Annotated in this window: 54 protein-coding genes and 2 pseudogenes (1 of these 56 cut by a window edge); 26 read left to right on the forward strand and 30 right to left on the reverse strand. The window is 54.1% G+C overall.

The features are described 5' to 3' along the window. Positions 1-25: 25 nt before the first annotated feature. Positions 26-745 carry a fatty acid metabolism transcriptional regulator FadR gene (fadR, locus tag NYE92_RS04675; protein ID WP_013026000.1) on the reverse strand — a complete coding sequence of 240 codons (720 nt, stop codon included), beginning with the start codon at positions 743-745 and terminating at the stop codon, positions 26-28. A 380-nt stretch (positions 746-1,125) separates the two neighbouring features. Here fadR and dsbB point away from each other — a divergent pair, with 380 nt between their 5' ends. Further along, positions 1,126-1,656: a disulfide bond formation protein DsbB gene (gene dsbB / locus NYE92_RS04680; protein ID WP_029568834.1), complete on the forward strand. Its 531-nt coding sequence runs from the start codon at positions 1,126-1,128 to the stop codon at positions 1,654-1,656. Positions 1,657-1,697: 41 nt separating this feature from the next. Here the strand turns inward: dsbB and NYE92_RS04685 are convergent, their stop codons facing one another. From NYE92_RS04685 to NYE92_RS04695, 3 genes are all read right to left on the reverse strand, one after another. After that, positions 1,698-2,144, reverse strand: a complete 447-nt coding sequence (locus tag NYE92_RS04685) for a YcgN family cysteine cluster protein (protein WP_013026002.1) — start codon at positions 2,142-2,144, stop codon at positions 1,698-1,700. 63 nt (positions 2,145-2,207) lie between these two features. Beyond that, positions 2,208-2,867: a fumarylacetoacetate hydrolase family protein gene (locus NYE92_RS04690; protein ID WP_014593843.1), complete on the reverse strand. Its 660-nt coding sequence runs from the start codon at positions 2,865-2,867 to the stop codon at positions 2,208-2,210. A gap of 295 nt (positions 2,868-3,162) precedes the next feature. After that, a complete protein-coding gene (locus tag NYE92_RS04695) occupies positions 3,163-3,438 on the reverse strand; it encodes a YcgL domain-containing protein (protein ID WP_013026005.1) in 276 nt (91 codons plus the stop codon). A gap of 154 nt (positions 3,439-3,592) precedes the next feature. On the opposite strand from NYE92_RS04695, the gene minC reads away from it, so the two are divergent. Genes minC through minE form a run of 3 tightly spaced genes read left to right on the forward strand, consistent with a single transcriptional unit; the run spans position 3,593 to position 5,410 of the window. Next, positions 3,593-4,291 carry a septum site-determining protein MinC gene (gene minC, locus NYE92_RS04700; RefSeq protein WP_013026006.1) on the forward strand — a complete coding sequence of 233 codons (699 nt, stop codon included), beginning with the start codon at positions 3,593-3,595 and terminating at the stop codon, positions 4,289-4,291. 33 nt (positions 4,292-4,324) lie between these two features. Then, positions 4,325-5,137, forward strand: a complete 813-nt coding sequence (gene minD / locus NYE92_RS04705) for a septum site-determining protein MinD (RefSeq protein WP_014593844.1) — start codon at positions 4,325-4,327, stop codon at positions 5,135-5,137. Positions 5,138-5,140: 3 nt separating this feature from the next. Beyond that, positions 5,141-5,410 (forward strand): cell division topological specificity factor MinE, encoded by a 270-nt coding sequence (gene minE / locus NYE92_RS04710; RefSeq protein WP_010616394.1) that lies wholly within the window; start codon positions 5,141-5,143, stop codon positions 5,408-5,410. A 51-nt stretch (positions 5,411-5,461) separates the two neighbouring features. On the opposite strand, the gene rnd is transcribed toward minE, so the two are convergent. The 6 genes from rnd to NYE92_RS04740 all read right to left on the reverse strand — a co-directional run bounded on the left by rnd (position 5,462) and on the right by NYE92_RS04740 (position 12,151). Then, positions 5,462-6,583, reverse strand: a complete 1,122-nt coding sequence (gene rnd / locus NYE92_RS04715; RefSeq protein ID WP_013026009.1) for a ribonuclease D — start codon at positions 6,581-6,583, stop codon at positions 5,462-5,464. Positions 6,584-6,682: 99 nt separating this feature from the next. Continuing rightward, positions 6,683-8,359, reverse strand: coding sequence for a long-chain-fatty-acid--CoA ligase FadD (gene fadD, locus NYE92_RS04720; RefSeq protein WP_155644243.1), 1,677 nt, complete (start codon positions 8,357-8,359; stop codon positions 6,683-6,685). A gap of 203 nt (positions 8,360-8,562) precedes the next feature. Beyond that, positions 8,563-9,156, reverse strand: a complete 594-nt coding sequence (locus NYE92_RS04725; RefSeq protein WP_013026011.1) for a Slp family lipoprotein — start codon at positions 9,154-9,156, stop codon at positions 8,563-8,565. 60 nt (positions 9,157-9,216) lie between these two features. Continuing rightward, positions 9,217-9,915: a tRNA (adenosine(37)-N6)-threonylcarbamoyltransferase complex dimerization subunit type 1 TsaB gene (gene tsaB, locus NYE92_RS04730; protein ID WP_015700197.1), complete on the reverse strand. Its 699-nt coding sequence runs from the start codon at positions 9,913-9,915 to the stop codon at positions 9,217-9,219. A 45-nt stretch (positions 9,916-9,960) separates the two neighbouring features. Then, positions 9,961-11,871: an ATP-dependent DNA helicase gene (locus NYE92_RS04735; RefSeq protein WP_064373893.1), complete on the reverse strand. Its 1,911-nt coding sequence runs from the start codon at positions 11,869-11,871 to the stop codon at positions 9,961-9,963. Between the two features lie 112 nt (positions 11,872-11,983). After that, complete coding sequence (locus tag NYE92_RS04740) at positions 11,984-12,151, reverse strand: hypothetical protein (protein WP_013026014.1); 168 nt, start codon at positions 12,149-12,151, stop codon at positions 11,984-11,986. Between the two features lie 152 nt (positions 12,152-12,303). Between NYE92_RS04740 and NYE92_RS04745 the strand changes: the two genes are divergently transcribed. After that, positions 12,304-12,648 carry a RidA family protein gene (locus NYE92_RS04745; protein WP_014605705.1) on the forward strand — a complete coding sequence of 115 codons (345 nt, stop codon included), beginning with the start codon at positions 12,304-12,306 and terminating at the stop codon, positions 12,646-12,648. Between the two features lie 15 nt (positions 12,649-12,663). Here the strand turns inward: NYE92_RS04745 and NYE92_RS04750 are convergent, their stop codons facing one another. Next, positions 12,664-12,849, reverse strand: a complete 186-nt coding sequence (locus NYE92_RS04750) for a YoaH family protein (RefSeq protein WP_064373895.1) — start codon at positions 12,847-12,849, stop codon at positions 12,664-12,666. A 109-nt stretch (positions 12,850-12,958) separates the two neighbouring features. Here NYE92_RS04750 and pabB point away from each other — a divergent pair, with 109 nt between their 5' ends. The 4 genes from pabB (at position 12,959) to NYE92_RS04770 (ending at position 18,208) form a co-directional block, all read left to right on the forward strand. Beyond that, positions 12,959-14,317 (forward strand): aminodeoxychorismate synthase component 1, encoded by a 1,359-nt coding sequence (pabB, locus tag NYE92_RS04755; protein WP_041457671.1) that lies wholly within the window; start codon positions 12,959-12,961, stop codon positions 14,315-14,317. After that, entirely contained in the window at positions 14,318-14,881 is a 564-nt protein-coding gene (locus NYE92_RS04760; RefSeq protein WP_013026018.1) for a CoA pyrophosphatase, read from the forward strand. 186 nt (positions 14,882-15,067) lie between these two features. Continuing rightward, complete coding sequence (locus NYE92_RS04765) at positions 15,068-16,432, forward strand: L-serine ammonia-lyase (protein ID WP_014593850.1); 1,365 nt, start codon at positions 15,068-15,070, stop codon at positions 16,430-16,432. A 213-nt stretch (positions 16,433-16,645) separates the two neighbouring features. Continuing rightward, positions 16,646-18,208, forward strand: a complete 1,563-nt coding sequence (locus NYE92_RS04770; protein WP_014593851.1) for an EAL domain-containing protein — start codon at positions 16,646-16,648, stop codon at positions 18,206-18,208. Positions 18,209-18,289: 81 nt separating this feature from the next. On the opposite strand, the gene NYE92_RS04775 is transcribed toward NYE92_RS04770, so the two are convergent. Next, a complete protein-coding gene (locus tag NYE92_RS04775) occupies positions 18,290-19,858 on the reverse strand; it encodes a TerC family protein (protein ID WP_014593852.1) in 1,569 nt (522 codons plus the stop codon). A gap of 501 nt (positions 19,859-20,359) precedes the next feature. On the opposite strand from NYE92_RS04775, the gene manX reads away from it, so the two are divergent. The 4 genes from manX (at position 20,360) to NYE92_RS04795 (ending at position 23,588) form a co-directional block, all read left to right on the forward strand. Next, on the forward strand, positions 20,360-21,334 hold the full coding sequence (gene manX / locus NYE92_RS04780; protein ID WP_019105115.1) for a PTS mannose transporter subunit IIAB: 975 nt from the start codon (positions 20,360-20,362) through the stop codon (positions 21,332-21,334). Positions 21,335-21,378: 44 nt separating this feature from the next. Continuing rightward, positions 21,379-22,179 (forward strand): PTS mannose/fructose/sorbose transporter subunit IIC, encoded by an 801-nt coding sequence (locus NYE92_RS04785; RefSeq protein WP_026020938.1) that lies wholly within the window; start codon positions 21,379-21,381, stop codon positions 22,177-22,179. A 15-nt stretch (positions 22,180-22,194) separates the two neighbouring features. Beyond that, the gene (locus NYE92_RS04790; RefSeq protein ID WP_013026024.1) at positions 22,195-23,040 is read left to right on the forward strand and encodes a PTS mannose transporter subunit IID; all 846 of its coding nucleotides are present in this window, start codon (positions 22,195-22,197) and stop codon (positions 23,038-23,040) included. An 89-nt stretch (positions 23,041-23,129) separates the two neighbouring features. Continuing rightward, entirely contained in the window at positions 23,130-23,588 is a 459-nt protein-coding gene (locus tag NYE92_RS04795; RefSeq protein ID WP_014593854.1) for a DUF986 family protein, read from the forward strand. Here NYE92_RS04795 and rlmA read toward each other — a convergent pair. The 5 genes and pseudogenes from rlmA to NYE92_RS04820 form a co-directional block, all read right to left on the reverse strand. Further along, positions 23,585-24,394: a 23S rRNA (guanine(745)-N(1))-methyltransferase gene (gene rlmA, locus NYE92_RS04800; RefSeq protein ID WP_022623239.1), complete on the reverse strand. Its 810-nt coding sequence runs from the start codon at positions 24,392-24,394 to the stop codon at positions 23,585-23,587. The genes NYE92_RS04795 and rlmA overlap by 4 nt on opposite strands. A 137-nt stretch (positions 24,395-24,531) precedes the next feature. After that, entirely contained in the window at positions 24,532-24,741 is a 210-nt protein-coding gene (gene cspE / locus NYE92_RS04805) for a transcription antiterminator/RNA stability regulator CspE (RefSeq protein WP_001062678.1), read from the reverse strand. A gap of 37 nt (positions 24,742-24,778) precedes the next feature. Next, positions 24,779-24,897, reverse strand: a pseudogene (locus NYE92_RS04810) (DUF2627 domain-containing protein). A 528-nt stretch (positions 24,898-25,425) separates the two neighbouring features. Beyond that, positions 25,426-26,430, reverse strand: a complete 1,005-nt coding sequence (locus NYE92_RS04815) for an MBL fold metallo-hydrolase (protein ID WP_064373898.1) — start codon at positions 26,428-26,430, stop codon at positions 25,426-25,428. Between the two features lie 18 nt (positions 26,431-26,448). Further along, positions 26,449-26,721, reverse strand: a complete 273-nt coding sequence (locus NYE92_RS04820) for a YebO family protein (RefSeq protein ID WP_033765958.1) — start codon at positions 26,719-26,721, stop codon at positions 26,449-26,451. 221 nt (positions 26,722-26,942) lie between these two features. On the opposite strand from NYE92_RS04820, the gene NYE92_RS04825 reads away from it, so the two are divergent. After that, positions 26,943-27,179 carry a YobH family protein gene (locus tag NYE92_RS04825; RefSeq protein ID WP_013026030.1) on the forward strand — a complete coding sequence of 79 codons (237 nt, stop codon included), beginning with the start codon at positions 26,943-26,945 and terminating at the stop codon, positions 27,177-27,179. A 30-nt stretch (positions 27,180-27,209) separates the two neighbouring features. On the opposite strand, the gene kdgR is transcribed toward NYE92_RS04825, so the two are convergent. Further along, entirely contained in the window at positions 27,210-28,004 is a 795-nt protein-coding gene (gene kdgR / locus NYE92_RS04830; protein WP_259018633.1) for a DNA-binding transcriptional regulator KdgR, read from the reverse strand. A 185-nt stretch (positions 28,005-28,189) separates the two neighbouring features. On the opposite strand from kdgR, the gene NYE92_RS04835 reads away from it, so the two are divergent. After that, the gene (locus NYE92_RS04835) at positions 28,190-29,551 is read left to right on the forward strand and encodes an MFS transporter (RefSeq protein ID WP_013026032.1); all 1,362 of its coding nucleotides are present in this window, start codon (positions 28,190-28,192) and stop codon (positions 29,549-29,551) included. Between the two features lie 48 nt (positions 29,552-29,599). Here NYE92_RS04835 and htpX read toward each other — a convergent pair whose 3' ends face one another. From htpX to NYE92_RS04855, 4 genes are all read right to left on the reverse strand, one after another. Further along, complete coding sequence (htpX, locus tag NYE92_RS04840; protein ID WP_013026033.1) at positions 29,600-30,481, reverse strand: protease HtpX; 882 nt, start codon at positions 30,479-30,481, stop codon at positions 29,600-29,602. 249 nt (positions 30,482-30,730) lie between these two features. Beyond that, positions 30,731-32,776: a carboxy terminal-processing peptidase gene (gene prc / locus NYE92_RS04845; RefSeq protein ID WP_064373900.1), complete on the reverse strand. Its 2,046-nt coding sequence runs from the start codon at positions 32,774-32,776 to the stop codon at positions 30,731-30,733. Positions 32,777-32,795: 19 nt separating this feature from the next. Beyond that, on the reverse strand, positions 32,796-33,497 hold the full coding sequence (gene proQ / locus NYE92_RS04850; protein ID WP_064373902.1) for an RNA chaperone ProQ: 702 nt from the start codon (positions 33,495-33,497) through the stop codon (positions 32,796-32,798). Positions 33,498-33,593: 96 nt separating this feature from the next. Then, the gene (locus NYE92_RS04855; protein ID WP_013026036.1) at positions 33,594-34,094 is read right to left on the reverse strand and encodes a GAF domain-containing protein; all 501 of its coding nucleotides are present in this window, start codon (positions 34,092-34,094) and stop codon (positions 33,594-33,596) included. Between the two features lie 211 nt (positions 34,095-34,305). On the opposite strand from NYE92_RS04855, the gene yebS reads away from it, so the two are divergent. From yebS to rsmF, 3 genes are all read left to right on the forward strand, one after another. Continuing rightward, complete coding sequence (gene yebS / locus NYE92_RS04860) at positions 34,306-35,550, forward strand: membrane integrity lipid transport subunit YebS (protein ID WP_013026037.1); 1,245 nt, start codon at positions 34,306-34,308, stop codon at positions 35,548-35,550. Then, the gene (locus NYE92_RS04865) at positions 35,519-38,158 is read left to right on the forward strand and encodes a PqiB family protein (RefSeq protein WP_015700191.1); all 2,640 of its coding nucleotides are present in this window, start codon (positions 35,519-35,521) and stop codon (positions 38,156-38,158) included. The genes yebS and NYE92_RS04865 overlap by 32 nt, the downstream gene beginning before the upstream one ends. Positions 38,159-38,235: 77 nt before the next feature. Beyond that, positions 38,236-39,663, forward strand: a complete 1,428-nt coding sequence (gene rsmF / locus NYE92_RS04870; RefSeq protein ID WP_014605693.1) for a 16S rRNA (cytosine(1407)-C(5))-methyltransferase RsmF — start codon at positions 38,236-38,238, stop codon at positions 39,661-39,663. Positions 39,664-39,810: 147 nt separating this feature from the next. On the opposite strand, the gene NYE92_RS04875 is transcribed toward rsmF, so the two are convergent. The 3 genes from NYE92_RS04875 to NYE92_RS04885 all read right to left on the reverse strand — a co-directional run bounded on the left by NYE92_RS04875 (position 39,811) and on the right by NYE92_RS04885 (position 43,655). Further along, positions 39,811-40,029: a DUF1272 domain-containing protein gene (locus NYE92_RS04875; protein WP_259018634.1), complete on the reverse strand. Its 219-nt coding sequence runs from the start codon at positions 40,027-40,029 to the stop codon at positions 39,811-39,813. Between the two features lie 96 nt (positions 40,030-40,125). Then, positions 40,126-41,493 (reverse strand): MFS transporter, encoded by a 1,368-nt coding sequence (locus NYE92_RS04880; RefSeq protein WP_013026041.1) that lies wholly within the window; start codon positions 41,491-41,493, stop codon positions 40,126-40,128. Positions 41,494-41,624: 131 nt separating this feature from the next. Next, the gene (locus tag NYE92_RS04885; RefSeq protein ID WP_014593861.1) at positions 41,625-43,655 is read right to left on the reverse strand and encodes a choline transporter; all 2,031 of its coding nucleotides are present in this window, start codon (positions 43,653-43,655) and stop codon (positions 41,625-41,627) included. Between the two features lie 256 nt (positions 43,656-43,911). On the opposite strand from NYE92_RS04885, the gene betI reads away from it, so the two are divergent. From betI to mdtI, 5 genes are all read left to right on the forward strand, one after another. Next, complete coding sequence (betI, locus tag NYE92_RS04890; RefSeq protein ID WP_014593862.1) at positions 43,912-44,505, forward strand: transcriptional regulator BetI; 594 nt, start codon at positions 43,912-43,914, stop codon at positions 44,503-44,505. Between the two features lie 17 nt (positions 44,506-44,522). Then, positions 44,523-45,995 (forward strand): betaine-aldehyde dehydrogenase, encoded by a 1,473-nt coding sequence (gene betB / locus NYE92_RS04895; protein ID WP_013026044.1) that lies wholly within the window; start codon positions 44,523-44,525, stop codon positions 45,993-45,995. 23 nt (positions 45,996-46,018) lie between these two features. Next, positions 46,019-47,701 (forward strand): choline dehydrogenase, encoded by a 1,683-nt coding sequence (gene betA, locus NYE92_RS04900; protein ID WP_013026045.1) that lies wholly within the window; start codon positions 46,019-46,021, stop codon positions 47,699-47,701. Between the two features lie 396 nt (positions 47,702-48,097). Further along, positions 48,098-48,448 (forward strand): multidrug/spermidine efflux SMR transporter subunit MdtJ, encoded by a 351-nt coding sequence (gene mdtJ / locus NYE92_RS04905; RefSeq protein ID WP_014593863.1) that lies wholly within the window; start codon positions 48,098-48,100, stop codon positions 48,446-48,448. After that, positions 48,435-48,764 (forward strand): multidrug/spermidine efflux SMR transporter subunit MdtI, encoded by a 330-nt coding sequence (mdtI, locus tag NYE92_RS04910; RefSeq protein WP_013026047.1) that lies wholly within the window; start codon positions 48,435-48,437, stop codon positions 48,762-48,764. The genes mdtJ and mdtI overlap by 14 nt, the downstream gene beginning before the upstream one ends. A gap of 34 nt (positions 48,765-48,798) precedes the next feature. On the opposite strand, the gene NYE92_RS04915 is transcribed toward mdtI, so the two are convergent. Then, positions 48,799-49,212, reverse strand: a complete 414-nt coding sequence (locus NYE92_RS04915) for a GNAT family N-acetyltransferase (protein ID WP_013026048.1) — start codon at positions 49,210-49,212, stop codon at positions 48,799-48,801. A gap of 82 nt (positions 49,213-49,294) precedes the next feature. On the opposite strand from NYE92_RS04915, the gene NYE92_RS04920 reads away from it, so the two are divergent. After that, a complete protein-coding gene (locus NYE92_RS04920; protein WP_028715234.1) occupies positions 49,295-50,212 on the forward strand; it encodes a LysR family transcriptional regulator in 918 nt (305 codons plus the stop codon). A 37-nt stretch (positions 50,213-50,249) separates the two neighbouring features. On the opposite strand, the gene NYE92_RS04925 is transcribed toward NYE92_RS04920, so the two are convergent. Continuing rightward, complete coding sequence (locus NYE92_RS04925; RefSeq protein WP_014605689.1) at positions 50,250-50,996, reverse strand: SDR family oxidoreductase; 747 nt, start codon at positions 50,994-50,996, stop codon at positions 50,250-50,252. Positions 50,997-51,177: 181 nt separating this feature from the next. Here NYE92_RS04925 and NYE92_RS04930 point away from each other — a divergent pair, with 181 nt between their 5' ends. After that, entirely contained in the window at positions 51,178-52,311 is a 1,134-nt protein-coding gene (locus NYE92_RS04930; protein ID WP_014605688.1) for an acyltransferase, read from the forward strand. Positions 52,312-53,095: 784 nt separating this feature from the next. Next, positions 53,096-54,640 carry a methyl-accepting chemotaxis protein gene (locus NYE92_RS04935; protein ID WP_015700182.1) on the forward strand — a complete coding sequence of 515 codons (1,545 nt, stop codon included), beginning with the start codon at positions 53,096-53,098 and terminating at the stop codon, positions 54,638-54,640. Positions 54,641-54,678: 38 nt separating this feature from the next. Here NYE92_RS04935 and NYE92_RS04940 read toward each other — a convergent pair whose 3' ends face one another. The 3 genes and pseudogenes from NYE92_RS04940 to NYE92_RS04950 all read right to left on the reverse strand — a co-directional run. Then, on the reverse strand, positions 54,679-55,152 hold the full coding sequence (locus NYE92_RS04940; protein WP_029568844.1) for an MEKHLA domain-containing protein: 474 nt from the start codon (positions 55,150-55,152) through the stop codon (positions 54,679-54,681). A gap of 272 nt (positions 55,153-55,424) precedes the next feature. Then, positions 55,425-56,746, reverse strand: a pseudogene (locus NYE92_RS04945) (6-phospho-alpha-glucosidase). Further along, positions 56,743-57,362, reverse strand: partial view of an alpha-glucoside-specific PTS transporter subunit IIBC gene (locus tag NYE92_RS04950; RefSeq protein ID WP_064373907.1) — the final stretch only. Its footprint extends 1,003 nt past the window's final position; the window shows 620 of its 1,623 coding nt (coding positions 1,004-1,623); the start codon falls outside the window, past its right edge; its stop codon occupies positions 56,743-56,745. Before NYE92_RS04950 ends, NYE92_RS04945 begins: the two are co-directional and overlap by 4 nt.

Below are 57,362 nucleotides of genomic sequence, written 5' to 3' on the forward strand. Positions count from 1 at the left end.
ACCGGACGCCATGTCCGGTTTTTTATTAACGTTTGCTGCCTAAATCGTCCGGCAACGTTTTTTGCATCGAATGCCAGATATCGCCACTCTGACGACCATAGCGACGGACACATTCAACGATTTCGTCCTGGGTAGGCTCTTTGTCACACAGGTTGAGCAGCGTTTGATAAAAATCGCGTGCCACCTTACGCGCTTCCGGGTTGGAAAAGTAGTGGCGTCCAACGCGGGTGTAAAGCCCTTTCAGCCCATTCAGGATCAGGCCATAAATTGGGTTGCCTGATGCGAACGCCAGCCCGCGAAACACCCGGTAATCCAGTTCGGTATAGCTGTCTACCTGGTCTTCAGCACTGTTTACGGCTTCCAGCACCTCGCGTGCCTTCTCTGGATAATGGCGTAGGGCGCGACTGATAAAGATCGAAGAAATATTGGTTCGGACAGATAACAGGTTATCGATCAGGGCGGGTACGCTGTCATGATCGAGACGCGCCAGGGTTTCAAGAATATTGAGACCCGAAGTTTCCCAAAAATTATTCACGCGAGTAGGTTTGCCGTGCTGAATCGTCAGCCAGCCGTCACGCGCCAGACGCTGCAGCACTTCGCGCAATGTGGTACGTGTTACACCAATCAGTTCAGAAAGCTCACGTTCAGCAGGAAGAATAGATCCAGGCGGAAAACGGCTGTTCCAGATGCTTTCAATTATATACTCTTCAGCAAATCCGGCTGGACTCTGCGCCTTAATAACCATAACTGTGTGTTCTCATTGCTTTCTGGATCGTAATGGGGACTCATCATACCAGACGCCCTATAGCGGATACAGACTGCACAACCATTAAAAGCGCGGTTTAGCACAAAATTAAGACAGATTACCGCGATCATTACGGCCGTATTTATGCCAGCCTTACCTCAGCGTTTTGGGCGGGCGCATTGCCACCACGCGGTTCCCTTGCTTGCGGGATTTAACGCGCAAAAGAACATCAATATCACGCGGTTATCAGGATTTTTGTTAAGTCATTAATCTGGATCAGTGCCAGGTCATGTTTGTACATAATTTTTACCCAACGCAGGATGGCGCGCAGCGACTTTTGGTTTACACTGCGGGGCATTAACGTTTACAGGGAATGCAATATGTTGCGATATTTAAACCAATGTTCGCGTGGTCGCGGGGCCTGGTTATTACTGGCCCTCTCTGCACTGGCCTTGGAGCTTACGGCGTTGTGGTTCCAGCATGGTTTGGGCTTCAAACCCTGTGTAATGTGTATTTATGTGCGCTGTGCGCTGTTTGGCGTAGTGGCTGCAGGGCTTATCGGGTTTCTTCTACCACGTTCACCGTTGCGGCTGGTGGCCATTCTGGTCTGGATCTACAGCGCCTGGGAAGGCCTGCGGCTGTCTTACGAACACACGATGATCCTGCTGCATCCCAATCCTTTTGTGACCTGTGATTTCGCGGCCCGTTTTCCAACGTGGCTGCCGCTGGATAAATGGCTACCGTCGGTGTTCGTCGCCAGCGGAGACTGCTCAGATCGTGGGTGGGAATTCCTGTCGCTCAGCATGCCACAGTGGATGATCGGTGTTTTCGCTGCCTATCTGCTGGTCGGCATTTTGGTTCTGATCGCGCAGCCGTTAAAACCTAAGCGCCGGGATTTATTTGGCCGCTAACGTTAAAAAGGCTGCCACTGGCAGCCTTTAATGTATGTGCATCAGCCGTTACGATCCGGCCGATCAATAATGTGATCTTCCCAGTCACGCACTTCGCTTTCCCGCACCGCAATATAACGCACCGAAATACGTTGAGCATGCATCTCGGTTTTGGAGCCCGCGCGCAGCGGATGCCAGGCCGGGAGCGGCTTCCCCTCGCCCAGCAGCCGGTAGGCGCAGGTACGGGGCAGCCAGTTGAAGGTGGTCAGGTTTTCGCGCGTCAGCTTGATACAGTCTTCTTCAAATTCAAACCGACGTTCGTAATTGCGACACTGACAGGTCTTTATATTGAGCTGATTACAGGCGACGTTGGTGAAATAGATTTCATCCGTATCGGCGTCCTGTAATTTGTTCAGGCAGCACTGGCCACAACCATCACACAAGGATTCCCATTCCTCATCGCTCATTTGTGCCAGGCGCTTATGTTGCCAGAAAGGGGTTTCAGTCATGATGATTGTCCAGATTTAGCCTAAACCGCACCTTATAAAGATATTGACGCGATGATGCAAGTTTTAGAGTACCCGCGTGCTGATGCCGTGGCCCGCAACAGAAACCTCAAGCGTATCGCCCGAGCGCATCGGCCCCACGCCTTCAGGCGTGCCGGTCAGGATGACATCACCCGCATGCAGGGTAAAATACTGACTCATATGTGCAATTAGCGGCAGAATTTTGTGGATCATATCGGCGGTGTTGCCCTGCTGGCGAACCTCACCGTTGACCACCAGCTTCAGCTCGGTATTCTGCGGGTCGCCTGAGAACTCAGCGACCGGAATAAATCCCGAGACCGGACAGGCGTTATCAAAGGCTTTCGCTTTTTCCCACGGCTGCCCGGCTTTTTTTAAGCCTGCCTGCAGGTCACGCAGGGTTAAATCCAGCGCCACACCGTAACCGGCGATCGCTTGCGCCACGTGCGCTTCTGAAGCCTGCTTCAGGGTGGTGCCTATCAGTACGGCCAGCTCAACTTCGTGGTGCACTTCACCAAACGCATCGGGAACAGATAAAGGCTGGCGCAGATCGCACAAGGCCGTTTGCGGCTTAATAAAAATAACCGGTTCGGTCGGTGTCGCACTGCCCATTTCTTTGATGTGTTTCGCATAGTTGCTGCCCACGCAAACCACTTTGCTCACGGGATAATCTAACAAAGCGCCTTGCCAGTTACGATGCTGATACATGCTAATCCCCTGCTTAGAGTGCCGAAATGCCAGTCATGTCGGCGGATTGACGTTACTGACAGACGACACCTAAAGCCAGCCTGCCAGCTATCACTGAGATGAGTAAACCTGACAGATGCGCGAGAATTGTCAATAAGTCAGCCAGGCTATTTGTGCGTCGCCGCCTTCATCTGACCGGTCAGGTTGCAAACAGCGCGCCGCAGCGGCGCGACTGTGCAATTATTATTCAGCCTCACGGGAATATAAATTTGCTGATGACGGCCCTGCAAAATTTATATTAAAGGAACAATCCGAGTTAATCTTTTCTATCCAGTTCGAGATGCGTTTTTAACAAACTTTCGATGGGTGGTGGAATTTGCAAATAATATCCCTGCTCGCTTAACCCCTGCTTCACTTTATTGATGTCCGCATTTGCCAGTTTGTCGCGCTGGGCCAGGTTCACCACCATCGCTAACTGAGGCTTACCAAAGCCTTTCAGCAGGGCCTCAGGAACGCGCGAAAAATCGTCTTTTTTTTCAACGTAGAGATAAGTCTGGTCGCGGACGGGACTTCTGTAGATCACACAAAACATATTTTTTACTCGAATTAACCAGCTGTGAGGCTTGTTTGAATATAGCGGTAACTATAACATGCTTGCAGTACTTCGAATATTCGCCGATCGCGCTTTAACGATGCTTTTATGATCGCTTAGCACAGGGTAGTAAAACAGGACTGAGTCGGGACAGATGCCGCAATCGCCAATCGAATTTAAGGGAAGCAGTTTTACCTTGTCCGTTGTTCATTTGCATCACCATGAGCCAGAGGTGATCCGCAAAGCGCTACAGGACAAAATTGACCAGGCTCCAGATTTCCTGAAAAACGCACCCGTGGTGCTGAATGTTGCGGCCCTTGATGCGGCCGTAAACTGGAAACAGATGCAGCAGGCCGTCAGCGCAACGGGGCTCCGTATCGTCGGCGTCAGTGGATGCAAAGACGAGGCGCTGAAAAAAATGATCGCCCGCGTCGGTCTTCCGGTGCTGGCCGAAGGTAAAGAGAGCCACAAGCGCGAAGCGCCGGAGCCGGAGTCAAAACCCGTTGCGACGGAAGCGCTGGTGGCGAAAACACGCATCGTTAACACGCCGGTGCGTTCTGGTCAGCAAATCTATGCCCGCAATGCGGATTTGATTGTCACCAGCAGCGTCAGCGCCGGCGCGGAACTGGTTGCCGATGGCAATATTCATATCTATGGCATGATGCGCGGCCGCGCGCTGGCGGGTGCCAGCGGTGACAGAGATTGCCAGATTTTTTGCACCAACCTGGCAGCAGAGTTGGTTTCTATCGCCGGGGAGTACTGGATCATGGATCAAATCCCCGAAGCGTTTTTTGCTAAAGCGGCACGCCTCTGCCTTCAGGACGGCGCGCTGACTATCCAGACACTTAATTAGGCCCCTTTTCTTTCGTTAAGGAAATCAACATTTATGGCACGCATTATTGTAGTTACATCCGGTAAAGGGGGCGTTGGTAAGACCACGTCAAGCGCGGCCATCGCCACCGGTTTAGCGCAGAAAGGCAAAAAAACGGTTGTCATCGACTTTGATATCGGCCTGCGTAACCTTGATTTAATCATGGGCTGCGAACGCCGTGTGGTTTATGATTTTGTTAATGTCATTCAGGGTGATGCCACGCTGAACCAGGCATTGATTCGTGATAAGCGCACAGAACAACTTTATATTCTGCCTGCCTCGCAGACCCGCGACAAAGACGCCCTTACCCGCGAAGGTGTTGAGAAGGTGCTGAACGATCTGGCAGAGATGGCGTTTGACTTCATCGTTTGTGACTCGCCGGCCGGCATCGAAACCGGTGCGTTAATGGCGCTCTATTTTGCCGACGAAGCCATCATCACCACGAACCCGGAAGTTTCCTCTGTACGCGACTCTGACCGTATTCTCGGTATTATTTCTTCCAAATCCCGCCGTGCGGAAACCAGCCAGGAACCGGTTAAAGAGCATCTGCTGCTGACCCGTTACAATCCTGGCCGCGTGAATCGTGGCGATATGCTGAGCATGGAAGATGTTCTGGAAATCCTGCGTATTCCTCTGGTCGGCGTCATCCCGGAAGACCAGTCGGTTCTTCGTGCCTCTAACCAGGGTGAGCCGGTAATTCTCGATGGTGAGTCTGATGCTGGTAAAGCCTATGCCGATACCGTTGACCGGTTACTCGGTGAAAGTCGCCCCTTCCGCTTTATTGAAGAAGAGAAGAAGGGTTTCCTGAAACGCCTGTTCGGGGGATAAACCATGGCATTACTTGATTTCTTTTTATCCCGGAAGAAGAACACTGCCAACATAGCCAAGGAAAGGCTACAGATTATTGTGGCAGAACGGAGAAGGGGCGACAGTGAGCCCCACTATCTTCCGCAACTTAAGCGCGACATTCTCGAAGTGATTTGCAAGTACGTGAAGATTGATCCGGACATGGTGACGGTTCAACTCGACCAGAAAGGGGATGATATCTCCATTCTGGAACTGAACGTCACGCTACCCGAAACGGAAGACGTGCCTAAATGACGTCGACCGTTTCCTGATTTTCCCCTGCGCTGTACTGGCAGGGGAAATTTCTTACATCTCGGCAAGGATGGTCATAATGCCGGGTTTCAGCACGTCGCCTCGCCAGCCTGTTAACAGTTCAGGTTCGCGGTTTTGTGGCTTCAGCCCCCAGTGCTGACTCAGTACCTGATTGATCTGTCGGCGCGATGCCAGCAGCTCCTGACTAAACCCGCTCTGCTCACTTACCTGTTGCACCAGTGCTTTGATCGCTTTAAACGCCCGCTTATAGTTCACATGATCGACCAGATTGCTTAACGGCGGCGGCAGCTCGCTTTCAGCCAGTCCGGCTGCGTCTGCGACCTGCGCCAGCATCGCCCTGCCGTGAAAACGAATCTCATGGCCAGATAAGCCCAGGTGATCTAACTCACCCTGCGAGCCCGGCATGAAACGGGCGACTTTCCACAGGTTCTCTTCCCGCACCACAAAATTCACTGCCATGTCTTTTTCTCGGGCAACCTTGAGCCGCCAGGCCGCCAGGCGTTGCAGCGCCGCCAGTTGGCGCGGACGCAGCTGCCAGGCATTGGTGATATCGCGCCAGGCATCTTCCGGCGCTAAGCTATCCAGCCGACGCTGGCACAGGTTTTCACATTCGCTCAGCGCCGCCGCCATGTTCCCTGCCTGCTCAACCTGTTGCATGAGTTGATGAGCAATCGGCAACAGGTAATGCACGTCGGCAGCGGCATACTGGCACTGCCGTTCCGTCAGCGGACGCGCCAGCCAGTCCGTGCGCGCCTCACTCTTATCTAATTCGACCTGGGTAAAGTGCGCCACCATGGAGGCAAATCCCCAGGAAAGCGGTTGACCGCTAAAGGCCGCCAGAATCTGTGTATCAATCATCGGCTGTGGCAGTACAGCAAAACGGTGCAGGAAGACTTCCAAATCTTCGCCGCCCGCGTGCAAAAATTTCGTGACGCGGGTATCCGTTAACAGTTCGATAAACGGTGACCAGTCACGGACAGGTAACGGATCGATCAACACCAGCTGTTCGCCATCAAACAGCTGAATCAGTCCCAGCTGTGGATAGTAGGTACGGGTACGGACAAATTCCGTATCCAGGGCGACGGCCGTATGCTGGCGTGCTTTGTTGCACACCTCGGCCAGGCGATCATCGTTATCGATCAGGGAATAGTTCACGTTCAGTTTTCACCGCAGCCGACAACGTGCGGTGCTCCATGTTAAAAGCAATAAAAACGCCGGACAGAGCCGGCGTTCAACCTGAATCCTGACGGTGAATCAACCCGTGTGGGTTTTCACCTCGTCGCGCAGTTCACGACGCAGAATTTTTCCTACATTCGTTTTGGGTAGTTCATCGCGGAACTCAACGATTTTCGGCACTTTGTAGCCGGTGAGCTGACGACGACAGTGATCGAGCAACTCTTCTTTGGTCAGCGAGGGATCTTTCTTCACCACACAGACCTTCACCGCCTCGCCCGACAGTTCGCTGGGCACGCCAATCGCAGCCGCTTCGCGCACTTTGGGATGCTGCATCAGAACGTCTTCAATTTCATTCGGATAGACGTTAAAACCTGACACCAGAATCATATCCTTTTTGCGGTCCACGATACGGATAAATCCTTCGTGGTCAACGGTAACAATATCCCCGCTGTGGAGCCAGCCATTTTTCAGGACTTCTGCCGTGGCCTCCGGATGCTGCCAGTAGCCATGCATCACCTGCGGACCCCGGATACACAATTCGCCGGGCTCTCCGGTTGGCACTTCATTGCCGTTTTCATCCAGAATGATCACGTCCGTAGAGGGCACCGGTAAGCCAATACTGCCCGTGTGGCAGCTGATGTCATAAGGATTGACGGAGACCAGCGGAGAGCACTCGGTCAGACCGTAGCCTTCCAGTAAATAGTGGCCGGTGAGTTTTTCCCAGCGCTCAGCGACCGCCTTTTGTACCGCCATGCCGCCCCCGGCAGAGAGGCGCAGGGTAGAAAAATCGAGTTTGGTAAAGCCATCGTCATTAAGCAGCGCGTTGAACAACGTATTCACGCCGGTAATGGCGGTAAACGGATATTTGGCGATCTCTTTAACAAAACCGGGAATATCACGCGGATTGGTGATCAGCAGATTCTGCCCACCCAGCTCAACAAACAGCAAGCCGTTAACGGTCAGCGCAAAGATATGGTAAAGCGGTAACGCTGTGACAACGCACTCCTTGCCATCCCGTAACAGCTTGCCGTAGGTGGCTTTCGTCTGTTCAAGGTTTGCCTGCATATTCCGGTGCGTCAGCATGGCACCTTTCGCCACGCCTGTCGTGCCGCCCGTGTATTGCAGAAACGCCAGATCCTCATTACTGACATCCGGGCGCTGATACGGCATTTTCTCTCCGGCTTCCAGTACGTGGCGAAACGCTATCGCACCCGGCAAATGGTACTTTGGTACCAGTCGCTTCACATACTTCACCACAAAGTTCACAAGGGTGGCTTTGACCGGTGCAAGCTGGTCGCCCATGCGGGTCAGAACAACGTGTTTGATCGCGGTCTCGCTGACGATTTTTTCTAACGTATGCGCAAAGTTAGAGACAATAACGATCGCGCTGGCACCGCTGTCATTAAGTTGGTGTTTTAATTCGCGCGGCGTATAGAGTGGGTTGACGTTGACCACGACCATTCCGGCCCGCAAAACGCCAAAGAGCGCAACCGGATATTGCAGCAGATTAGGCATCATCAGGGCAACACGGTCGCCCTGTTTCAGTTTCAACTCATGTTGCAGATAGGCGGCAAAGGCCCGACTTTTTTCGTCCAGTTGGCGATAGGTCATCTTTTGACCCATGTTGTAAAAAGCAGGTTGCCCGGCGTAACGGGAAACGGCCTGCTCAAACAGATCAACCAGAGAGCGGTAACGATCAGCATTAATTTCGGCAGGGACGTCTGCCGGGTAGCGTTTTAGCCAAACCTTATTCAAGGATTCACCCCGATAATCTTGTTGTGTACTCATCGCCGCCTCGACAATCGCATTTGTTAACAATATTTTAACTGATTGTACCAGTTTGCTCTTCTTGTCATGTTGAGGTTGCGAAGTCCATCACTAAATTTCGTCTTTGCAGACAATACAAATAAAAAGCCCGGCAGCGAGCACCGCTACCGGGCTGAATAAACAGGTAATGCTTACTGTGTCAGGATAGTTTCAACCTGTGCGGGCCCGCTGTTATACATTCCCCAGTACGGGTTGGGTCCCCAGTAGCCCCCACGATGGCGCGTCGGGCCATACCAAATCCACGGGTCAATGGGCTGCGGAGGCGCAACAATCTGGCGCGTCAGATGCCAGCGCTGATAGCCACGAACGTCGATGACCACAAACTGATAGGTGGCCTCGCCAATTTTGCCCTGCTCCGTGCCCTTAATCGTACCGAGCACCGTAACGTACTGATCTTTGACATCCGTCGGATCGACAAAGCCGGGAATGTCGGCATAGATGCGACCCACAGAGCTGGCGCCTAGTACGGGACGCGCGCCCTCATCCAGCGGCTGCGTTGCTATTTCCAGCCGGGTTTTGCCGTTACGGTTGAACACGTTAACCACCTTGCCGCCAAAGCGCGATTCCTGACCGACATAGATGGCCGGATCTTTCATCACCCGCAATAAGTCCTGCTGGGGCATGGCGGAATTGCCCTTAATATTATCCGGCACTGAAACACAACCACTTAAAACCAGGGCGCAGGCCAGTAGCAGACCGGCAACACCGTGACGACGAATTGACATGGGTATTCTCCTGAAAGTTGCTGTTTAGAGTGCTCCGATAACAATAAGTTGCGTCACGTTTCAGCGTCCAGGCAGTTTTTTCCAGGCCACCTCGTTTCTCAGATAGGTGGGTTCTGCGTTTTCAGGCAATACCGTCGCGCCCTGCTGCAAAGCGGCGACGGCCAGCGGCAACATATCTTCTGCCGCAGGCAGTTCCACATGGCTGTTAACCAGCTGAAGGGCATGGCCCTGCTGCAGATCTGGCCAGGCCTGCCAGCCGGTTCCGGCAGTAAACCATTCGCCCTCCAGCGCCTGCATCCGCGTCAAGGCCGCGGCGGGCGACAGTACGCTCTCGCTCGCTTCACCCTGCCAGTGACCCTGCTCATCACGCTGATACTCGGCCCAGTAGACTTCGCCCATACGGGCATCTATCGCGGTTAATACCCGCGTGGCACCGTGCAGCCGCCAGGCACCCTGCGCCAGCGTGGCCAGCGTAGAGATCCCCGCCATGGGCAACGCCGCGCCCAGTGCCAACCCCTGAGCGATCCCGATACCAATACGCACGCCGGTGAAGCTGCCCGGACCGCGGCCAAATGCCAGCGCATCAAGTTGTGTTAGTTCCAACTGCTGAGACTGCAGCAGTTCTGCCACTAAGGGTAAAATTCGTTGGGTGTGATCGCGCGGCGCGATCTCAAAGCGTGCATCAATCTGCTGCCCGTTGAGCAGGGCTGCAGAACAGGCTTCTGTCGCTGTATCCAGCGCTAAAATTCGGACCGACATAACGACCTCAGAGGATTCAAAAACGGCGCGCATCTTAGCATAAAATTACGCGTCAGGTTGCTGACGAATAAAGGCAATAGCCTGCGCGATATCCCGCGTGCGTGGAGTGGGCGGCAGGCTGTTAAGAAACAGCGCGCCATAAGGCCGGGATACCAGACGCTGGTCGCAAATCACCAGCACGCCACGATCGTCAGTATCGCGAATCAAACGGCCAACGCCCTGTTTCAACGTAATCACGGCGTCGGGCAGTTGCACGTCACTGAAGGGATCGCCTCCCCGCAAACGGCAGTCTTCCATGCGGGCTTTTAACAGCGGATCCTCCGGTGAGGTAAACGGCAGCTTGTCGATGATGACCAGCGACAGCGCATCGCCACGTACGTCCACCCCTTCCCAGAAGCTGCTGGTAGCCACCAGCAGAGCATTGCCCTTTTCGATAAACTGTTTCAGCAGTTGCCCTTTACTGGTTTCGCCCTGCACCAACACCGGCAACGTCATGGAGGCGCGGAACTCGGCCGCCAGCTCACGCATCATCAGATGTGAGGTACATAAGAAGAAGCAGCGGCCTTTATTTGCATCGATCAAGGGCTTCATCATTTTAGCCAGCTGACGTGCGCCGCCAGGACGATTCGGTTCCGGCAGATTGCGGGGAACGCACAGTAATGCCTGCTGTGAGTAGTCAAACGGACTGCTGAGAATCAAACTCTTCGCCTTGCTCACGCCTAACCGTTCGGCGAAATGGTCCATCTTTTCATCGACGGCCAGGGTCGCTGAGGTGAAAATCCATGCCGCTTTGCGGTCATCCATCATTTCCCGGAAGCGTTCGGCCACGGATAACGGCGTTAGCGCCAGCACAAAGTGCCGCGATGTGCATTCATACCAGTAACTGAAACCCGGTTCGCTGATGGATCGTATGCGCTTCAGTCGCGTACGGTAAAGCGCTGCGCGTTCAAAGGCCGCATCAAGCAGCGCAGAACGCCCGAGTGAGAGTTTAATGACGTCATAGCACAGTTCCAGGGCATCATCGAGCAGCGTTAACATGCGCATGATGTTGTTATCACTGAGCAAGTCCCGCAGATTTCCGCGATAGCCGGGTTCGCCCAGCGCCAGCCGAAAATCCTGAGCGCACTGAGCCAGCCTGTCGGCCGATTTTTGCAGTTGCTGAACGTCACGCACTTCGGTGCGATAGGCAATAATGATGTCTTTCGCCAGATCGGCTAACTGACGGCTGGAGATCTGCTGACCGAAATACTGGCTGGCGATATCCGGTAACTGATGGGCTTCATCAAAAATCATGACGTCCGCTTCAGGGATCAGCTCACCGAAGCCCCCCTCTTTCACCACCAGATCGGCAAGAAAAAGATGATGATTGACGACGACCACATCGGCATCCATAGCCTTCTTGCGCGCTTTGACGACAAAACACGCTTTATACTGCGGGCAATCGCTTCCCAGACAGTTGTCGTTGGTACTGGTCACCAGCGGCCATATCGGACTGTCTTCCGTCACGTCTGCACAGGCGCTGATATCGCCGTCGACGGTGTGTGAGGCCCAGGCGCGCAGCGTCACCAGGTCGGTAAGCGACTGAACGCTCAGATCGCCGCCGGTGGCAGACTGCTGATCCATCCGCTCCAGGCACAGGTAGTTAGATCGCCCTTTAAGCAGCGCCGTTTTACCGGTAAATTTTAGCGCGTTAGCGATGGTGGGCAAATCGCGAGCATAAAGCTGATCCTGCAAGGCTTTTGAGCCCGTGGAAACAATCACTTTTTTATTGGCGCGTAACGCCGGTGCCAGGTAGGCATAGGTCTTGCCCGTCCCCGTGCCCGCTTCAACAACCAGCTCACCGCTGCTCTGCACGGCCTCGGTGACAGCCTGGGCCATTTCACGCTGTGCTTCACGCGGTTTGAACCCCGTAATACGCTTTGCCAGCGCGCCATCTGATGCAAAATCGTCTGCCACGTATCCTCTCAATTCCGGCAAAAAACACTGTATATTATGTCAGTCTTTCCCGCCTTAAGGAAATTGCTGACGCGGGCGTCTCCATTATGCTAGCTGGATGCAGGGAATGCCGCTAATGACTGATATAAAGCGCACCCGCCGCCAGGATCACCCATAAAACCGCCAGCGTGATAAACCCCTGTCTGGCCGTACGCGACATGCCCACAAAAGTTGACACCACCACAGACAGCAGCGCCAGTGCGCCAAACATCACCCAAAACAGATATTGCGTATTCGCCATGCCTTCTTCCTAGGAGTCCTGAACTGATAAGCGACGTTTTATACCATTTTTCCGGCCACGATGCGCGACCGACGCCCGCAGGCGTTTGCAATGGATGACAATGGCATCGGGAATATGTCAGGCTAGGCGTCCAAAAAAATAAGGAGAAGATGATGAGCATTACGCGCATTGATCCCGAACATCGTATGTCCGAAGCGGTTGTTCATAACGACACGATTTATTATACCAGCGTGCCTGAAAACCTTGATGCGGATGCCGAAGCGCAAACCGCCAATGCGCTGGCGGTGATTGACGCCCTGCTTACACGCGTGGGCAGTGACAAAAGCAAAATCCTGGATGCCACCATTTTTCTGGTCGATAAAGCTGATTTTGCGGCAATGAACCGCGCCTGGGACGCCTGGGTTTCACCCGGCAATGCCCCAGTGCGCTGCACGGTTCAGGCAGCCTTAATGAATCCGAAGTATAAAGTCGAAATAAAAATTATCGCCGCGCGTTAACCCCGGTTCCGGGCGTCAGCCTTCGTCGTCTTCATCTTCGAAGCGCGCCCGAATCAGTTCTCCGGTGTGACTTTCACGAATTTCCTGCGCCACCAGGGTTATCGCCTCGCCGCTGGACATGCCCTCTGCCATTAACTTTTGAATGCGTTCTACCGCGCGTTGCTGCTGGTCGTGTGAAAGTGCGGGTAATCCTGTAATCATGTTTCACTCCTGCTTTAGGGCTGCCATTATTTCATGGGGAACAAACAGGTGCCAGTCAGGAAAAAATATGTCAGTCTAACGGCATTTCTGATGTCAGATTTTGTGCTCAATGAACGTTCAAACTCATAACCTACGTTATTCTCCTGACGCCCTTACGCACTATTTTTCCCGTATTGCGCATCTGCCATGGGCGATGCTGCTGTCGTCAGGGCACGCCGATCACAGCGATAACCGTTTTGATATCCTGACCGCCGATCCCCTTACCACACTGACGACGCGTGGCAGGATAACAGAAATTCGCCATGCACATGGCCATGAAAACAGTGAGGACGATCCTCTCTCTCTCGTGCAGCACTACTGCAACGCGTTGGGCATCCCCCCAACACGCCATCCGGATTTACCCTTTGTGGGCGGCGCGCTGGGGCTGTTTGGCTATGACCTGGGACGGCGCTTTGAGCAGTTACCTCAGATCGCCACCGCCGATCTGCAGACGCCGGATATGGCGGTGGGCATCTACAACTGGGCATTAATTGCCGATCATCATCGTCAGACATTGACCCTGGTTGCTGTAGAGGATGTTGCGCAGCGGCTCAGTTGGCTGGAAGGCTGGCCCACACGCGAAAGCGCGCCGTTTTCACTGACCAGCGAATGGTCCGCTAACCTCAGCGTTGATGACTACGCGGAACGTTTTCGCAAGGTCCAGGCCTATATCCAGGCGGGTGACTGCTACCAGGTCAACCTGTCACAGCGCTTCAAGGCCGGTTATCAGGGTGACGAATGGCGTGCGTTCTGCTTGCTTAATCAGGCTAATCGCGCGCCTTTCAGCGCTTTTTTACGCCTGCCGGAGAGCGCCATTCTCAGCCTTTCCCCCGAGCGCTTTATGGCGCTGGATCAACACGTCATTACGACCCGCCCGATTAAAGGTACGCGCCCGCGTGACAGCGATCCGCTGCGGGACGCCGCCCAGGCCAAAAGTCTGCGGACGTCCGCCAAAGACCGGGCAGAGAATCTGATGATTGTCGATCTGCTGCGTAATGATATAGGCCGGGTCGCCGTGGCCGGTTCCGTAAGCGTACCCGAACTGTTTGTGGTGGAACCCTTTCCGGCAGTGCATCATCTGGTCAGCACCGTTCGCGCCACGCTGCCCGAAAATCTGCAGGCCTGCGATCTGTTACGCGCCTGCTTTCCCGGCGGTTCGATCACGGGTGCGCCGAAAATTCGTGCAATGGAAATTATCGATGAACTGGAACCGCAACGCCGTAACGCCTGGTGTGGCAGCATCGGATATCTGAGTGTGTGTGGTCGTATGGACACCAGTATTACGATTCGTACGTTGATTGCCGAAGATCATCACCTCTACTGTTCGGCTGGCGGCGGTTTAGTGGCCGACAGCGAGCTGGAATCGGAATATCAGGAAACCCTGGATAAGGTCAGCCGCATTTTGCCCGCGCTGGAAAAAGGGGCCTGAATGGCGTTGACCCTGGCGGATTTCCGCACCCGCTTTCTGCTGCAGCCCCCTCAGCAACCTACGCAGCCGCTTTCTGGGCGCCATGCGGCGGTGTTAATTCCCATTGTTGCACGTCAGCAGCCCGGTCTTCTACTGACCCAGCGTTCACACGGGCTGCGTAAGCACGCCGGTCAGGTGGCCTTTCCCGGTGGCATGCAGGACCCCGAAGATGGTTCGCTGGTCGCTACCGCTTTGCGGGAAGCGCAGGAAGAGGTGGGCATTTCACCCGCTCAGGTGGAGGTTTTGGGCTGCCTGCCTGCGGTGACCAGCAGCACAGGATTTCAGGTCACGCCTGTGTTAGGCATCATCCCGGACCGCCTGGCGCTGCGCATCAACCCCGATGAAGTGGTGAGTACTTTTGAAATGCCCCTGACCGAAGCGTTGCGCCTCAGCCGCTACGCAGAGCTTGACTACTACCGCGCCGGTATTCGCCATCCTGTGTGGCTGTCGCGCTATCAGGATTACCTGGTCTGGGGCATGACAGCAGGCATTATTCGTTCACTGAGTCAGCAAATTGCGTTTTAGTTGACGCAGCTTTCATTTTTAACCCTGTTTACGGGCTTCCGCGCGATCTCACACTATAATTTTTTTTCGTGGTTTTAATTAGTTTATTTCATGCGAAAAGCAGCGCGTTCATCCTGCTTCGCCGTTTACTATTAGCGCCATAAACTGCCACGGCAGGGTAAGTTTTTTTTGTGAGGAGTGTCACCCATGATTTCGGTTTTTGACATGTTTAAAGTGGGCATTGGCCCATCCAGTTCTCATACGGTCGGTCCGATGAAAGCGGGTAAGCAGTTTGTGGATCTGTTGTCTGAACAGGGCAAACTGCATGAGGTGACACGCATCGCCGTCGATGTCTATGGTTCCCTGTCATTGACCGGTAAAGGTCACCATACCGATATCGCTATCATCATGGGCCTGGCGGGTGAGTCACCTGACAGCGTAGACATTGATTCCATTCCTGCCTTTATCAAAGACGTGCAGCAGCGGGAACGTCTGCTGGTTGCGAAAGGCGCGCATGAAGTCGATTTTCCTCGCGAAGGCGGCATGGTCTTCCGCAGCGAGAACCTTTCTCTGCATGAAAATGGCCTGCGCCTGCTGGCGTTTTCGGGCGATCTGCTGGTGTTGTCAAAGACCTATTACTCCGTTGGCGGCGGCTTCATTGTCGATGAAGAGCATTTTGGTCAGTCTGCGCTGGATGAAGTTTCGGTTCCCTGGCCTTTCCACTCGGCAAAAGAGTTGTTGTCGCACTGCCGTGAAACCGGGCTTTCCCTGTCAGGGCTGGTGATGAAAAATGAACTGGCACTGCATTCGCGTGACGACATTAACGCCTATTTCGCAACAATCTGGCAAACCATGCAGGCCTGTATCGATCGCGGCCTGAATACCGAAGGCGTGCTGCCCGGTCCCTTGCGCGTGCCGCGCCGCGCCGCGTCACTGCGCCGCCTGCTGATCTCCTCTGCCAAGCACTCTAACGATCCCATGGTCGTTATTGACTGGATTAACATGTTTGCTCTGGCGGTAAATGAAGAGAATGCCGCCGGGGGGCGCGTGGTCACCGCACCAACCAACGGTGCCTGCGGCATCGTGCCAGCCGTGCTGGCCTACTACGACCACTTTATCGAACCGGTCACGCCCGATATCTTTATTCGCTATTTTCTCGCCTCCGGCGCGATCGGCATTCTTTATAAAATGAATGCCTCTATCTCCGGTGCCGAAGTGGGCTGTCAGGGCGAAGTGGGCGTTGCCTGTTCTATGGCTGCAGCCGGTCTGGCGGAACTGTTAGGTGCCAGTCCAGAGCAGGTCTGTGTCGCTGCGGAGATCGGCATGGAGCACAATCTGGGTCTGACCTGCGATCCCGTGGCGGGTCAGGTCCAGGTGCCCTGCATTGAACGCAATGCCATTGCCTCCGTGAAGGCCATCAACGCTGCACGTATGGCCCTGCGCCGCACCAGCGAGCCGCGCGTTTCGCTGGATAAGGTCATTGAAACCATGTACGAGACAGGAAAAGACATGAATGCCAAATATCGCGAGACTTCCCGCGGCGGACTGGCGATAAAAGTTCAGTGTGACTAATATTTTTTGAGATTTGTTTCTAACTTTCTGCTTTTTAACCAGTGCATTAGTCAGCCCTGCCTGCTATAAATATTAACAATGTTAAAGCGACCTTCGGGTCGCTCTCCTTTTTTTATGACCTTTCATTTTACGCTCAGGTCCTAAATTTGCTTCGGGCCGTGCCGATAACAACCCAGCTATATCTATTTTCTGGTTTTGGGAAGGTGATTCTTGATGTTCATGGCCCAGCAATATGTTGGACAATACAGACGTAAGCGATTGCTTATTGCGCTGGTGATTGCTTCGATTGTTCTTACATTAACGCTGGCTTTTCGCTATTTTGAAGAAAAATCACGTATTCAAAAGCGAGCAATCAGCTTTGCCGACACGGCGATCACGCGTTTCGATCGCATGTTTTCACCTCTCGACGTCTCAGCGAACAACATGCTGGGCCTGGTGGGTATGCCCTGCCAGGATGCCCGTTTTCCATTAATTGAAAAGATTTCGTCACTACAAACGGTGCGCGCTGTTCTGTTGGTCGATGGGGACACGCTCTACTGTTCCAGTATTTTTGGCACCCGGGACATCTCATTTAGTCAGACCTACCCCGAACTGGCCCTTAACGATCGGCGCATGGTGTTATCCACGGATGAGTATCTGCTTAAAGGTTCACCCGTTTTATTACTGTGGACGCCAACGACGCTGGATAATCGTTCTGGCATTCTTCAGGCCATTAATATTGAATTAATGAGCAGCTACCTGCTGGAGCCGCAGGCGCCCTGGGTTGAACGGGCCATTTTTAACGTCAACGGTAAAAGCCTGGAATACGGTAATCCGTTGATTGAGTCCACGCAGCCTTCTGAAGATGAAGTCACCTATACCGAGGCCTCACTGCGTTATCCTTACACCGTGACGCTCTATGGTCCGTCACCTTCCCGCCTGGCGCTGGAATCTTTACCCTCGCAGTTGCCGCTGGCGCTGATGCTGAGTTTACTGATTGGCTACGTGGTCTGGCTGGCGACCGCCAATCGTATGAGTCTGAGCTGGCAGATTAGTTACGGCATTACGGCCAGGGAGTTTATGGTTTACTGCCAGCCGTTGATCAATGCTCGTACGTCTGAGTGTGAAGGCATTGAGCTACTGTTGCGTTGGCACAATCCTCGGCAGGGCTGGATTCCGCCTGACGTCTTTATCCCTCTTGTTGAGCGTCAGAACCTGATTAAGCCGTTAACCCGCTTTGTACTGAACCGCGTTGTCGAAGCCTTACCCGACCTTCCGCATAGCCCTCATTTTCACATTGCCATTAACGTGGCTGCCAGCCACTTCCGCGACCGCGCCATTCTGGAAGACCTGCAAACGCTTTGGTGGCCCGCCGAGCCCGTTCCCACGCTGGTTGTTGAATTAACCGAACGTGATGCGCTGCCCGTCGTCGATCAGGCCGTAATTTCTCAACTGCACGACATTGGGGTGCGTCTGGCGATTGATGATTTCGGCACCGGGCACAGCTCGTTGTCCTACCTGAAAGATTTGCAGCCGGACGTGTTAAAGCTGGATAAAATTTTTACCGCGTCAATTGGCACAGATGCCATCAACGCCATCGTGACGGATATGGTGATTTCTCTGGCACAGCGCCTGAACATCAGTCTGGTTGCGGAAGGCGTTGAAACCGAGGAACAGGCCCACTATCTGAGGGATCGGGGCGTGGAACATTTACAGGGCTATTACTTTGCCCGCCCCATGCCGCTGGAGGACTTCCCGGAATGGTTGCGTCAGCACCAGCTTACCCTCGGCCTGTAATGCGATAAAAGTGTGCCATCGCGTTATTCCGCGCAAAAAAAACGCATCACTCCGTGATGCGTTTTATCTTCAGGTGTGGCCTTAACCTTCTTCTTCGTCGTCGTCACGCTGATCTTTGGTTACCCGGACCAGATCAATGCGGTACTCCGTCGCGTCAATAATCTGGAAGTGCAGCGGTTCGATATCGATCACGTCGCCGGGCTTAGGTAACTGCCCTTTTTGCGCAATCAACAAGCCAGCCAGCGAAGCATGATCTTCCTCCGGCTTCACCAGCTCATGGAAGTCCAGAAGCTGCTGCAGAGAATGCAGGTCAGTGCCGCCTTTTACTAACCAGCCGTCGCCATCCATGATGATATCCGGCGTTTCATCTTCATCCGGGAATTCACCGGCAATCGCTTCCAGCACGTCCAGCGGCGTAATTAAGCCCTGCACCACACCAAACTCGTTAGTCACGATCACGAAGCTACCTTTGGCACGACGCAGCACGCCGAGCAGGTTAATTGGGTCAAGCGTTTCCGGCACAATAATCGTCGGTGTGCTGGCGGCAAAGGTCGCGACGTCAACGCCGTGATCCAGCGCCACCAGCAGCTCTTTGGCCCTGACCACGCCGATGATCTCATCCAGTTCCCCCCGACACACCGGGAACAAGCTGTGCGGCGTATCCAGAAGTTGAATACGAATTTCATCCACAGGACGGTTGGCATCCACCCACGAAATATCGCCGCGCGGTGTCATAATGCTGCGGATGGAACGTGACGCCAGCGTCAGTACGCCGTTAATCATGTAGCGCTCTTCATCTTTAAACGCTTCCTGCGGCATCGCGACGGCAATCGCCTGCTCTTCAGTGCTCGCAGGCGCGCTCTGCACCCGGTTACGTCCCCCCATCAACCGCAGAATGGCCTCGGCGGTGCGCTCACGCATGGGACGATGGGACTGATGACGAATGAAGTTGCGACGGGCAATCTGATTGAACAACTCGATAAGAATCGAGAAACCAATCGCCGCATACAGATAGCCTTTCGGAATATGAAAGCCAAAGCCTTCAGCCACCAGTGACAGGCCGATCATCAACAGGAAACTCAGACACAGCACCACAACAGTAGGATGCGCGTTAACGAATTTGGTTAGCGGCTTGGAAGCCAGCAGCATCACCACCATCGCAATCACGACCGCAGTCATCATGACCGGCAGGTTATTCACCATCCCTACCGCAGTTATCACGGCATCCAGTGAGAAGACCGCATCCAGTATGACAATCTGGGTCACCACCGCCCAAAAGCTGGCGTAGCTACGGTTACCGCTGTTTTCCAGCTGACGGTTTTCCAGCCGCTCATGCAGTTCCATGGTGGCCTTAAACAACAGGAATATCCCGCCCGCCAGCAAAATCAGATCGCGTCCGGCAAAGCTAAAATCCCCCACGCTGAACAGAGGGCGCGTCAGGGTTACCATCCAGGAGATAAGTGACAACAGCCCCAGGCGCATCACCAGTGCCAGAGAAAGACCAATTAACCGCGCTTTATCACGCTGCTTAGGAGGCAGCTTATCCGCAAGAATGGCAATAAAGACCAGGTTATCAATGCCGAGTACGATTTCCAGCACGATGAGCGTGAGCAATCCCGCCCAAATTGAGGGGTCGAACAGAAATTCCATTAGTGACTCCAGAAAAAGGATGTGATTACGCTAACGCATGCCCGCGTCGAAGGACGTGACAGAGAGAGGCCCGGAAAAGCAGAGAAAACGCGGTCTGGCGTAAATTGGCGCGCTGAAGAGCGCAAAGACAAGGTTAAGCAACGTCGGTGACGATCCATAAGGGTGGGCTGCTGCCCGCTACTCCTGAATAATAAACAGATCGCTAATGTATCAGTTCGTACCACGAGGTCAAAAAATTTTCCTGTTTTTACATTTTCGCCAGACGGCATTGAGTGACATAAAAACTCAACTTCCCTCTTTCATGCTGCAAATAACCAACCAATGTCACAAAATTTATTTTTTCGGACACTAAAATAAATCCGGCATCACGTAGTGAGTTAGTTATCCCTGCAATGTTGAAGTCAGGTTAAATCACATTAACAAGATTTGGATATTGTTAACGCGATAATTCTTAACGGTTCCTCAGGTTCTGAGGAACTAACAAGCGAACGGAGGTAGCACGTGACCATTGCTCTTGTAATTGGTACACACGGCTGGGCAGCGGAGCAGCTGCTAAAAACGGCAGAGATGCTTTTAGGCGAACAGGAAAATGTGGGATGGATTGATTTTGTCCCGGGAGAAAACGCGGACACGCTGATTGAGAAATATCAGGTAAGACTGACAGAACTGGACACCTCACAGGGCGTGCTTTTTCTGGTTGATACCTGGGGCGGCAGCCCTTTCAATGCAGCCAGCCGGCTGGTCGTTGATAAAACACATTATGAGGTGGTCGCCGGGGTAAACATTCCCATGTTGGTGGAAACCCTGATGGCGCGGGATGATAACCCCTCTTTTGACGAACTGGTGGCCATTGCGGTAGAAACCGGTCGCGAAGGCGTCAGAGCCTTAAAAGCACAACCTGAAGAAAAACCCGCAGCGGTTGCCGCCTCGCCCTCCGCCCCGGCCAGCGCCCCGCATGCCAGTCGCCCTCTCACCCCCGACGACCATATGAATATTTGCCTGGCGCGCATCGACGACCGCCTGATTCATGGGCAGGTCGCTACACGCTGGACCAAGGAAACCAACGTCAGCCGCATCATCGTTGTCAGCGACGAAGTGGCCAACGACAACGTGCGCAAAACGCTGTTAACCCAGGTGGCACCACCGGGCGTCACCGCGCATGTGGTGGGCGTCGATAAGATGGTGCGCGTCTGGAATAACCCCAAATATGCCCGGGATCGGGTCATGCTGCTGTTTACCAACCCGACGGATGTCCTGCGGATTGTTGAGCAAGGGGTTGATATCAAGAGCGTTAACATTGGCGGCATGGCTTTTCGCCAGGGTAAAACCCAGGTCAACAATGCCGTCTCGGTCGATGAAAAAGATATCGCCGCATTTCGCCAGCTTAACGCGCGCAACATCGAACTTGAGGTGCGTAAAGTTTCGGGCGATCCAAAACTAAAAATGATGGATCTGGTGGCAAAGGTGAGCGCATAACGCGCCAGCCGTCTTTTTCTATCCTGTAGAGGACAAGCAGTATGATGGAAATAACCACACTTCAAATTGTATTAATCTTTATCATCGCCTGTATTGCCGGGATGGGTTCGATCCTGGATGAGTTCCAGTTTCACCGTCCGTTAGTCGCCTGTACGCTGATTGGCATTGTGCTGGGGGATATGAAAACGGGCATCATCATCGGCGGTACGCTGGAGATGATTGCGCTGGGCTGGATGAACATCGGTGCTGCGGTTGCCCCGGACGCTGCGCTGGCCTCGATTATCTCCACCATTCTGGTTATTGCCGGTGGACAGAGCGTCGGTGCCGGTATCGCCCTGGCTATTCCGCTGGCGGCAGCCGGTCAGGTGCTGACTATCATCGTGCGTACGCTGACCGTAGCCTTCCAGCATGCCGCTGACAAAGCGGCGGAGAAAGGCAACCTCACGGCCATCTCATGGATCCACGTTTCCGCCTTACTGCTTCAGGCCATGCGCATCGCGATTCCGGCGCTGATTGTGGCTATCTCGGTAGGAACGGATGCGGTTCACTCCCTGCTCAGCTCTATTCCGGAGGTGGTCACCAACGGCCTGAACATCGCGGGTGGCATGATCGTGGTGGTGGGTTATGCCATGGTTATTAACATGATGCGCGCAGGCTACCTGATGCCGTTCTTCTATCTGGGTTTCGTTACTGCCGCGTTTACCAGCTTTAACCTGGTGGCACTGGGCGTGATTGGCGTGGTGATGGCGGTGCTCTATATCCAGCTCAGCCCGAAATATAACCGCGCAGCCGGTGCGCCTGCGGCATCGCCGTCAGCTAACGACCTCGACAACGAACTCGATTAAGGAACAGGTGACAACATGGTTGATATAACAAAAGTCGAAAAGAAACTGACGCCGGGTGACGTACGCGCTGTGTTTTTACGCTCAAACCTGTTTCAGGGCTCCTGGAACTTTGAACGTATGCAGGCGCTGGGGTTCTGTTTCTCAATGGTGCCGGTCATTCGCCGTCTTTATCCTGAGAATAATGACGATCGTAAGCAGGCGATCAAACGCCATCTGGAGTTTTTTAATACACATCCTTACGTCGCCGCGCCTGTGCTGGGCGTGACGATGGCCATGGAAGAGCAGCGCGCCAACGGTGCCGCGATTGATGACGGTGCCATCAACGGCATCAAAGTGGGCCTGATGGGCCCGCTGGCTGGCGTAGGTGACCCGATTTTCTGGGGAACCGTTCGTCCCGTATTTGCGGCATTAGGCGCGGGGATTGCAATGAGCGGCAGTCTGCTCGGTCCGCTGCTGTTCTTTATCCTGTTTAACCTGGCGCGTCTGTTAACCCGTTATTACGGCGTCGCTTATGGTTACCGCAAGGGGATTGATATCGTCAGCGATATGGGCGGTGGCTTCCTGCAAAAACTGACCGAGGGGGCATCCATACTCGGCCTGTTTGTCATGGGGGCGCTGGTCAATAAGTGGACGCACGTCAACATTCCGTTGGTGGTTTCACGCATCACCGATCAAACCGGAAAAACCACGGTGACAACCGTGCAGTCGATTCTGGATCAGCTGATGCCGGGGATCGTACCGCTCCTGCTGACCTTCGCCTGTATGTGGCTGCTGCGCCGTAAGGTCAATGCCCTGTGGATCATTGTGGGCTTTTTTGCTATCGGTATTTTTGGCTACTGGATTGGTTTGCTCGGGCTGTAACCGGCATCACATCGGGAGCTGCGGCTCCCGATGTTTTCAGATTGTGGTCGCGTGACTCACGCCCGGCTTTAATCAGTAAAGGAAGAAGAATGTCATTGACCGACATCGTCATCGCCCTCTGCATCGCTGCCCTTCTGTTATTGGCTATTTACGTTGAAGCCGTGCTACCACGTCGTCATGGCCCTGCGCTTTTACGTGTCCCGCTCCAACGCCAACACAAAGCAGACAGCCTGATTTTTATTGGCTTACTGCTCATTCTGTTGTGGAACAATCTGACCCATCAGGGGCCGAAACTCACAACCACGCTTTTGATGGTGCTGTGCTTTTTATCGTTCTGGCTTTTCTGGGTGCGCCGCCCCAAATTGCTGATGAAAAGTCAGGGGCTGTTTTATGCCGGCAGATGGACAACGTATCCACAGATACAGAGCATCAATCTTTCCGAGGACGGTATTTTGGTGATGCAGCTTGAGCAGCGGCGGTTGCTTATCGCCGTGCAACAGCTTGACGATCTGGAACGCATTTACCAGACCCTGGTGGAGGCACGCTAATCGCGTTGCCACAGGGTGATCATAAAGTCTGCGTCGCAGGGAAACTGCGTACTTTCCGCTAAGCTCTGCCACACATCAGGTCGCGCGCGCCAGGCAAAGGGCGTCATCTGCAACAAGGTGGTGGCAGACTGCCCGCTCAACGCCATTGGATACGTTAAACGATGCTGGGCGAGTTGACGAAATCCCTGGTAGCTTTTCTCTTCCGAGGCGTGGAGTTGAACGTCGCGGTATATCAGCGCCTTAAGCTGCTGAAGATGATGAGGCCCGGGCGTGACCGTGAGTAAAAAGCCTCCCGGTTTAATGACCCGGCTGAGCTCAGTCTCGTTACAGGGCGCATAAATGCGGACCACCGCATCCAGCGAAGCATCACCAAACGGCAGGCGGTGGCTTGATGCCACGCAAAATAAAACCTGGGCGTAACGCTTTGCCGCCAGCCTGACGGCCATCTTCGCCACATCCAGACCATAAACCTGGCCCTCAGGCGCGAGCTCGCTGGCCAGTGCGCCCGTGTAGTACCCTTCTCCACAGCCGATATCCAGAATCTGCGCAGCTGGTTGGTTAAGATGCTGGTTAAGGACGGCAACCACGTTGTCCCGCAATGGCTGGTAGTGACCGGCCTGCAGAAACGCACGTCGCGCCTGCATCATGTCTGCACTGTCGCCCGGTTCACGTGAACCTTTATGTTGAACGGGCAGCAAATTGACGTAGCCCTCTTTCGCCTGATCGAACTGATGGCGATTTTCACAGCGCCAGCTGCGGTCAGTCAGGGTCAGGGGGAAGTGACAAAGTGGGCAGTTCAAAGACATCAGGCGCTCCGGCAAAGATTAACGCGCGGAAGTGTACTTGACGGGAAACAATAGCGAAAGCGTAAAAAAAGCCTCGGCCAGTTGGCCAAGGCTTTAATATCTGAGACTGTGGTGCATGGCACCCGTCTGAGGCGAAATCAGATAGCAGTAACGTTAACCGCTGCTGGGCCTTTCTGGCCGTCCTGAATTTCGAACTCAACGTTTTGGCCTTCGGCCAGCGTTTTGAAGCCGTTGCCCTGAATAGCAGAGAAGTGTACGAATACATCTTTGCTACCGTCAGCTGGAGTGATAAAACCGAAGCCTTTAGACTCGTTGAACCACTTAACCTGACCTTTAATCTTTGCCATTTTACTAATTCCTTAAAGTGTTTATTTTGCCCGGAGGCTAACCTACAGATAAAACAGAGACATTACTGAATGAGGCACTGATTAAAGTTCGGCAAGGAAGCGGTATTCAACGTCAACGTCTTTACTCGTAACTTCTTTACTGAAGATGCCATACATAAACAGAACTGTACCTCGTTTAACCCACGAATTGTTATCACATATCCGCTAAATAATGGCAAGCCATTTTTATAAACACGGTCGGCGCTTTTCACATATTTGCAAGACAGCTCCCAGAGAATGTACTTTCTGGTACATAAGCCTGTGTACTGAACGCCACTAATAGTCACAACAACCCTATAATATAATGCTTTTTTGCCCAGACAGGGTGATATCTGACGCCGTCTCGGCCGTCCAGCCAGAGGGATAACATTAAAAAAATAACATTGCACTAATATGGCAAAGTTGCACCAAATAAAGGAGCCGATAAGTGAAGCGCGGGTAAACTATTGCAGCAGGCTTGTACAATAAATTCTATTTCGTACAAATATAAATTTTATTTCCAGTAAAATCATAAGTTGAGCGTTAACGCAATCACTTACAGCTTGCATGCAGGCGTTTTTTGAATTACGCCTGCCGGGGGCCGTGAAGGAATATTGATTTCAGCCAGAATCCCGTGGCGTCAGAAGGAAAAGTTATTACCTCGGACTACGCCTGGTCGATATAGCTCAGGCTGCGGCTCTCGCCTATCTGCCAGGGCGTAAAATGCCTGCTTGCTTCCCCACGTTGTTGTAAGACCCGCAGCAATTCTGCCGGGGGCGCATCGAGCGATTCATCAGCAAGTTCAAAGACGCCCCAATGGACAGGGATCGTGAGAGGCTGCCCTATTGCATGCCAGAGCGACACCGCATCTTGAGGATCCATATGTTGCCCCGCCATAAACCAGCGGGGTTCATAGGCACCGACGGGCAGCGCGGCAAGATTAAACGGCCCGAGACGCGCGGCAATGGCATGAAGGTTTTCAGTGTAGCCACTGTCCCCCGAGAACCAAAAGCGCAGCGACGCGGTGTGGATGACCCAGCCGCACCACAATGACCGGTTGCGGTCAGTTAACGTGCGCATACTCCAGTGGCGGGCCGGAACCGCATGAAACTGAATACCCTCGAAGGCTTTCTGCTGCCACCAGTCAAGCTGATGTACCTGCTTCACGCCACGGCGGTGACACCAGTCAGCCAGACCCAGCGGAACCACAAAAACCGCCTCTGGAAAGTGGCGTAAGATCTGCTTGATGGTCGGCTTATCCAGATGATCGTAATGGCTGTGGGAGATCAGCACGTAATCCAGATGTGGCAACTGGTCGATCGTCAGCGGCGAAGGAGTTTTGCGTTCCGGCCCCAGAAACGGCAATGGTGATGCCCGCCGGGAAAGTGCGGGGTCAATCAGAATATAGCGTTGATTCAGCCGCAACAGCAGCGCAGCATGGCCCAGCCACCAGATGCGATCGTCGTCACCGCTCAGGTCGGCGGGTTGCCACCACTGCGCCCTAAAACCATCATAGCCCTGCTGAGGCGGATGCGGTAATCCCTGCGCTTTACGTTCCTTACGCCAGCGCTTCAGGTCACCCTGTTGGCGCATATCAGGTTCAGGGTTGCGAAACCCCTCCGGCGTATGATGGGGTTTACTGCTGTCATACCAGGGATTTTTCCAGGCCATCCGGCCTCCATGCAGGATTTAACGTTCCGGGATCAGGCGAATAAAATCATTGCTTTCCGCCTGCTCTTCCGCTTTTTGCTCGGCGGCACCCGTTTGCTTCTCGATCAGCCGCTTAAGCAGCGCGTTTTGTTTCTTTTGCTCTTCTAACAGTGACGCCAGCAACGCAATCTGTTCATTTGCCCGAACGCTGGCGCGGTTAACATAGAACCATAGCATCAATGCCACAATCAGCACGATTCCCATCACGCCAAAGCTGACCACAGGACCCGCATTAGCGGCTAACTCATTCATAACTGCCTCAAGATACCAGGTGAAATCACAATAAAGGGGACGACCCGCCATTCTACCCTGTGGCGCAGTAAAAGATAATGGTGACGTAAATGATGTGTATCAATCTGCTTCTTTCAGTTATCTCTGATCGCATCCCTTTTAAAAGCGAGGCATGCTGCCCCTGTACATCATGTTAAGCAGCAGTCACTGGAACACTGCGTTGGGTATCATAAGGAGATACAATGAAACTGTTCATTCGGGCAATTGTTGTTGTGGGAATCATCTGGCTGGCCATGCTGTTTACCGGATATGGCGTGCTGGCCGGAAGTAACAAGAATGCCGCAGGTCTGGGCCTGAAGTGTAACTACCTGACCGCACGGGGCATGATCACGGCACAATATCTGCACACCGACAGCGGCGTCGTGGGCGTTACCGACTGCCCGCTGTTGAAAAAGAGTGGCGACGTGATTGATAACTGATCGCACTGAAGCGGGCCACGGCCCGCTTTTTCAGTTTAAAGGGTAATCGTGGTAACCAAGCTCAGCGGAAAGACGGCGTCCCGCCTCATGCAGCATTGCCACGTAAGTGTGCTTGTTCGTTGCCGGGAAGCGCAGCGTAGGAAAAGAGATACTCAGCCCCGCGACGGCCACGCCGAAACGATCGAAAATGGGCACGGCGATGCAGCAAACGCCCTCTTCCTGCTCTTCATTATCCTCACCATAACCCTGCTTCCTGACCTGACTAAGGACGTCAATAAGCGCGCCGGCGTCAGAAAGCGTATTCGCGGTATTAATGGTAAAGGTTATCCGCTGCAAAATGTCATTAATGTCTTCCCGACTGCGCCACGCCAGTAACACTTTACCCAGCGCGGTTGAGTGCAGCGGATTGCGGCGGCCAATACGTGACGACATGCGCAGGTTATACAGCGAATCGATCTTATGGACATAGACAATACTGTCCTCGTCCAGCGCGCCCAGATGGATCGTCTCTTTGGTTAACCGGGACAGTTCACGCATCTGCACATCGGCACTGCGGATCAGGTCAATGTTCTGCAGCGCTTTCGAACCTACCTCAAACAGTTTTAACGTCAGTGAGTATTTTTCGCTTTCCCCTTCCTGGGCGACATAGCCCAGTGATTTCATGGTTTGCAGGAAACGGTAAACGGTGCTTTTAGACATCATCAGCCGCTGAGCCAGTTCGGTAATACCGTGATCGCGCTCTTCGCTTAAGGCCTGCAAAATGCCAAACACCTTTTGCACCGAAGAGACAGAATCAGGTTGTTTGTCCTTTGAATCAGGAACCATTGCTCACCTTGAATACGTGTTTCAAAAAAAACGGAACAGGGTTGCAGTATAGATTGCGGCGCCTCGCTCCGGCAAACTTTCAAGGTCTGTAACATCTGTAAAATATATTTTTCATTCCGGCGCGGTGCATTTTGTCCGCCAATTGATTAGCATGATGATATTCACACTCTTTAATATTAGCCTCTATGTCACTCTCTTCTTCTGACGGCGGACTTCCTGTGCCACAACGGTACTGGGCTATTCTGACAATCGCCATTGGCCTCATCATGGCGGTGTTAGACGGCTCAATTGCCAATGTGGCTCTCCCAACCATTTCACGTGAGCTGCAGGCCAGCCCGGCCCAGTCGGTCTGGGTCATTAACGCCTATCAGATCGCGATTGTGGCTTCACTGCTGTCGCTGTCCTTTTTGGGCGATATCGTTGGATACCGCCGCGTTTATCAGTTCGGCCTGGTGGTCTTTGCCGCGACATCGGTGTTCTGCGCGCTGTCATCCACGCTGACGATGCTGACCGTTGCGCGTGTCTTGCAGGGGCTTGGCGGTGCTGCGGTCATGAGCGTTAATACAGCGCTGATACGCATTATCTATCCTCCTCGCTATCTGGGTCGGGGCATTGCCATCAATGCACTGCTGGTGGCGATCTCAACCGCTGCCGGTCCCACCGTCGCGGCAGCCATTCTTTCTGTTGCCAGCTGGCGTTGGTTATTTCTGATTAACCTGCCGCTGGGTGCAGTGACACTCTGGTTGGCGTTGCGTTATCTGCCCGATAACCCACAACGGGCAAAAACCCAGAAGTTCGATATCACCAGTGCGGTGATGAATGCGCTTTTTTTCGGGCTGTTGATTTCGGCTCTGGGGGGATTTGCGCAGGGACAGCCCCACTGGCTGATCGCCAGCGAAATTGTGGTGATCATCCTGGTCGGTTATTTCTTTATCCGTCGTCAGTTAAGGATGGAGGTGCCGCTGCTGCCGGTTGACTTGCTGCGTATTCCCATTTTCGCGCTGTCGATCTGCACTTCCGTCTGCTCTTTCTGTGCACAAATGCTGGCGATGGTCTCTCTGCCTTTTTATCTGCAAAGCGTACTGGGTCGCGATGAAGTCGCAACAGGCCTGCTGCTGACGCCCTGGCCTCTTGCTACCATGCTGCTTTCACCCATTGCGGGCCGTTTGATTGAGCGGGTCCATGCCGGTCTGCTCGGCGGCATTGGTCTGGCACTGTTTGCCAGCGGGCTGTTCCTGCTGGCCCGGCTGCCTGCCCAACCTGACGACATGGATATTATCTGGCGCATGATGCTGTGCGGAGCCGGTTTTGGCCTGTTTCAGTCGCCAAACAACCATACAATCGTCACTGCTGCGCCGCGCAACCGCAGCGGCGGAGCCAGCGGTATGTTAGGCACGGCGCGATTACTGGGCCAGAGCAGCGGCGCGGCGCTGGTCGCATTGATGTTCAATCTGATGGGAAATGGCGGAACCCATGCCTCGCTGTTATTAGCGGGAGGATTCTCTACCGTCGCCGCCCTTCTCAGCCTGTCACGAATGAAAGCCTGAGTTCAGCGATAAAAAAAGGCGACGTTGCCGTCGCCTTTTTCGTGAGGGTTACTTCAGGTATTCACCGCTGCGCAGCGCTTCGATACGTTTATCTAACGGTGGATGCGACATAAAGAGTTCGCTAAATGATTTTCCTTTTCCGTTAATACAAAACGCCATCATGCTGCTGGGTTCCTGCGGCTCATAGCTGGTTTTCAGACGCTGCAAAGCCGCAATCATTTTTTCGCGCCCCACCAGTTTGGCCGAGCCGGCATCGGCATGGAATTCACGATGACGTGAAAACCACATCGTGATGATGCTGGCCAGAATACCGAATACCAGTTCAAGCACCATCGAGACAGCAAAGTAGACCAGCGGATTTCCGTTGCTGCTCTCCTCGCCATCACGGTTGCCGGACATAAAGCCCGCCGCAATCTGTGCCAGGATACGCGACACAAAGATAACAAAGGTGTTCACCACACCCTGAATCAGCGTCATGGTGATCATGTCGCCATTCGCAATGTGCGCCACCTCGTGCGCCAGCACCGCCTCCGCTTCATCACGACTCATGTTTTGTAGCAGGCCAGTAGAAACCGCCACCAGCGAGGCATTACGCCGCGCACCGGTTGCAAACGCGTTGATATCCGGCGCGTGATAGATAGCGACCTGGGGCATAGCAATACCGACCTGCTGTGCCTGTCGGCCAATCGTGTCAATTAACCAGCGCTCGGTTTCGTTGCGCGGTTGCTCAATCACTTCACCGCCAACTGAACGTAGCGCCATCCACTTCGACATCAGCAGTGAGACAAACGCACCGCCGAAGCCAAACAAGCCTGCCATTATCATCAGGCCCTGAACACTGCTTGACTGGATTCCTGTCAGGCTGAGAATCAGCCCGAATACCAACATCACAGCCAGGTTGGTCAGCAGGAAAAGAGCAATACGCATCATAACGGTTAATCTTCCTCAGTAGTTCATGCGCTCATGCGCGGATACATATCCTATGAGCATTGTGCGGGTTTTCAAGCGACCTTAACGTTTAAGTGTCTAAAAAGACATAACTTTACAATATGACACAACCTTTCGCGCAACCTGTCGGAAACCGCTCAGACGAACACATTAACGACGCTTATCACTGCCAAATTAATGATAAAAAAAAGCACCGCGCTGGGCGGTGCTTGGGTAACCCGGGTTATGCCGTTAGTTAGTTTTGGCTGCCGGTGCCTCAGGTGAGGATTTTTCCAGCTGCGCCAGGTCATTGGCAATTTTTACCGTTTCATCCAGATAAGGATCGGGCTCTTTATAGTCTTTCGGCAAATCATCAAGGCTCTTCAGCGGCTTTTTACCTTCAGCCTGATAGCGCGCGTTAATGCGTTCCAGACGTAGCGCATCTTCCTCGTGGTTCTCTTTCTCGCGCTGGGCAAGATTGAGCGACACAATGTTGCGCTTGTCTTTCATGGCGTTAAAACGGGCGATGTCCTTCATGATGTACTGGAACTCGCGATCCTTAGCGATGCGCTCATCGTGCTCTTTGGTCAGCTGTGGCGCCAGCGCCTTGACATCACCTGTGCGGGTGTAGGTCGCGGCCGTAATGCTGTCCCACGGTAACGCATTGTCCTCGAACTTCTCGCCCGTTTCCGCCGCTTCAACACCGGTTGGCATCAACAGGTCCGGCGTCACGCCTTTGCGCTGCGTACTGCCGCCATTGATACGATAAAACTTCTGAATCGTATACTGCACCGAACCCAGCGCAGGCCATTCCGGACGCAGCATCTGATCGTAAATGCGGTTCAGTGACCGGTACTGTTGAACGGTGCCTTTACCAAAGGTGGGCTCGCCGACGATCAGCGCACGACCATAATCCTGCATTGCCGCTGCAAAAATTTCTGATGCAGAAGCACTGAAGCGGTCAACCAGCACCACCAGCGGGCCTTTGTAATAAACGATGCCGTCGCTGTCGCTATCCTGACGCACGTGGCCATTGTTATCACGGACCTGAACAACCGGGCCACTTGGAATAAACAAGCCAGAAAGCGAAACCGCCTCGGTCAGTGCGCCGCCGCCGTTGGTGCGCAGATCGATGACGATGCTGTCAACGTTCTGCTTTTGCAGCTTCTGCAACTGCACTTTGACATCATCGGTCAGGCCAACGTAGAAGCCAGGAATATCGAGCACGCCGACTTTTTCTTTACCGACAGTGTGAATGCTCATTTTAACCGCGCGATCTTCCAGACGGATTTTCTCACGCGTTAAGGTCACAATACGGGTCTTAGTGCCTTTGCCAGCAGGCAGAATCTCAAGGCGAACCTTGCTGCCTTTCGGCCCTTTGATTTTGGCGACCACATCATCCAGGCGCCAGCCGATAACGTCTTCCATTGGCTTGCCAGGCTCACCGACGCCGACGATGCGGTCGCCAACGGTGATCGCTTTACTTTTCGCCGCCGGACCACCGGCCACCATAGAGTTGATAACGGTATAGTCATCATCCATCTGCAACACGGCACCAATCCCTTCGAGCGACAGGCTCATTTCGGTGTTGAACTGCTCCGTATTACGCGGTGAAAGGTAGTTGGTATGCGGATCGATTTCGTGGGCAAAAGCGTTCATTGCCAGCTGGAATACATCTTCACTGTTGCTTTGCGCCAGACGACGGATGGCAAAGTTATAACGTTTGGTCAGCACTTCACGGATTTCTTTTTCGTCTTTACCGGCGAGTTTAAGGCTCAGCTCATCGTATTTGACCTTGGCGTCCCACAGCGCATTCAACTCACTCTGGTCTTTCGGCCAAGGCGCTTTAGAACGGTCAATATCGATGGTGTCATTGCCGGTAAAGTTCATCGGACGCGCCAGCACCGTAAGCGCATACTGATAGCGCTCAAAGCGGCGTTTTTGCGCCAGATTATAAAGATCGTAAAAAATATCCAGCTTACCGCTACGCAGCTCATCACCCAGTTGGGTCTTCTTGCTGGCAAACTGTGCAACGTCCGACGCCAGCAACACGTTGTGGCTGTAGTCGAGCATATTGAGATAGCGGTCAAAAATCTTGGCCGAGAAGGCGCCGTCAAGATTGAACTGACGATAGTGAGAACGGGTAAAACGCGACGTCACGCGCTCGCTTACCGTCGCATCCTGCGGATCTTCATGCAGCTGTGGAATTTGATCGGCACGTGTAATGTTCTCGGCCGCAAAGGAAGGGCCTGACAACAGCAGGCCCGCAATCAATCCAACTTTTAAAAGGGTGTTCATGCCGGGGTCAGCCTCCGTTTCAGAACTGCAAATGTTCTGCGCGCACAATCATTGCCATGCCGGAAGCGAGCTGTACCCGGACGCCGTCTTTCGACACTTCCAGAACGGTTGCGTCCATCGCACTTTTGCCTGCTTTAACTTTAATACTCTGGCCGGGTTGCAAAGTTGAGGTATCAGTGATGGGTTTAGCCTGCTGCTCCGGGCGTGGTGCCGGTTTGCGATTCTGCGATGCAGTAGGACGCTCAGCAGACTGTGGACGCGGCTTACGCGCGGCCTCACCTTCTGCCGGTTTACGCGGAGCAGGCTTGCGTGGGCGACGTGGTGCGCTGGCACCCTCTTCGCCTTCACCGGCTTCGCGACGAGCGGCTCGCTGCTGGTCGCGCTGTACCTGAACACGCGCTTTGGCATCTTCGAGTTGCTTACGGGCATGCTCCACGTGCTGCTCATCAAGAACACCACAGGGGTTTCCATCGAGATCCACACGGGTGGCACCCGCTTTGATACCGTACAGATAGCGCCAGCTAGAGGTATAAAGACGCAAGGCCGAACGCAACTGCGTCTTGCTCAGGTTCATTTCGCCCTGAACGCGCTCTACCAGATCCTGAAAGATACCGATTTTGAGCGGACGCGCTTCGCCTTCAGCGCTAAAGCAGTGCGGAAAGCGCTCCGCCAGAAAGCTAATGACTTCTTTACTGCTATTCAACTTAGGTTGATTTTCCATGAAATTTCCTGATTACTACGGGTTTGCCGACCAGAGCAGGCATGAACAGGCGACATTATAATGACAACATCGCCAAATGCCATGCAATCCAGTCGATTAGCTACGCGTCAGCTGCAAATATTTTTCTAAGTCACTGTTCGCGAGCACGTCGCAAAGCCCGTTAGTCAAGGCGACCAGCCCTTTTTCATCTTCACTATCAAAGCGATTGTATTCCACACTGTCGATATCCAGTACGCCGACAACCTGACCGTTTATTTTCAGAGGAATCACAATTTCTGCATTACTGGCGGCATCGCAGGCGATATGGCCAGGGAAAGCATGGACATCATCAACACGCTGCACCTGTTGTTGCGCCAGTGCGGTGCCGCAAACCCCTTTGCCCACGGGAATGCGCACGCAGGCGATTTTCCCCTGGAACGGGCCCAGAACCAGCGTATCGGCTTCCGTTAGCAGGTAGAAACCTGCCCAGTTCACGCCTTCGAGACGTTCATACAACAGCGCGCTAAAATTACCCATTGCAGCGAGGAACGCCGTTTCTCCCGCCAGTAAGGCGCGCATATCGCGATCTAAATCGGCGTAAAAGGCAGTTTTGTTCATTATTCAACCGTTACCAGTGACATCCGAGCGGCTAACCACTCCGCTTGTTAAAAATAAGCACTAAAAATCCATAGCCATAAGGTGAATCATAGCGTTAGTTACTATAACCTTAACATTCTGTGGATCGAAGCGTGATACCCGAGACAGGTACCCAGGCGATGTCTTACTGACCCTTTGCGTTAATCACAATAAGCGAAACATGCACTAATTTATGAAAATTCACGCTATCAGCCAGACATTGCCTCAGGCACGTTATCAGCGTTGTCCGCAATGCGATACCCTTTTTTCCTTACCAGATGTGAAATCGTATCAGTCAGCCCACTGTCCCCGCTGCAACGCGCAAATTGTGAGCGGCCGCGACTGGTCAATGACACGTCTGCTGGCGATGGCGGCCACGATGCTGGTGCTGATGCCTTTTGCTTTTAGCATGCCGCTTATCGACATTCGCCTGCTGGGCATGCGCATTGACGCCAGCGTACTGGAAGGTATCGTTCAGATGACGCTACAGGGCAATGTCCTGACCGCCTCGATGGTGGCGTTCTGTACTATCGGCGCGCCGGTGACGCTGGTGGCAGGCATTGGCTATCTGGCCCTGGGTGAGCGTTTAGGGATGAATCTGCGCCCGGTGCTGCTGATGCTCGATAAGCTCAAAGAGTGGGTGATGCTGGATATTTTTTTGATTGGCATCGCCGTCGCCTCCATAAAAGTCCAGGATTACGCCGACCTCGAATTAGGCTATGGGCTGGTCGCCTATGTGGCGCTAACCGTGCTGAGCGTCATTACGTTGATTCATCTGAACATGGAGCAGCTTTGGGAGCACTTTTATCCCCAGTCGCACCAGGTGACGCGGCGTGACGATCTTCAGGTCTGCCTTAACTGCCACTACACCGATATTCCTGACGCCCGCGGCCGCTGCGCGCGCTGTCATACGCCGCTTGATTTTCGACGCCGCCACAGCTTACAAAAGTCCTGGGCCGCCCTTATCGCGTCAATTGTGCTGCTGATTCCCGCCAATCTGTTGCCGATTTCGGTGGTGTACCTGAACGGATCGCGCCGTGAAGACACGATCTTCTCCGGCATCCTGTCTCTGGCATCCGGTAACGTGCCCGTCGCAGCCGTGGTGTTTATCGCCAGTATTCTGGTTCCCTTCACCAAAGTGCTGGTGATGCTGGCGCTCCTGCTCAGTATCCATTTCCGCTGCGAACAAGGCCTGAAAACCCGCATTCGTCTGCTACGTTTTGTGACCTGGGTTGGACGCTGGTCTATGCTGGATCTGTTTGTCATTTCACTAACCATGTCGTTGGTCAATCGCGATCAACTACTGGCTTTTACCATGGGACCCGCTGCGTTTTATTTTGGCGCGGCAGTGATCCTGACCATTATGGCCGTTGAGTGGCTGGATAGCCGCCTGCTCTGGGATGCACATGCAACAGGAAACGCCGACTACACCGACTAATGCTACGCTGCGCAACAAGCGTAAAATTTCACCTTTTTGGCTTCTGCCCATTATCGCAATGCTGATTGCGGGCTGGCTGCTTTGGACCAATTTTCAAGAGCGCGGCACGACCATCACCATCAATTTCCAGACGGCCGATGGCATCGTGCCCGGCCGCACGCCTATCCGCTATCAGGGCGTGGAAGTCGGTACTGTGCAGGGCATCAATCTTAGCGACGACTACAAAAAGATTCAGATCAAGGCCAGCATTAAGAGCGACATGCGCGATGCGCTGCGTGAAAATACGCAGTTCTGGCTGGTCACGCCAAAAGCCTCACTGGCGGGGGTTTCCGGTCTGGATGCGCTGGTGGGGGGGAACTACATCGGCATGATGCCAGGCGATGGTAAAGAAAGTGACACCTTTACCGCGCTGGATACCCAACCGAAATACCGCGTGAATACCGGTGAGCTCATGATTCACCTGCATTCATCCGACCTCGGCTCGTTGAACACCGGCTCGTTAGTGTATTACCGCAAAATCCCGGTGGGCCGGGTCTACGATTACAGCATTAACAATCAGAACAACGGCGTGTCGATTGACGTCCTGATTGAGCGGCGCTTCGTGAACCTGGTGAAAACCAGCAGCCGCTTCTGGAATGTGTCAGGAATGAATGCAGACGTCAGCCTGAGCGGGGCCAGAGTACAGCTAGAAAGCCTGTCAGCCTTAGTCAACGGCGCTATCGCCTTTGACTCGCCTGAGGGCGCGGAAGCCGCCAAAACCGATCAGAACTATCAGCTCTATCCCGACCTGGCTCACAGCCAGCGTGGCGTGCTGATATCGCTGGATCTGCCCAGCGGGGATAATCTCTCAGCCAACCGTACGCCGCTGATGTATCAGGGCTTAGAAGTCGGCACCCTGACCAAACTGAATCTGCAGGATGGCGGTAAAGTGACCGGTGAGATGACGATCGATCCCTCTGTCGTGGGACTGATGCGTGAAGGCACGCGTATTGAGATGCGCAGCCCCAAACTCAGCCTCACGGATACCAGCCTGAGCAGCCTGCTGACCGGTAACACCTTTGAGCTGGTGCCTGGCGATGGTGCACCGCAGCAGCATTTTACGGTGGTCGCACCCAATAAAACGCTGCTGCAGCAACCCAATGTTCTCACCGTGAAACTGAGCGCCCCCGAAAGCTACGGCATCGATGCCGGCCAACCCCTGATGTTGCACGGACTAAAAATTGGTCAGGTAATTTCCCGGGATCTGGATGCAAACGGCGTTAATTTTGTTGTCGCGGTCAATCCTGACCAGCGCCAACTGGTCCACGGCGACAGTAAATTCATTGTGAACAGTCGCCTTGACGTGAAATTCGGCCTGGATGGCATGCAGGTGCTGGGCGCCAGCGCCCGCGAGTGGGTCGATGGCGGTATTCGTCTGGAGCCGGGTAAACAAGGCGCACCTAAGACGGCCTATCCCCTCTTTGCCGATGCTGAACGCGCGGAAGAAGGCATTACCGGCGATGGCCCATCCACCACGCTGATGCTGACGGCGAAAAGCCTGCCAGACGTTCAGGCCGGCTCAATTGTGCTCTATCGTAAATTCCAGGTCGGTGAAATTACGCAAGTCACCCCGCGCGCTGATGCGTTTGATATCGCGGTCCACATCAAACCGGAATACCGCAAACTGCTCTCTGCTGAAAGTGTGTTCTGGGCAGAAGGCGGCGCACGCGTTCAGCTTAACGGCAGTGGGTTAACCGTGCAGGCCTCGCCGCTAAACCGGGCGTTGAAAGGCGCCATTAGCTTCGACAACCTGACGGGCGCGAAAATTGATAAAGGCGCGAAGCGCGTGCTTTATCCGTCTGAAACGGCTGCACGGGCCGTGGGCAGCCAGATTACGTTACATACCTATGACGCCAGCAAGCTGTCCGCCGGCATGCCAATTCGTTACCTCGGTATCAATGTGGGACAAATCGAGTCGCTGTCGCTGAGCGATGACAACAATCAGGTGGTGGCGAAGGCCGTACTTTACCCTGAGTATGTGCAGAGTTTTGCCCGCGTCGACAGCCGTTTCTCGGTGGTATCGCCAGAAATTTCTGCCGCAGGTGTAAATCATCTGGAAACGATCCTCCAGCCTTATGTCAACGTCGATCCGGGCAAAGGCCGTGGCGCGCGCACCTTTGAGCTGCAGGAAAGCACCATCACGGATTCACGTTACCTTAACGGCCTGAACATCTATGTGGATGCGACCGAAGCGGGTTCCCTGTCGCTGGGTACGCCGGTGCTGTTCCGCGGGGTAGAAGTGGGCACGGTGACCGGTACATCGCTGGGGAATATGGCAGACCGTGTACAAATCGCGCTGCGTATCAGTAAGAAATACCAGCATCTGGTCCGCAACAATTCGGTGTTCTGGCTGGCCTCGGGCTATAACCTGGACTTTGGCCTGATTGGCGGCGTGGTGAAAACCGGCACCTTCCAGCAGTTTATCCGTGGCGGTATTCAGTTTGCTACGCCGCCGACCGTGCCGCTGGCACCGCAGGCAACGTCAAACAAACACTTCCTGCTGCAGGATGAACCGCCTAAAGACTGGCGTAACTGGGGAACGGCGATCCCCGACCCGAATCAACCTTAAGCCATACGGGCAGCCCAGGCTGCCCGTTTTCTTTTGGCGTGCTACACTGCCGCCTTTGCCTCAAAGAGAACTTATCCGTGTCCGACTCCGCCTCACGCTTCCCTGCCGAATTCCTCGATCTGATACGCCAGAGCTTGCCCGATGATACTGACCTGCAGCAGTTTATTGACATCAGCCTGCAGCCATTACGTCGCAGCCTGCGCGTTAACACCTTAAAGATCGGCGTTAGTGACTTTCTGACACAAACCGCGCATTACGGCTGGCAGTTGACGCCGGTTCCCTGGTGTGCGGAAGGATTCTGGATAAATCGCGAGGACGAAAGCCTGCCGCTGGGCAGCGTTGCGGAGCATCTGAGCGGCCTGTTTTATATCCAGGAAGCCAGCTCAATGCTGCCGGTGACAGCACTGTTTGCGGCCCAGCCCGATGCCATGAGCGTCATGGATATGGCTGCTGCCCCCGGTTCCAAGACCACCCAGATTGCCGCCTGCATGCACAACCGGGGCGTTATTCTGGCCAACGAGTTTTCCGCCAGCCGGGTCAAAGTGCTTCATGCCAACATAACCCGTTGCGGCGTAACCAACAGCGCCCTGACCCACTTTGATGCCCGCGTCTTTGGGCCTGCGCTGCCGGAACAGTTTGATGCCATTTTGCTGGACGCGCCCTGCTCGGGTGAAGGCGTCATGCGTAAAGATGCTGATGCCCTGAAAAACTGGTCGCTGACCAGCACGCAGACTATCGCGCAGACTCAGCGCGACCTTATCGAAAGCGCGTTCCACGCACTCAAGCCCGGCGGTACGCTGGTTTACTCTACCTGTACGCTTAATCAGATTGAGAACCAACAGGTTGTCGCCTGGCTGCTGGCGCGCTATCCGGACGCCGTTGAAATCGCCCCGTTGAATGGGTTGTTTGCCGGGGCGGAGCGGGCCGCGACGCCTGAAGGTTATCTTCACGTTTTCCCGCACCTGTTCGACAGCGAAGGGTTCTTTGTCGCCTGCTTGCGTAAAACGGCCTCTGTCACACGGCTACCTGAACCGACCTATAAAGTCGGTAAGCTGCCGTTCAGCCACGTCAGTCGCAAACTGGAAAGCGAGATTGTACAGTCGGCGGCGCAGGTGGCGATTCAGTGGGATGACAACCTTCAGCTCTGGCAGCGCGATAAGGAGATCTGGCTGTTCCCGGACGGTGTGACACCGCTGTTAGGTAAGGTCCGTTTCTCGCGGATTGGCCTGAAGCTGGCCGAAACCTTTGCAAAAGGCTATCGCTGGCAACACGAGGCCGTCATTGCCCTTGCCTCCCCGCGCCCCGATCAGACGTTTGCGCTAAACGAAGCTGAAGCTGAAGAGTGGTATCGCGGTCGCGATATTTATCCTGAAAGCGTCCCCACGCGGGATGAAATGATAGTGACCTATCAGGATCAGCCGCTCGGGCTGGCTAAACGTGTTGGCAGCCGTATTAAAAACAGCTATCCCCGCGAGCTGGTACGCGACGGCAGGCTGTTCCGGTAATCGCCCCACTCGCCTTTTGTGACACTGTCACCAAATGATCCCATTTTCACCCTGCAAAAGGGGTGATTCGTGGTGGTTAGCGGGCAAGACAGGCGGTAATGAGAACGGAAGAACGCCGGCAGAAGCCGGCGTTGTGATGTCACGACCTCAGGCGGGACGCGTTTTGGCCGGGTGCGTCAGCAGCTTAGCGGCAGTCCGGACAGGACGCCGGACCAGTTCACCGCCACAGTTCGGACACCGCCCTTTAAGGTGCTGCTCAGCGCAGGCGGCGCAAAACGTGCACTCGAACGAACAGATGCGCGCATCGTGGGATGCCGCAGGCAAATCAATATCACAGCGTTCACAGTTAGGGCGCAGTTCCAGCATGGCATCTTCCTCGGCGATTTCGGCTTTCAGCGTGACAAAATCCGCGCACCTTGTCGAGGATTTTCATCGTGCCAGCGGCACGTTCAGGGCCGTTGTTCATCGGGGCGGAGATGACTGAGTCAGCGTCTTATTCGTGGCAGGGTCGTCATCATTCTCGTCCCCGCCATCATCTTCGCCGCCTTCCTCGTCCTCGTTTATCTCATCACTGTTGACCATCGCCGCCTGAATCGCCTCGTCTTCCAGCACCGGATTAAGCGCCGCGCCTAAGGGCGATGTCGCCAGGCTGTCTGGCAACACCACGTGCGGCAGGGGTACTTCGGTGGTGGGTAACGGCTGCGGCGTTTTCATGAAGCTCAGTGCGGCAATCAGCAGCGTACACAGGGTGAAGAACAGATAGAGCAGGTTGCTGCCGAAGGGCTGCATCAATGTACCCACCAGTAAGGGACCGATGCTGGCCCCGATGCCAAATGCCATCAGCAGACAGGCCGTCAGGGAAACGCGCTGCTCGGCAGCCACCTGATCGTTAGCCAGGGCAACCTGTAAAGGATAAAGCGCAAACTGCACCATGCTGGCGACAAACGCGATACCCAGTACCCAGTTAAAGGGAAGATTTGGCAGCAAGACCAGCGGCAAACAGGCCAGCATCAAAACCAGTGAGATATAAAACAGCAGTCGCTGGCGGTCATAGCGATCGGACAGCCAGCTGAGCGGAAACTGCGAGACGAGTCCGGCGAAGATGGTCAGGCTCATAAAGATACCGGTCTGCGCGTCGCTGAACCCTTTGCTGCTGGCATAGACCGGCGCCAGACCATAGAACGCGCCGACAACCATGCCGGTTAACAGGGTGGTACTGAGCAACTTAGGAATGGTGCGAATAAAATAGCCCAGCTCCATCGGTGCAGGCGACATGGGCCGGACGTGCGTGCGCGTCGTCAGCGCAATGGGCACCAGACAAAGCGCAAAGCAGAGCGCCACGATCAGGAGCGTGTTAATACCAAACCCGCTTTGCAGCGTCAGGACCACCTGACCGCTGCTTAAGCCAAGGTAGGTCGCCACCATATAGAAGCCAAAAATCAGGCCGCGCTGGGAAGATTCCGCCTGGTCATTGAGCCAGCTCTCCAGCACCATGTACTGACACATCATGCACAGGCCGATAATCAGACGCAGGAAAACCCACAGCGGTATAAAGTCCGTCAGCCCGTGCCCTATTACCGAGGCTGTGATAATCCCGGCGCAGGCGACGTAAGCGCGAATATGGCCGACGCGGGCAATCAGGTTGTGTCCCACTTTTCCACCAATCACCAGGCCAATGTAATAGGCGGCAATAATCGCGCCGATTAAGGCACCGTTTACCGCTTCATGCGCCAGGCGAAGTGACACATAGGTGGTCAGCAAGCCCGAACCCAGCAGCATTAACAGCGTCGTGGTATAAAGCGGCAGAAATGTTCTGAGTATTTTTCGCATAAGACTCCCTGTCTACCCCGTTGGTCGGTGTCCTGTCAGAGTTAACCATAGTTGATTTTGTCACGGTTTAGGTCGGGACAATTCCGACTATAAAAAAAGCCCGTAAACCGCATGGCTTACGGGCTGCTGACTCAGGCGTTAGGGAAGGTAATACTGTTTCCCGGTGCCTCACGATGAAGATGGATAAAGTTAAGATGGCGTTCGTATTGATCGAGGATATCAATAATCACCTGTTCTTTGCTGTAGTCCATCAGGTCATTGCCCTGACTGCCTTCCAGCAGGAAGGTTTCCAGCCGGTAATAGGTCGATTTTCCGCTACGCGCGCGGTAGGTAAAGCCCGGTATAGAGTACTGCTGAGGCCAGACCTGATAGAGGAAATCCTGCTCCTCGCCCAGCTGCACCCGCAGGTCCAGATAACCCAGGGGATGTTCGTCATTGGCCGCAACCCTGTCCAGCGTAACCTTAGCCCCGCGCAGCTCCAGCTCTTTCGCCACTTCCTGCATGGCGGGGAAGAGGGTTTCTTCCATCATCTTCAGCGTGTAACGCGAGCCAGGATAGTTCATCAGGCGCGACAGGCGTTTTTTCCAGGTCAGACGATCGGTCGCATGGGCCAGATAGGGTGCAGTTTCACGTGAAGCACTGGCGCGGCGGTAATCTTCAACCTTAAGTGATTTATACAACCCCGCCATCACAAAGAAGATCACGAAGCTAAATGGCAGCCCCATGATAACCGTCGTGTTTTGCAGCGCGGTAATGCCGTTGGTCATCAGCATACTTAACGTCAGGACACCGATGGCTACCGACCAGAAAATACGCAGCCAGTTGGGGGCATCACTGTTAATGTCTTTCAACTTTGAGGTGAAGTTACCTAACACCAGCGATCCGGAATCCGCTGAGGTGACGTAGAACAACATGCCGGTAATGGTGGCGACCGATGCGCTCAGCTTAAACGCCGGATACTGCGCCAGCAGGCTGTAGAAGCCACGTTCGGCGTGCGTCATGACTTCCTGTGCAAAACCGGCGTCGCCGTGAATAATTTCATACAGGGCCGCGTTACCGAATACGGACAGCCACAGCAGCGTAAAGGTAAAAGGAATCACCAGCGTACCAAGAACGAATTCACGGATGGTACGGCCGCGAGAGATACGCGCCAGGAACAGGCCGACGAACGGCGACCAGGCAACCCACCAGGCCCAGAAAAACAGCGTCCAGCTGTTCATCCACTGCGTTGGCCGGTCAAAGGCAAAGGTGTTCAGCGTCATGCCCATAAAGCGGTTGATGTAGTCTCCCACGTTAAGCACCAGCGCATTCAGCAGGAAACTGGTGTTGCCTGCAAACAGAACAAACAGAATCAGGCAGAGCGCCAGGGCGACATTCAGTTCCGACAGAATACGGATACCTTTGTCCACACCGGAGGTCACTGAAATGGTGGCGATAACCACCGATAAAACGATCAGCGCGGTCTGGGCAGTTAACCCTTCCGGAATATCAAACAACACTTTCAGCCCGTAATTGAGCTGCACAACACCGATGCCAAGCGTGGTGGCGATACCGAAAATCGTGCCGATAACGGCGGCGATATCAACCGTGTGCCCAATCGGCCCGTTGATGCGCTTGCCAAAAATGGGATACAGCGCCGAACGAATGGTGAGCGGCAGATTATACCGGTAGCTGAAGTAGCCAAGCGCAATCCCCATCAAGGCATACATTGACCACCCGGTTAAGCCGTAATGGAACAGCGTCCAGACCATCGCCTGGCGGGCCGCCTCCATGGTCTGCCCTGCACCTTCCGGCGGCTGCATATATTGCGAAACAGGTTCGGCTACCGAGAAAAACATCAGGTCGATACCGATACCGGCAGCAAACAGCATCGCCGACCAGCTCAGTACACTAAACTCTGGCTTTGACTGCTCCGGCCCCAGCTTGATTGAGCCGAAACGGGAACAGGCCATGTAAATCACAAACACAATGTAGAGCGTGGCCGCCAGCATGTAATACCAGCCGAACGCGGAAGATACCCAGTTGACTGCCTTGAGGATCCAGCCTGCGGCTTCATTACTGAACAAAATGGTGATGAGTGAAAAGGTCAGAATCAATCCCGCCGATGTATAAAACACTACAGGATTGATTCTGTCTTTTTCACTACTAGGTGGACTCGTCATCGTTTACCTCTGGTTGTTGGCGTGTAAATTTTGCAAGGGATCATCCTGTTTGGATAATCCGGCGTCCCGGCGTCGTGTGTTTTTACGCTTCGTTTCCTGCTGTTACATTCTGGTCAAAACTAGCAAATCTGCCACACTTACCGCTTCACTTACTCAACTTTTAGGACACATCATCCTAACAAGGATTCTATTTATATTGAACATCCAATCAAAAAAAGTTTAAATAGGGGTTCGGTTTCAGGCTGGAGTGAGAGTCATGCCAAAGGTAGGGATGCAGCCAATACGACGTCGGCAGCTGATCGATGCAACGCTGGGAACAATTAATGAGGTGGGTATTAATGATGCCACCATTGCCCAGATTGCACGGCGCGCAGGGGTTTCAACGGGCATCATCAGTCATTACTTCAAGGATAAGAACGGCCTGCTGGAAGCCACCATGCGCGATGTGACGCGTCAGCTACGTGAGGCGGTCGCGAGTCGACTGGCGTCCCTGACAGAGGCCTCCGCAGAGGTCCGGCTACGCGCTATCGTTGACGGCAACTTCGACGAAAGTCAGATCGAACGTGCGGTAATGAAAGCCTGGCTTGATTTCTGGTCGAGCAGCATGCATCAGCCGCAGCTCAAACGTCTGGAACGGGTCAGCCACCGGCGGTTGTTTTCCTCTTTAGCGGTTGAATTTCGCCGCCAGTTACCAAAGGAAAAGGCCCGTCTTGCCGCGTACGGGCTGGCGGCCATGATCGACGGTCTGTGGTTACGCGCCGCGTTGAGTGGCAAGCCGTTTGACGCCGCCACCGCCCGAACACTGACCACCCAATTCATTCGTCAGCAGTTAGCTGGCGAACACGAGTAACGGAACCAGGAGAAATTATGTCCCGATTCAACGAGCAACAACTCTACATCAATGGTACCTACGTTGCCGCCACCTCTGGAGAAACCTTCCAGAGCATCAATCCGGTCAACGGTGAGGTTCTGGCTGATGTTCAGATCGCCGGACGCGAGGATGTCGATCGTGCCGTCGCCGCTGCCAGAAAAGGACAAAAGATCTGGGCAGCGATGACCGCAATGGAACGTTCACGCATTCTGCGTCGTGCGGTTGATATCCTGCGCGAGCGCAATGATGAGCTGGCTGAGCTGGAAATGCTTGATACCGGTAAGCCGTTCAGTGAAACCTCCAGCGTGGACATCGTGACCGGTGCCGACGTACTGGAATATTACGCTGGGCTGATCCCTGCGCTGGAAGGCCAGCAAATTCCACTGCGTGATACCTCGTTTGTTTATACCCGCCGCGAACCGCTGGGCGTTGTTGCGGGCATCGGTGCCTGGAACTATCCGATCCAGATCGCGCTGTGGAAGTCAGCGCCTGCTCTGGCCGCCGGCAACGCCATGATCTTCAAGCCCAGTGAAGTCACGCCACTTACGGCCCTGAAACTGGCTGAAATCTACACGGAAGCGGGCGTGCCGGATGGCGTGTTCAACGTGCTGCCGGGAACCGGCGCGGTGACCGGCCAGCTGCTGACCGAACATCCCGGCATTGATAAAGTCTCGTTCACCGGCGGCGTCGTCAGTGGTAAGAAGGTAATGGCGAACGCGGCCGGTTCTACGCTGAAAGACGTTACGATGGAGCTGGGCGGTAAGTCACCGCTGATCATCTTTGATGATGCCGATCTCGATCTCGCCGCGGATATCGCCATGATGGCTAACTTTTACAGTTCAGGCCAGGTATGTACTAACGGCACGCGCGTGTTTATTCCCGCCGGGCTGCAGTCGGCGTTTGAAGCCAAAATTCTTGAGCGCGTTGCGCGCATCAAAGCGGGCGACCTGCGCGATCCTGAGACTAACTTTGGTCCGTTGGTCAGCTTTAGCCACCGCGACAACGTCATGCGCTTTATCGCCTCTGGCGTTGAAGAAGGCGCACGTCTGCTGTGTGGCGGAAAACGCTTAACGGGCGAAGGCTTTGATCAGGGCGCCTGGGTTGAACCCACCGTATTCAGCGACTGCCGTGACGAGATGAAGATTGTCCGTGAGGAAATCTTTGGTCCTGTGATGTCAATTCTGAGCTACACCTCTGAAGACGAAGTGATACGTCGGGCCAATGACACCGAATTCGGTCTGGCTGCCGGCCTGGTCACGCAAGACCTTAACCGCGCGCACCGCGTGATCCATCAGATTGAAGCCGGTATTTGCTGGATTAACACCTGGGGTGAATCTGCCGCCGAAATGCCGGTTGGTGGCTATAAGCACTCTGGCGTGGGACGTGAAAACGGCCTGATGACGCTGCAAAATTACACCCAGGTGAAGTCGGTTCAGGTAGAACTGACGCGTTTTCAGTCTGTATTTTAATCCCCCTACCTGAGGAGCGACGAATGGAATTTGATTACATTATCATTGGAGCCGGATCCGCAGGGAATGTCCTGGCTACCCGACTGACCGAAGACAGCAATGTGAATGTCTTACTGCTGGAAGCGGGCGGCCCCGACTATCGTTTTGATTTCCGAACCCAGATGCCTGCGGCACTGGCTTACCCTTTACAGGGAAAACGTTATAACTGGGCCTACGAAACGGAACCTGAGCCTTACATGAACAACCGCAGGATGGAGTGTGGCCGAGGCAAAGGCCTGGGCGGTTCATCACTGATCAACGGCATGTGTTACATCCGCGGTAACGCCATGGATCTGGACAACTGGGCGACCATGCCCGGTCTGGAAAACTGGAGCTACCTGGACTGTCTGCCCTACTACCGTAAATCAGAAACCCGTGATACGGGCGCCAACGATTACCACGGCGGAGAGGGTCCGGTCAGCGTGACCACGCCGAAGAAAGGCAATAACGTTCTGTTTGAGGCGATGATTCAGGCAGGCGTTCAGGCCGGCTATCCGCGTACCGATGACCTTAACGGCTATCAGCAGGAAGGCTTTGGTCCAATGGACCGCTTTGTCACGCCTGAAGGTCGTCGTTCAAGCACCGCGCGCGGTTATCTGGACAGGGCGAAAAATCGTGCCAACCTGAAAATCGTTACGCATGCCACGACCGATCGCATTTTGTTTGAAGGCAAGCGTGCAATAGGTGTCGAGTACCTGATCGGCGACAGCAATACGCTGCATACGGTTCACGCCCGCCGCGAAGTCTTGCTGTGTGCAGGGGCCATTGCCTCCCCTCAGATCCTGCAGCGTTCCGGCGTGGGTTCAGCCGAGTTGCTGAACCAGTTCGATATTCCGGTGGTACATGACCTGCCAGGCGTGGGTGAAAATCTGCAGGATCACCTGGAAATGTACCTGCAGTACGAGTGCAAAGAGCCGGTCTCGCTCTATCCGGCGTTGAAATGGTGGAACCAGCCTAAGATTGGCGCGGAATGGCTGTTTAACGGCACCGGCGTCGGGGCAAGCAACCAGTTTGAGGCAGGCGGATTTATTCGCAGCCGCGAAGAGTTTAGCTGGCCGAATATTCAGTACCATTTTCTGCCGGTCGCGATTAACTATAACGGGTCAAATGCGGTAGATGCGCACGGTTTCCAGTGTCATGTTGGCTCTATGCGGTCGCCGAGCCGGGGTCATGTGCGCCTGAAATCGCGCGATCCACGTCGCCATCCTGCGATCCTGTTCAACTATATGTCACATGAGCAGGACTGGCACGAATTCCGCGATGCCATCCGCATTACGCGTGAGATCATTAATCAGCCGGCCCTGGATAAATACCGCGGACGTGAAATCAGTCCGGGCATTGAATGCCAGACCGATGAAGAACTGGATGAGTTTGTCCGTAATCACGGCGAAACGGCCTATCATCCCTGCGGCACCTGTAAAATGGGCAATGACGAGATGTCGGTCGTTGACGGTGAAGGCCGCGTTCACGGACTCCAGGGATTACGCGTTGTCGATGCCTCAATTATGCCGCTGATCATTACCGGTAACCTGAATGCGACCACCATTATGATCGGTGAAAAAATTGCCGACTGCATTCGTGGACTTGATGCTCTGCCACGCAGCACGGCTGACTACTATGTGGCGGGCGAAGCGCCCGTTCGTACGGAACCCGCGCGCCCAGCGTAAGGTTTTCTACGACATCAAAGCCGGACTGCTGTCCGGCTTTTTTTGCCGAAACGCAACCGTGCCTAAACCCCAGCAATATTGACCTGATATTTGTCAAAAACCCGAACAAACAGGCTGTGCCTGGGGCGGTTTTAATGATATAACGCTACTGTGTTCATTACCGGAGGCTTTCCCCATCCACTGAAGAGAAGCAACAACGTGGATGCATTGTTTAATTATGAGCAGGATGTTCATTACTCTTTTTACCCCCCTTTTTACCCTCGCACCTGTCAGCGTTAACGCCGTCGATCAGCACTGGCGCAGCGCCCTTTAGTCCCCTTTCTGCCAGCCAACTTCTTTTCTGCCGTTGTGTTACGCATCACGGTAAATCATGACGTCGATTGATGGAGAAAACCCATGCGCGCCTGGGGATTATTAGTACTCGCTATTGTTACGGAAATTATAGGTACCCTGACCATGAAATGGTCCAGCCTGAATCAGAGTCAGCTGGGTTATGTGGTCATGCTGGGGATGATTGCCTGTTCTTATTTTTTTTTGAGTTTCGCCATCAAGCGCATTGCGCTGGGTGTGGCTTACGCGCTCTGGGAGGGCATTGGCATTCTGCTGATCACCTTATTTAGCGTGCAGCTTTTTGATGAAACCCTGTCGTTAATGAAAATCTGCGGTTTGATCACGCTGATGACGGGCATTCTGCTCATTAAAGTCGGCAGCGGTGAGGTGAAGGAGGCAGAACATGATCCTGCCTGATGTGATCCATTTTGCCTGGCTGGCACTGGCGGTCCTGCTGGAGATAGCCGCAAATATTTTGCTTAAGTACAGCAACGGCTTTAAAAAAATCCTCCCGGGAATGCTGTCTCTGGCCTGCGTGCTGCTGGCGTTTAGCGCGCTGTCTCAGGCGGTTAAAGGCATCGATCTGTCGGTTGCTTACGCCCTGTGGGGCGGCTTTGGTATCGTCGCGACCGTGGCAGCAGGATGGATACTGTTTGGTCAGCGGCTCAACCTCAAGGGCTGGGTGGGGCTTGTGCTGTTATTGCTGGGCATGATCATTCTGAAACTGGCCTGATAACAGGGGGACGCTGACGTCCCCTTTTTCATCTTTATCCCTGGATTCGCAAAAACATGCCCGCACGTTCTGGCAGCAATGCCGGTTCGAAACCATAACGGGCATAAAAACCCGGCGAGCCATGACTGGCAATCAAACTGATGTAGGCGGAGGGCGGCGCATGGCGCGCTATCCAGGCCATTAACGCCGTCATAATACGATCGCCCACCCCCTTTTTATGATGTTGTGGCAGCACAGCAATATCGGTAATGACAAAAAAGCAGCCTCCGTCGCCAATCACTCTTCCCATGCCAACCGGCGCGTCCTGATGGCAAACCACCACGCTGTACAAACCGTTTCTTAACCCCGTCTTTGCGGCCTGTTCCGTTTTGTCACTTAATCCTGCGCTCACTCTGATGTGGCGATAGGTTTCTACAGACGGTATTTCTTCCCGAATGATATAGTCCACGTTACTGACCCCCTGGTAATATAAATATCCAACCCTTCTCGGTTTGATTGATATTAATGGTGAAAGAACGCGAGATATAACGATGATTTCTGCGCCAAACGGTGAGTTAAACTCACCTGTAGCAGGCAACCGCCTGCCCTCGTTAATGGCGCTGCGCTGTTTTGAAGCGGCGGCGCGTTTCGAAAGTTTTGCCCGTGCAGCAGACGAACTGCATCTTACGCCCGGTGCTGTCAGCCGGGCGGTGCGCGTACTTGAAGAGGATTTAGGTGTTGCGCTGTTTGCGCGTCGTAACCGGAAAGTCTGTCTGACAGAAGCAGGCGAACAGCTGGCTGACGCGGTCAGTCACGGCTTCGCCATGATCTCCCGCAGCGTAAACCGCTTACGCGCGGGAACGCGCCAGCGCGTGCTGTCATGTGAGCCCACGTTATTAATGCGCTGGCTGATTCCACGCTGGGGCGATTTTGAGGCGCGCTTCGGTAAAAATGAAATCCATCTGGTCGCGGCCAGTGGCGCATTCTCGTTTGATCAGGGGATTGATTTTGCGCTGCGCCGCAATGATTTTACTCACGTATCGCCCTGCCATATCGAACACTTGTTCAGGGAAAAGGTGGGACCGGTCTGCCGCCCCGATCGCGTCACGGTCTGGTTCGACAGCGAGCGTCCGGGTTTGAATCCGGACGCGCCTTTACTGCTCTCCAGAAGCCGCCCGGAGGCGTGGCAGGTCTGGGCGACGGCGATGCAGATACCGGCTCCCGTTAACGTGCAGCAGTGTTTCGAACATTTTTATTTTAGCCTGCAGGCGGCGGTAGCCGGGATCGGCGTAGCCATTGGACCCTGGCCGCTCGTTAAAGATGATATTCAAAGCGGCATACTGGCCGCACCAATGGGGTTTGTGGAAGATGGCTCAGAGTATTGCCTGTTCTCGCCTGAGGTCGCAAAGGCAGGAACGCTTGAGCGCGACCTCACAGACTGGCTGCACGAAATCAGTGGAACAGCGTAATCGTCGCTCGCGTTGTCGCCTCGCGCCTGGCCGGGGCTTAGCTGTATTGCACCAGCATCTGCAATGCCTCATCAAACTGCCCTTTCGCTTCGGCCTCGCGAAAGTAGCGCACGCGTTCCACACAGACTTCGGTGGGCGTTGTGCCGCTGTGCAATAACGTCATAACCTCATCGGCGAAGGCATCAAGCGGCATGCTGTCAGGATCCTGAGACTGCCCGGGCGCTAACTCGGTTTGCACCTGTGGCGGGATAATCTCAATCACCTCAACCTTCCCTTTTAACAGCGGCCGAAGGGCTGCGGTATAGGAGTGAAGTGCCGCTTTAGTGGCGCTGTAGGTCGGCGAAGCAGGGAAAGGGACAAATGCCAGCCCGGACGACACGTTAATAATAGCCGCAGCGGGCTGAGCACTCAGGTGATCGATTAGCGCATCAGTGAGCCTGACGGGCGCAATAAAATTGGTTTCGGTCATTCTCACAACATCGCTCAGGTCGCGGCGTGAAGTGATGTCCTCAGGGCTAAAGACGCCAGCATTGTTGACTAAAACATTCAGGTGCGGATACGTCTGGAGCAGCAGAGGAATGGCGTGACTGACGTCATCCGCATCGGTGACATCTAAAACCCAGGTCGCTATGCCTTCTCGTCCGGCCGCCGCTTCGTCCAGCGCGTCCTGACGACGTCCGGTAATAATCACCTTGTTCCCGGCGTCATGCCAGCGATGCGCCAGTGCGCGCCCAATGCCCGTTCCCCCACCGGTGATCAACAATGTATTGCCGTGCTTATTCATCTTGCGTGCTCCCGTTTGAACCGCCATAAATAATCAGCGAGCGCATTATCTCGCCGATTAATTATTAACCACAGCGTCAGAATCCTCTCACTTTTTTCTCAACGGGTGGACTTAACCACCACGTTAGGGCTTAGTTACCGCCTTAGTGCAAGTATAACTAACTGATTAACGGGGTTTTACCATGTCTGCGACACGAGGTTGGTCCACGGAACTGGAGGGGTTACGCGGCATCGCTTCTCTTTGGGTACTGCTGGGACACATAAGTCTGCTTATCCATTGCCATATTACCTTGATCTCCTCACCCGGCATTGGCGTGGATCTCTTTATCCTGCTTTCGGGCTATCTGATGGCAAAAAACTATGTGGAACGCCAGCACAAGGAGCCCTGGCAACGCGCGGAAACCATTAAAAAATTCTGGTTACGCCGTTTTTTCCGCATTGCCCCGCTTTATTATCTGCTGCTGGCGGTTGCCCTGATCTATGGCCCCTGGTTTGGTGAGATGCGCGATACCATTGCCCAGTTTTATTCCGGGACCGCAACAGAATCCTCACGCTATGCGGATCAGTCGTTCATGAACGTGCTGACGCATCTGTCATTCCTGTTTGGCGTGCTGCCCGCCTATGGATTCAATACCACGCTGCCCGACTGGAGCATTGGGCTGGAAATGCAGTTCTATCTGCTGTTTCCGTTTATGATGCTGGCGGTGATGCGCTTCGGTTACGCGACCGCCCTGCTGAGCATGATGGCGCTGAGTTGCGCAGGCCGTTATCTGCTGCCCGACTACTATGAAGCCTTTGAAATGCCGTCAATGATTCTGATTAAACTGAATATGTTTATTTCAGGCATGCTGCTGGCTGAAGCGGTACGCCGTAAATCCCTGCTGTACGTGCTGTTTGCCCTTGCCGGACCGGCCGTAAGCGTGCTGATTGGGCTGGGTGCCATTAAGCTGCAGGTGATGCTGGAAGCCTTTATGATTATCGGTATGGCGGCCGTGCTCTGGCAGTATCAGGAAAGCAGCCTGATGGCAAAACTGATCCGCATTCCGCGTAAGGTGTTAAACAACCGTCTGAGTACATGGCTGGGCGATGTGTCGTTTTCGGTCTACTTGCTGCATCTGCTGATCGTGATCCCGGCCATTGCGCTGTTGCTCAATCAAACGGACATTGAGTATCAAAATGATCTGACGCGTTTTTTGATTGTTTGTGCCGTATCGATTCCGGTGACCTACGCGCTGGCATCATTACTGTTTAACTGTGTGGAAAAACCGGGAATAAAACTGGGCAAGAAGTTTCTGGCACCCAGGCCTGCACGCTGATGAAAAAATGGCTCGCACTGGCGAGCCATCTTTTTACTTCACAATGCTTTACCCACGTCGTGCTGCCTCTCCCTCACATGCTCATCCGGTGATTCCGGCGTATCTGCGATGCTGCTGTACGTCTTTAATCCCGCATAATGGGCGGGATCGGCCCTGCTGTGCGTCAGACTTTGCGCCGTTGCGCCGAATGAAATGATCAAAAACAACCAGGCCACTGCTAACGGTTTCCTCATTGTGCTTTCCCATGCTGTGAATGGAGTCGCTATAGTGAAGAAACTGGCGTAATGAACTGTCTGATAAACTTAAAATTCATGTCAAGATTGTTACCCCCGATCACATATTTATCGGACGTATACGCGCTGTGTTCGTCGCACAGGCACACCTTACCCAACGCCGTCACTTCAGAGTTTGATCTGTTGGGTAGCGTGACGGGATCACTGATGAGCAACAGAGTGGCGAGCGCAGATCCAGGCCCGCTACGAGGTCATGTCTGCCCTTCGCTGCCCGTCGATCCGGGTTAGTGGCAACCACCATTTAAATTTATGATTTAATAAAAAATTCCCCCTCAACCTGACTCAATACATCAACCTATTGCATATTTTTCGGCCATTACCTTACGATATTCAAGACATAACAAAAATATCGTCATTTATTGATTAAGATCATTTTTTAAATTCAAAATAATAATATTAACGATACTTATGTAAATTTTGGCCTTTTTGTTAATCATTTTCCTGACGCGTGCCGATAGAGAACAAAACAGCAATCCATCGGGAACATATCCATGAAAATCTCCACTCGTCTTGCAACCGGTTTCGGTTTGTTAATTTTGCTTTCCATTATCTGCACCTCTGTCTCACTTAACTCGCTGCATAACGCTAAAACCGGAATGGATGAGGTCGTGAATGTCAAAATGCGGAAGTACCAGTTGATTCTTGATATGCGCGGCGAACTCAGGGATTTGGCGATAGCCGTGCGAAATCTGGCCTTGTTGAGCGACGTTAAGGAAATGCAGCCTGAATGGGAGCGTCTTGAAGCGCAAAAAAAACTGTTCGCGGAAAACCGTGAAACGCTCGAGGTGATCATGCAGAGCCAGTCCACGGCTGAAGAACAGGCTGCCTTAAACCACATTAAAGAACTGGAAGGCACGGTGATGAGCGCTTTCGAAGCTGCCGGGCAACTGGGGCTGAAGAATGAGCGAGATGAAGCGACGCGTTATCTCATGGAGACCTTGCGCCCCTTGCAACGCAATATGCTGGATGCGCTAAACAAAACCACAGACATTCTCATGCATAACAGCCGCAACGCGGTGGAAGTTAACAGCGTGGCAACCAGCCGGGCGTCCTTGACGCTGGTGTTTTTATCCGTGCTTTCCGTGCTGTTCTCCATCGCCACCGGCTATGTCATCACCCGGGTGTTAATGCGCCAGTTGGGCGGTGAGCCTGCCCAGGCCCAGGAACTGGCGGCCGCGATTGCCTCGGGCGATTTGACCGCCAGCGTCACGCTCCGCCGTAATGATTCCACCAGCCTGCTGGCTTCACTGGATGGTATGCAGGCTAAACTGCGTGCTCTGGTGTCAGAGATCAAACAGACCTCGGGTAACGTTGCGCTGGCAGCGGAAGAGATCGCCCAGGGGAACACGGAGCTGTCCTCCCGGACCGAACAGCAGGCCGCCGCCCTGCAGGAAACCGCAGCCAGCATGGAACAGCTCACCGCCACGGTGAAAAGTAACGCCGCCGGTGCGCAAAGCACTGCGTCAACTGCCCGTGAGACCGCCGTGCTGGCGCGCAGTGGCGAAAGCGACGTACACCGGATGTCGGAAACCATGAACGACATTTCGCTGAGCGCGTCTAAAATTCGCGATATCACCGGCGTTATTGAGGGCATCGCCTTCCAGACCAATATCCTGGCCCTCAATGCCGCGGTAGAGGCCGCGCGTGCTGGCGAACAGGGCCGGGGTTTTGCCGTTGTCGCAGGTGAAGTCCGCACCCTGGCCCAGCGCAGCGCGACCGCAGCAAAAGAGATTAAGTCGCTGATTGAGCAAGCGGTTGAACAGGTTGGCAGCGGCGTCAAAGTCGCCAACGGTACAGGTGAAAGCATCCTCAAAATCGTCAGCATGGTCGGCGACCTGGCCAGCGCGATGGATGAGATCTCACTGGCCTCCTCCGAACAAATGCAGGGCATTTCTCAGGTGAGCGTCGCCGTCAGCCAGATGGACAGCGTCACCCAGAACAACGCGGCGCTGGTTGAAGAGTCATCCTCTGCTTCTCAGTCCCTTTCTGAACAGGCCCACGCATTACGCGGCATGGTAGAAGCGTTCCGGGTATAAGCCTGTCAGCACACGGCAGAAAGGCGTCGTCGCGCCGATCAGAACGCTGCCAACGCGTGACGGGGGCTGGGCCAGAACAGTGCGGCCTGGCCCCATCCCGCCTCATCGCGTCCGTCTGACTGCCAGACTTCGCCATCGTAGATAATGAAGCTTTTGCCCTGCTTATCGACACGCGGTCCGCTGTAGCCGGTGGCAATGCCATCGCGTCTGACAATATCCAGCAGGCGCTGTCGTGCTTCCCTGTCGAAAGGCCCGGCACTGAGTCGTGACGGCAGTTGCCGTATCTCTTCCGCACTGTATTTGAAGCAGTTCAGAGCACAACGATTGGCATAGACAAACACGGGATCGGCTGCGGTACTGTGGGCAAGAATGCTGTACGGTGCCTGTTCATGCAGCCACTGATAACGGTCATCGATATCATGAGGACAGTAAAGCCCATGTCCGGTGAGCGATCGGTAGCGTTCATCAATACGCTTCAGTAAGGTCAGTGGGGGTACAGTCGACACGATCATCTCCTTTGCAAGCGGCAGGATACGAGGAGCTAATGTGGCGGGATGCGCGCTGAAAATCAAGCACGCGCAACGGTGGAGAGGCATGACGCGGCAGTGCAGTCCCGGCACGCCGAGCTCAGGACTGCACTGCCGCGCAATGCACACTGGAATATTGACGACTCTCTCGCGCGATCCACAGGGTTATCCCTCACGGCATTCGATTCTCCTGATTTGCCCTGTCTGCGCTAAAGACAGCCAGCCTGAACGCGAACCCAGGCTGGCTGACGGGCGCTCTAGCTCAACGGCGGCCAGAAGGCTTTATTTGCCTCGATAAGATCGTCGAGAATCGCTTTTGCAACGGCGGCACTTGGTACCGTTTTAGATAAGGTAATGGCCTGCCATAACTTATGCCGGGAGCGCTGTTCCCATGCCTCCACCACGAGCTTTTGACCGCAACCTGCTGACTCATTAACCCCTTCTGGAAAGTCGGAATGTCGCCAACCTGAAGAGGTTCCGCACCGTTGCGCCCCACCAGACAGGGAATTTCCACCATAGCGTCCGCATCAAAGTTGGGGATAGCGCCCTGATTAGGCACAATGAGCAGCATACGCTCCTGGGTATTGAAGGCGATCGCGGTCGCCAGATCGACAATATAGGAAGCATGTTCGTCTATCTCCAACTCCCTGGCGGATGAATGCCCGGCATCGGTGATTGCCCTGCAGGCGCTGAACACCTGCTTTTCACGATGCTCCATGACCTCATTAGCGCGGGTGCGTTCAGGGTTGGAATGCGCGACCACATAATCTGGGAACAAATAATATTTCAGATAGGTATTGGGCAACGTCTGGGGGTCCAGCGCTTGCACATCGCGCGCCTTCAGGAAAGTATCCTTCCAGCTGGACTCCACTGATGACGATCCAGAGGGAGGAACATAGCCGTACTTTGCCACGTACTCACGCAGCTGTGGCATTAAATCATTCCCCTTCAAATCTTCAACTGCGGTCCACCAGCCAAAATGATTGAGCCCGTAGTAGCGCACCCGCATTTGCTTGCGGTCTTGCAGACCGACAATTTTTGCCATCCGACTTTCAATACCAATCGGCATGTCACAAATATTCAGGATTTTAGCCTCAGGTCGCAGGCGTCGCGTTGCCTCAGCCACGATGGCGGCCGGGTTGGAATAATTCAGCATCCAGGCGTCGGGTGAGTACTGTTGCATATAATCGACAAGCTCAAGGACACCGCCGATTGAGCGCATGCCATAGGCAATACCACCCGGCCCACAGGTTTCCTGGCCCAGAACACCATGACGCAAGGGGATTTTTTCATCTTGCTCACGCATGGGATATTTACCCACCCGAATATGCGCCATGACAAAATCGACGTCGCTGAATGCTTCCTGCGGATCGGTGGTATAGCTGAACACAATGTCAGGTGCCTGTTCCTGCAAGATAATCTTACAGGCCCGGGCAATGGTTTCCTGACGGGCCGCGTCATTGTCGTAAAACTTCAGCTGGCGTAAAGGAAAGCGGTGCCGGTTCGCTAGGAGCATTAGCACAATACCCGGCGTAAAGGTGCTACCGCCGCCCGCAATTAAAACTGAGAATGTCTTCATAAAGGTTTCTCCATGGTAAGTGTTGCTTCAGACCGGGCCGGGTCTTTCATTTGGCTTTCAAGTTGCTCGCGCACCTGGGGGACCTGTAAGCCCACAATGACCTGAATACTGTTGCCACGCCGGACGACACCGTGGGCGCCCAGCGCCATAAACGCGGCATCGTTCTGCGTTTTGGCCTCATCGACCAGTGTTATCCGCAGGCGCGTGGCGCAGTTGTTGATGCTGGCTATATTGCTGGCCCCACCCAGCGCATTCAGAAAACCCCAAGCCTGATCGCGTTGCGGGTTATGCCCGCCCGGGGAAGCTGGCGCTGCTCGCGCTGCCCGATAGTCGGCCTTGTTGTAAAGCCTGACGTCACTGTCCTCCCGACCGGGTGTTTTCAGATTCAGCCGCAGGATGAGTTGGTGAAAAACCACGAAGTAGAGCCCCGTGAAAACCAGGCCTATACCGATTTGGGTAAAGATCATGCCGGCATGGTTAGGGAACATTGGGATCCAGTTTTGCGGCAGAAACTGGTCCAGTAAGCCGCCACCGTAGTTCCCCACCACACCGCACATATACATTGCTGTCGCCATGCTGGCGGCCAGCACAGCGTGCACCGCAAACAGCAGAGGCG

This window comes from Pantoea sp. B566, from assembly GCF_024793925.1.
Classification (GTDB): Bacteria; Pseudomonadota; Gammaproteobacteria; order Enterobacterales; family Enterobacteriaceae; genus Pantoea; species Pantoea ananatis.

Coding starts and splice junctions, on each gene's coding strand:
- minC (WP_013026006.1), top strand. CDS start 3,593: ATGCCGCAATCGCCAATCGAATTTAAGGGAAGCAGTTTTACCTTGTCC.
- NYE92_RS04790 (WP_013026024.1), top strand. CDS start 22,195: ATGGTTGATATAACAAAAGTCGAAAAGAAACTGACGCCGGGTGACGTA.
- NYE92_RS04865 (WP_015700191.1), top strand. CDS start 35,519: ATGCAACAGGAAACGCCGACTACACCGACTAATGCTACGCTGCGCAAC.
- NYE92_RS04695 (WP_013026005.1), bottom strand. CDS start 3,438: ATGTTTTGTGTGATCTACAGAAGTCCCGTCCGCGACCAGACTTATCTC.
- NYE92_RS04880 (WP_013026041.1), bottom strand. CDS start 41,493: ATGCGAAAAATACTCAGAACATTTCTGCCGCTTTATACCACGACGCTG.
- dsbB (WP_029568834.1), top strand. CDS start 1,126: ATGTTGCGATATTTAAACCAATGTTCGCGTGGTCGCGGGGCCTGGTTA.
- NYE92_RS04925 (WP_014605689.1), bottom strand. CDS start 50,996: ATGAATAAGCACGGCAATACATTGTTGATCACCGGTGGGGGAACGGGC.
- NYE92_RS04760 (WP_013026018.1), top strand. CDS start 14,318: ATGGCGTTGACCCTGGCGGATTTCCGCACCCGCTTTCTGCTGCAGCCC.
- betA (WP_013026045.1), top strand. CDS start 46,019: ATGGAATTTGATTACATTATCATTGGAGCCGGATCCGCAGGGAATGTC.
- kdgR (WP_259018633.1), bottom strand. CDS start 28,004: ATGGTTCCTGATTCAAAGGACAAACAACCTGATTCTGTCTCTTCGGTG.
- NYE92_RS04745 (WP_014605705.1), top strand. CDS start 12,304: ATGAGCATTACGCGCATTGATCCCGAACATCGTATGTCCGAAGCGGTT.
- betI (WP_014593862.1), top strand. CDS start 43,912: ATGCCAAAGGTAGGGATGCAGCCAATACGACGTCGGCAGCTGATCGAT.
- NYE92_RS04775 (WP_014593852.1), bottom strand. CDS start 19,858: ATGGAATTTCTGTTCGACCCCTCAATTTGGGCGGGATTGCTCACGCTC.
- prc (WP_064373900.1), bottom strand. CDS start 32,776: ATGAACACCCTTTTAAAAGTTGGATTGATTGCGGGCCTGCTGTTGTCA.
- NYE92_RS04935 (WP_015700182.1), top strand. CDS start 53,096: ATGAAAATCTCCACTCGTCTTGCAACCGGTTTCGGTTTGTTAATTTTG.
- proQ (WP_064373902.1), bottom strand. CDS start 33,497: ATGGAAAATCAACCTAAGTTGAATAGCAGTAAAGAAGTCATTAGCTTT.
- pabB (WP_041457671.1), top strand. CDS start 12,959: ATGAACGTTCAAACTCATAACCTACGTTATTCTCCTGACGCCCTTACG.
- yebS (WP_013026037.1), top strand. CDS start 34,306: ATGAAAATTCACGCTATCAGCCAGACATTGCCTCAGGCACGTTATCAG.
- NYE92_RS04765 (WP_014593850.1), top strand. CDS start 15,068: ATGATTTCGGTTTTTGACATGTTTAAAGTGGGCATTGGCCCATCCAGT.
- NYE92_RS04770 (WP_014593851.1), top strand. CDS start 16,646: ATGTTCATGGCCCAGCAATATGTTGGACAATACAGACGTAAGCGATTG.
- NYE92_RS04940 (WP_029568844.1), bottom strand. CDS start 55,152: ATGATCGTGTCGACTGTACCCCCACTGACCTTACTGAAGCGTATTGAT.
- NYE92_RS04930 (WP_014605688.1), top strand. CDS start 51,178: ATGTCTGCGACACGAGGTTGGTCCACGGAACTGGAGGGGTTACGCGGC.
- NYE92_RS04920 (WP_028715234.1), top strand. CDS start 49,295: ATGATTTCTGCGCCAAACGGTGAGTTAAACTCACCTGTAGCAGGCAAC.
- NYE92_RS04785 (WP_026020938.1), top strand. CDS start 21,379: ATGGAAATAACCACACTTCAAATTGTATTAATCTTTATCATCGCCTGT.
- htpX (WP_013026033.1), bottom strand. CDS start 30,481: ATGATGCGTATTGCTCTTTTCCTGCTGACCAACCTGGCTGTGATGTTG.
- NYE92_RS04820 (WP_033765958.1), bottom strand. CDS start 26,721: ATGAATGAGTTAGCCGCTAATGCGGGTCCTGTGGTCAGCTTTGGCGTG.
- NYE92_RS04825 (WP_013026030.1), top strand. CDS start 26,943: ATGAAACTGTTCATTCGGGCAATTGTTGTTGTGGGAATCATCTGGCTG.
- cspE (WP_001062678.1), bottom strand. CDS start 24,741: ATGGCAAAGATTAAAGGTCAGGTTAAGTGGTTCAACGAGTCTAAAGGC.
- rlmA (WP_022623239.1), bottom strand. CDS start 24,394: ATGTCTTTGAACTGCCCACTTTGTCACTTCCCCCTGACCCTGACTGAC.
- NYE92_RS04690 (WP_014593843.1), bottom strand. CDS start 2,867: ATGTATCAGCATCGTAACTGGCAAGGCGCTTTGTTAGATTATCCCGTG.
- minD (WP_014593844.1), top strand. CDS start 4,325: ATGGCACGCATTATTGTAGTTACATCCGGTAAAGGGGGCGTTGGTAAG.
- NYE92_RS04815 (WP_064373898.1), bottom strand. CDS start 26,430: ATGGCCTGGAAAAATCCCTGGTATGACAGCAGTAAACCCCATCATACG.
- betB (WP_013026044.1), top strand. CDS start 44,523: ATGTCCCGATTCAACGAGCAACAACTCTACATCAATGGTACCTACGTT.
- tsaB (WP_015700197.1), bottom strand. CDS start 9,915: ATGTCGGTCCGAATTTTAGCGCTGGATACAGCGACAGAAGCCTGTTCT.
- minE (WP_010616394.1), top strand. CDS start 5,141: ATGGCATTACTTGATTTCTTTTTATCCCGGAAGAAGAACACTGCCAAC.
- mdtJ (WP_014593863.1), top strand. CDS start 48,098: ATGCGCGCCTGGGGATTATTAGTACTCGCTATTGTTACGGAAATTATA.
- NYE92_RS04750 (WP_064373895.1), bottom strand. CDS start 12,849: ATGATTACAGGATTACCCGCACTTTCACACGACCAGCAGCAACGCGCG.
- NYE92_RS04855 (WP_013026036.1), bottom strand. CDS start 34,094: ATGAACAAAACTGCCTTTTACGCCGATTTAGATCGCGATATGCGCGCC.
- fadR (WP_013026000.1), bottom strand. CDS start 745: ATGGTTATTAAGGCGCAGAGTCCAGCCGGATTTGCTGAAGAGTATATA.
- NYE92_RS04795 (WP_014593854.1), top strand. CDS start 23,130: ATGTCATTGACCGACATCGTCATCGCCCTCTGCATCGCTGCCCTTCTG.
- NYE92_RS04885 (WP_014593861.1), bottom strand. CDS start 43,655: ATGACGAGTCCACCTAGTAGTGAAAAAGACAGAATCAATCCTGTAGTG.
- NYE92_RS04685 (WP_013026002.1), bottom strand. CDS start 2,144: ATGACTGAAACCCCTTTCTGGCAACATAAGCGCCTGGCACAAATGAGC.
- NYE92_RS04835 (WP_013026032.1), top strand. CDS start 28,190: ATGTCACTCTCTTCTTCTGACGGCGGACTTCCTGTGCCACAACGGTAC.
- NYE92_RS04725 (WP_013026011.1), bottom strand. CDS start 9,156: ATGTCAATTCGTCGTCACGGTGTTGCCGGTCTGCTACTGGCCTGCGCC.
- mdtI (WP_013026047.1), top strand. CDS start 48,435: ATGATCCTGCCTGATGTGATCCATTTTGCCTGGCTGGCACTGGCGGTC.
- NYE92_RS04740 (WP_013026014.1), bottom strand. CDS start 12,151: ATGGCGAATACGCAATATCTGTTTTGGGTGATGTTTGGCGCACTGGCG.
- NYE92_RS04875 (WP_259018634.1), bottom strand. CDS start 40,029: ATGCTGGAACTGCGCCCTAACTGTGAACGCTGTGATATTGATTTGCCT.